Origin of the sequence: Methylocystis sp. H62 (assembly GCF_015709515.1) — a bacterium.
Classification (GTDB): domain Bacteria; phylum Pseudomonadota; class Alphaproteobacteria; order Rhizobiales; family Beijerinckiaceae; genus Methylocystis.
In genome coordinates, this window is the sequence record NZ_JADNQZ010000048.1 from 1 (window position 1) to 55,545 (window position 55,545).

The 55,545-nt window shown below is 64.4% G+C and carries 57 protein-coding genes and 1 pseudogene (1 of these 58 only partly in view); 38 read left to right on the forward strand and 20 right to left on the reverse strand.

Annotated features, from left to right (window positions below; translation table 11 throughout):
* The 11 genes and pseudogenes from nifH to IYY11_RS06725 form a co-directional block, all read left to right on the forward strand.
* Positions 1-522: pseudogene (nifH, locus tag IYY11_RS06675) on the forward strand (nitrogenase reductase); the annotation flags it as partial.
* Between the two features lie 72 nt (positions 523-594).
* Complete coding sequence (locus tag IYY11_RS06680; protein WP_196403232.1) at positions 595-1,296, forward strand: nitrogen fixation protein NifQ; 702 nt, start codon at positions 595-597, stop codon at positions 1,294-1,296.
* Between the two features lie 137 nt (positions 1,297-1,433).
* On the forward strand, positions 1,434-1,754 hold the full coding sequence (locus tag IYY11_RS06685) for an iron-sulfur cluster assembly accessory protein (protein ID WP_196403147.1): 321 nt from the start codon (positions 1,434-1,436) through the stop codon (positions 1,752-1,754).
* A gap of 83 nt (positions 1,755-1,837) precedes the next feature.
* Positions 1,838-3,037 carry a homocitrate synthase gene (nifV, locus tag IYY11_RS06690; RefSeq protein WP_196403148.1) on the forward strand — a complete coding sequence of 400 codons (1,200 nt, stop codon included), beginning with the start codon at positions 1,838-1,840 and terminating at the stop codon, positions 3,035-3,037.
* Positions 3,038-3,063: 26 nt separating this feature from the next.
* Complete coding sequence (cysE, locus tag IYY11_RS06695) at positions 3,064-3,849, forward strand: serine O-acetyltransferase (RefSeq protein ID WP_246719722.1); 786 nt, start codon at positions 3,064-3,066, stop codon at positions 3,847-3,849.
* Positions 3,846-4,187, forward strand: coding sequence for a nitrogenase stabilizing/protective protein NifW (nifW, locus tag IYY11_RS06700; RefSeq protein ID WP_196403149.1), 342 nt, complete (start codon positions 3,846-3,848; stop codon positions 4,185-4,187). Before cysE ends, nifW begins: the two co-directional genes overlap by 4 nt.
* 29 nt (positions 4,188-4,216) lie before the next feature.
* A complete protein-coding gene (locus IYY11_RS06705; protein WP_196400931.1) occupies positions 4,217-5,059 on the forward strand; it encodes an electron transfer flavoprotein subunit beta/FixA family protein in 843 nt (280 codons plus the stop codon).
* 22 nt (positions 5,060-5,081) lie between these two features.
* Entirely contained in the window at positions 5,082-6,185 is a 1,104-nt protein-coding gene (locus IYY11_RS06710) for an electron transfer flavoprotein subunit alpha/FixB family protein (RefSeq protein ID WP_196403150.1), read from the forward strand.
* A gap of 11 nt (positions 6,186-6,196) precedes the next feature.
* Entirely contained in the window at positions 6,197-7,504 is a 1,308-nt protein-coding gene (locus tag IYY11_RS06715) for an FAD-dependent oxidoreductase (protein WP_196403151.1), read from the forward strand.
* Positions 7,505-7,540: 36 nt separating this feature from the next.
* A complete protein-coding gene (locus IYY11_RS06720) occupies positions 7,541-7,837 on the forward strand; it encodes a ferredoxin family protein (RefSeq protein WP_018406804.1) in 297 nt (98 codons plus the stop codon).
* A gap of 38 nt (positions 7,838-7,875) precedes the next feature.
* Complete coding sequence (locus IYY11_RS06725; protein ID WP_196403152.1) at positions 7,876-8,490, forward strand: glutathione S-transferase family protein; 615 nt, start codon at positions 7,876-7,878, stop codon at positions 8,488-8,490.
* Positions 8,491-8,573: 83 nt separating this feature from the next.
* Here the strand turns inward: IYY11_RS06725 and IYY11_RS06730 are convergent, their stop codons facing one another.
* The 4 genes from IYY11_RS06730 to IYY11_RS06745 all read right to left on the reverse strand — a co-directional run bounded on the left by IYY11_RS06730 (position 8,574) and on the right by IYY11_RS06745 (position 10,663).
* Positions 8,574-8,999, reverse strand: coding sequence for a group II truncated hemoglobin (locus tag IYY11_RS06730; protein WP_196403153.1), 426 nt, complete (start codon positions 8,997-8,999; stop codon positions 8,574-8,576).
* A gap of 11 nt (positions 9,000-9,010) precedes the next feature.
* Positions 9,011-9,880, reverse strand: coding sequence for a xanthine dehydrogenase (locus IYY11_RS06735; protein ID WP_196403154.1), 870 nt, complete (start codon positions 9,878-9,880; stop codon positions 9,011-9,013).
* Positions 9,881-9,960: 80 nt separating this feature from the next.
* Complete coding sequence (locus IYY11_RS06740; protein ID WP_196403155.1) at positions 9,961-10,275, reverse strand: hypothetical protein; 315 nt, start codon at positions 10,273-10,275, stop codon at positions 9,961-9,963.
* A gap of 55 nt (positions 10,276-10,330) precedes the next feature.
* A complete protein-coding gene (locus IYY11_RS06745) occupies positions 10,331-10,663 on the reverse strand; it encodes a Rieske 2Fe-2S domain-containing protein (RefSeq protein WP_123174942.1) in 333 nt (110 codons plus the stop codon).
* A gap of 80 nt (positions 10,664-10,743) precedes the next feature.
* Here IYY11_RS06745 and IYY11_RS06750 point away from each other — a divergent pair, with 80 nt between their 5' ends.
* Genes IYY11_RS06750 through IYY11_RS06760 form a run of 3 tightly spaced genes read left to right on the forward strand, consistent with a single transcriptional unit; the run spans position 10,744 to position 11,659 of the window.
* Positions 10,744-10,986, forward strand: coding sequence for a hypothetical protein (locus tag IYY11_RS06750; protein WP_018406810.1), 243 nt, complete (start codon positions 10,744-10,746; stop codon positions 10,984-10,986).
* Entirely contained in the window at positions 10,983-11,201 is a 219-nt protein-coding gene (locus tag IYY11_RS06755; RefSeq protein ID WP_018406811.1) for a type II toxin-antitoxin system HicB family antitoxin, read from the forward strand. The genes IYY11_RS06750 and IYY11_RS06755 overlap by 4 nt, the downstream gene beginning before the upstream one ends.
* Positions 11,198-11,659: a hypothetical protein gene (locus tag IYY11_RS06760; protein WP_196403156.1), complete on the forward strand. Its 462-nt coding sequence runs from the start codon at positions 11,198-11,200 to the stop codon at positions 11,657-11,659. Before IYY11_RS06755 ends, IYY11_RS06760 begins: the two co-directional genes overlap by 4 nt.
* A gap of 5 nt (positions 11,660-11,664) precedes the next feature.
* Here the strand turns inward: IYY11_RS06760 and IYY11_RS06765 are convergent, their stop codons facing one another.
* Together IYY11_RS06765 and IYY11_RS06770 are read right to left on the reverse strand one after the other, a co-directional pair.
* Complete coding sequence (locus IYY11_RS06765) at positions 11,665-13,362, reverse strand: ATP-binding protein (protein WP_196403157.1); 1,698 nt, start codon at positions 13,360-13,362, stop codon at positions 11,665-11,667.
* Positions 13,359-15,014 carry a SagB/ThcOx family dehydrogenase gene (locus IYY11_RS06770; RefSeq protein ID WP_196403158.1) on the reverse strand — a complete coding sequence of 552 codons (1,656 nt, stop codon included), beginning with the start codon at positions 15,012-15,014 and terminating at the stop codon, positions 13,359-13,361. Before IYY11_RS06770 ends, IYY11_RS06765 begins: the two co-directional genes overlap by 4 nt.
* A 275-nt stretch (positions 15,015-15,289) precedes the next feature.
* On the opposite strand from IYY11_RS06770, the gene IYY11_RS06775 reads away from it, so the two are divergent.
* From IYY11_RS06775 to IYY11_RS06790, 4 genes are all read left to right on the forward strand, one after another.
* Positions 15,290-16,252 (forward strand): PDR/VanB family oxidoreductase, encoded by a 963-nt coding sequence (locus IYY11_RS06775; protein ID WP_196403159.1) that lies wholly within the window; start codon positions 15,290-15,292, stop codon positions 16,250-16,252.
* An 83-nt stretch (positions 16,253-16,335) separates the two neighbouring features.
* The gene (locus tag IYY11_RS06780) at positions 16,336-17,865 is read left to right on the forward strand and encodes a phytoene desaturase (protein ID WP_196403160.1); all 1,530 of its coding nucleotides are present in this window, start codon (positions 16,336-16,338) and stop codon (positions 17,863-17,865) included.
* Positions 17,846-18,892, forward strand: coding sequence for a phytoene/squalene synthase family protein (locus tag IYY11_RS06785; RefSeq protein WP_196403161.1), 1,047 nt, complete (start codon positions 17,846-17,848; stop codon positions 18,890-18,892). Before IYY11_RS06780 ends, IYY11_RS06785 begins: the two co-directional genes overlap by 20 nt.
* Before the next feature lie 3 nt (positions 18,893-18,895).
* Positions 18,896-19,039: a hypothetical protein gene (locus tag IYY11_RS06790; protein ID WP_196403162.1), complete on the forward strand. Its 144-nt coding sequence runs from the start codon at positions 18,896-18,898 to the stop codon at positions 19,037-19,039.
* A 12-nt stretch (positions 19,040-19,051) separates the two neighbouring features.
* On the opposite strand, the gene IYY11_RS06795 is transcribed toward IYY11_RS06790, so the two are convergent.
* Together IYY11_RS06795 and crtD are read right to left on the reverse strand one after the other, a co-directional pair.
* Entirely contained in the window at positions 19,052-19,906 is an 855-nt protein-coding gene (locus IYY11_RS06795; RefSeq protein WP_196403234.1) for a hydratase, read from the reverse strand.
* Positions 19,903-21,438 (reverse strand): 1-hydroxycarotenoid 3,4-desaturase CrtD, encoded by a 1,536-nt coding sequence (crtD, locus tag IYY11_RS06800; RefSeq protein ID WP_196403163.1) that lies wholly within the window; start codon positions 21,436-21,438, stop codon positions 19,903-19,905. The genes IYY11_RS06795 and crtD overlap by 4 nt, the downstream gene beginning before the upstream one ends.
* 148 nt (positions 21,439-21,586) lie before the next feature.
* Here crtD and IYY11_RS06805 point away from each other — a divergent pair, with 148 nt between their 5' ends.
* The 13 genes from IYY11_RS06805 to IYY11_RS06865 all read left to right on the forward strand — a co-directional run bounded on the left by IYY11_RS06805 (position 21,587) and on the right by IYY11_RS06865 (position 32,885).
* Positions 21,587-22,456, forward strand: a complete 870-nt coding sequence (locus IYY11_RS06805; protein ID WP_196403164.1) for a polyprenyl synthetase family protein — start codon at positions 21,587-21,589, stop codon at positions 22,454-22,456.
* A gap of 11 nt (positions 22,457-22,467) precedes the next feature.
* Entirely contained in the window at positions 22,468-23,601 is a 1,134-nt protein-coding gene (locus IYY11_RS06810; protein ID WP_196403165.1) for a methyltransferase, read from the forward strand.
* 91 nt (positions 23,602-23,692) lie between these two features.
* On the forward strand, positions 23,693-24,631 hold the full coding sequence (gene bchC, locus IYY11_RS06815) for a chlorophyll synthesis pathway protein BchC (protein ID WP_196403235.1): 939 nt from the start codon (positions 23,693-23,695) through the stop codon (positions 24,629-24,631).
* Positions 24,628-25,644: a chlorophyllide a reductase iron protein subunit X gene (locus tag IYY11_RS06820; RefSeq protein WP_196403166.1), complete on the forward strand. Its 1,017-nt coding sequence runs from the start codon at positions 24,628-24,630 to the stop codon at positions 25,642-25,644. Before bchC ends, IYY11_RS06820 begins: the two co-directional genes overlap by 4 nt.
* Positions 25,645-25,656: 12 nt before the next feature.
* On the forward strand, positions 25,657-27,195 hold the full coding sequence (bchY, locus tag IYY11_RS06825) for a chlorophyllide a reductase subunit Y (RefSeq protein WP_196403167.1): 1,539 nt from the start codon (positions 25,657-25,659) through the stop codon (positions 27,193-27,195).
* Entirely contained in the window at positions 27,189-28,646 is a 1,458-nt protein-coding gene (bchZ, locus tag IYY11_RS06830) for a chlorophyllide a reductase subunit Z (protein WP_196403168.1), read from the forward strand. The genes bchY and bchZ overlap by 7 nt, the downstream gene beginning before the upstream one ends.
* Positions 28,647-28,701: 55 nt before the next feature.
* Complete coding sequence (locus IYY11_RS06835) at positions 28,702-28,977, forward strand: hypothetical protein (protein ID WP_196403169.1); 276 nt, start codon at positions 28,702-28,704, stop codon at positions 28,975-28,977.
* Positions 28,978-29,040: 63 nt separating this feature from the next.
* Positions 29,041-29,265, forward strand: coding sequence for a light-harvesting antenna LH1, beta subunit (gene pufB / locus IYY11_RS06840; protein ID WP_026222719.1), 225 nt, complete (start codon positions 29,041-29,043; stop codon positions 29,263-29,265).
* 12 nt (positions 29,266-29,277) lie between these two features.
* Positions 29,278-29,475, forward strand: a complete 198-nt coding sequence (gene pufA, locus IYY11_RS06845) for a light-harvesting antenna LH1, alpha subunit (RefSeq protein WP_196403170.1) — start codon at positions 29,278-29,280, stop codon at positions 29,473-29,475.
* A 94-nt stretch (positions 29,476-29,569) separates the two neighbouring features.
* Positions 29,570-30,394: a photosynthetic reaction center subunit L gene (gene pufL / locus IYY11_RS06850; RefSeq protein WP_196403171.1), complete on the forward strand. Its 825-nt coding sequence runs from the start codon at positions 29,570-29,572 to the stop codon at positions 30,392-30,394.
* A gap of 18 nt (positions 30,395-30,412) precedes the next feature.
* Positions 30,413-31,390, forward strand: coding sequence for a photosynthetic reaction center subunit M (gene pufM / locus IYY11_RS06855; RefSeq protein WP_124739854.1), 978 nt, complete (start codon positions 30,413-30,415; stop codon positions 31,388-31,390).
* Positions 31,387-32,409 carry a photosynthetic reaction center cytochrome PufC gene (pufC, locus tag IYY11_RS06860; RefSeq protein WP_196403172.1) on the forward strand — a complete coding sequence of 341 codons (1,023 nt, stop codon included), beginning with the start codon at positions 31,387-31,389 and terminating at the stop codon, positions 32,407-32,409. The genes pufM and pufC overlap by 4 nt, the downstream gene beginning before the upstream one ends.
* A gap of 143 nt (positions 32,410-32,552) precedes the next feature.
* On the forward strand, positions 32,553-32,885 hold the full coding sequence (locus IYY11_RS06865) for a hypothetical protein (RefSeq protein WP_245434644.1): 333 nt from the start codon (positions 32,553-32,555) through the stop codon (positions 32,883-32,885).
* Between the two features lie 89 nt (positions 32,886-32,974).
* Here IYY11_RS06865 and bchJ read toward each other — a convergent pair whose 3' ends face one another.
* The 5 genes from bchJ to bchI all read right to left on the reverse strand — a co-directional run bounded on the left by bchJ (position 32,975) and on the right by bchI (position 39,026).
* Positions 32,975-33,589, reverse strand: a complete 615-nt coding sequence (gene bchJ, locus IYY11_RS06870) for a bacteriochlorophyll 4-vinyl reductase (protein ID WP_196403173.1) — start codon at positions 33,587-33,589, stop codon at positions 32,975-32,977.
* Positions 33,570-35,228: a magnesium-protoporphyrin IX monomethyl ester anaerobic oxidative cyclase gene (gene bchE, locus IYY11_RS06875; protein WP_196403174.1), complete on the reverse strand. Its 1,659-nt coding sequence runs from the start codon at positions 35,226-35,228 to the stop codon at positions 33,570-33,572. The genes bchJ and bchE overlap by 20 nt, the downstream gene beginning before the upstream one ends.
* Positions 35,229-35,335: 107 nt before the next feature.
* Complete coding sequence (gene bchO, locus IYY11_RS06880) at positions 35,336-36,268, reverse strand: alpha/beta fold hydrolase BchO (protein ID WP_196403175.1); 933 nt, start codon at positions 36,266-36,268, stop codon at positions 35,336-35,338.
* Positions 36,265-38,049 carry a magnesium chelatase subunit D gene (locus tag IYY11_RS06885; protein ID WP_196403176.1) on the reverse strand — a complete coding sequence of 595 codons (1,785 nt, stop codon included), beginning with the start codon at positions 38,047-38,049 and terminating at the stop codon, positions 36,265-36,267. The genes bchO and IYY11_RS06885 overlap by 4 nt, the downstream gene beginning before the upstream one ends.
* A complete protein-coding gene (bchI, locus tag IYY11_RS06890) occupies positions 38,046-39,026 on the reverse strand; it encodes a magnesium chelatase ATPase subunit I (RefSeq protein ID WP_246719730.1) in 981 nt (326 codons plus the stop codon). Before bchI ends, IYY11_RS06885 begins: the two co-directional genes overlap by 4 nt.
* 435 nt (positions 39,027-39,461) lie before the next feature.
* Here bchI and ppsR (IYY11_RS06895) point away from each other — a divergent pair, with 435 nt between their 5' ends.
* From ppsR (IYY11_RS06895) to IYY11_RS06905, 3 genes are read left to right on the forward strand one after another with little or no spacing between them, the layout of a single operon-like run.
* Positions 39,462-40,778, forward strand: coding sequence for a transcriptional regulator PpsR (gene ppsR / locus IYY11_RS06895; RefSeq protein WP_196403178.1), 1,317 nt, complete (start codon positions 39,462-39,464; stop codon positions 40,776-40,778).
* A 42-nt stretch (positions 40,779-40,820) separates the two neighbouring features.
* Positions 40,821-43,019, forward strand: coding sequence for a GAF domain-containing protein (locus IYY11_RS06900; protein ID WP_196403179.1), 2,199 nt, complete (start codon positions 40,821-40,823; stop codon positions 43,017-43,019).
* Positions 43,016-43,651, forward strand: a complete 636-nt coding sequence (locus IYY11_RS06905) for a biliverdin-producing heme oxygenase (RefSeq protein ID WP_196403180.1) — start codon at positions 43,016-43,018, stop codon at positions 43,649-43,651. Before IYY11_RS06900 ends, IYY11_RS06905 begins: the two co-directional genes overlap by 4 nt.
* Here the strand turns inward: IYY11_RS06905 and IYY11_RS06910 are convergent.
* Positions 43,632-44,540, reverse strand: coding sequence for a B12-binding domain-containing protein (locus IYY11_RS06910; RefSeq protein ID WP_196403181.1), 909 nt, complete (start codon positions 44,538-44,540; stop codon positions 43,632-43,634). The two genes, IYY11_RS06905 and IYY11_RS06910, sit on opposite strands and share 20 nt — an antisense overlap.
* Positions 44,541-44,919: 379 nt before the next feature.
* Here IYY11_RS06910 and IYY11_RS06915 point away from each other — a divergent pair, with 379 nt between their 5' ends.
* The gene (locus IYY11_RS06915) at positions 44,920-46,437 is read left to right on the forward strand and encodes an alpha/beta hydrolase (protein ID WP_196403182.1); all 1,518 of its coding nucleotides are present in this window, start codon (positions 44,920-44,922) and stop codon (positions 46,435-46,437) included.
* Here IYY11_RS06915 and IYY11_RS06920 read toward each other — a convergent pair.
* The 6 genes from IYY11_RS06920 to ppsR (IYY11_RS06945) form a co-directional block, all read right to left on the reverse strand.
* On the reverse strand, positions 46,344-46,709 hold the full coding sequence (locus IYY11_RS06920; RefSeq protein ID WP_196403183.1) for a hypothetical protein: 366 nt from the start codon (positions 46,707-46,709) through the stop codon (positions 46,344-46,346). The genes IYY11_RS06915 and IYY11_RS06920 overlap by 94 nt on opposite strands.
* Entirely contained in the window at positions 46,706-47,236 is a 531-nt protein-coding gene (locus IYY11_RS06925; RefSeq protein ID WP_196403236.1) for a TspO/MBR family protein, read from the reverse strand. Before IYY11_RS06925 ends, IYY11_RS06920 begins: the two co-directional genes overlap by 4 nt.
* The gene (locus IYY11_RS06930; RefSeq protein WP_196403184.1) at positions 47,236-48,420 is read right to left on the reverse strand and encodes a geranylgeranyl diphosphate reductase; all 1,185 of its coding nucleotides are present in this window, start codon (positions 48,418-48,420) and stop codon (positions 47,236-47,238) included. The genes IYY11_RS06925 and IYY11_RS06930 overlap by 1 nt, the downstream gene beginning before the upstream one ends.
* A gap of 11 nt (positions 48,421-48,431) precedes the next feature.
* Complete coding sequence (locus IYY11_RS06935) at positions 48,432-49,757, reverse strand: BCD family MFS transporter (RefSeq protein ID WP_196403185.1); 1,326 nt, start codon at positions 49,755-49,757, stop codon at positions 48,432-48,434.
* Positions 49,758-49,767: 10 nt separating this feature from the next.
* The gene (gene chlG / locus IYY11_RS06940) at positions 49,768-50,634 is read right to left on the reverse strand and encodes a chlorophyll synthase ChlG (RefSeq protein WP_196403237.1); all 867 of its coding nucleotides are present in this window, start codon (positions 50,632-50,634) and stop codon (positions 49,768-49,770) included.
* 68 nt (positions 50,635-50,702) lie between these two features.
* Positions 50,703-52,145, reverse strand: coding sequence for a transcriptional regulator PpsR (ppsR, locus tag IYY11_RS06945; RefSeq protein WP_196403186.1), 1,443 nt, complete (start codon positions 52,143-52,145; stop codon positions 50,703-50,705).
* A 421-nt stretch (positions 52,146-52,566) separates the two neighbouring features.
* On the opposite strand from ppsR (IYY11_RS06945), the gene bchF reads away from it, so the two are divergent.
* The 3 genes in view from bchF to bchB are tightly spaced (at most 3 nt apart) and all read left to right on the forward strand, a layout consistent with a single transcriptional unit that may run on beyond the window.
* Positions 52,567-53,073: a 2-vinyl bacteriochlorophyllide hydratase gene (gene bchF, locus IYY11_RS06950; RefSeq protein WP_196403187.1), complete on the forward strand. Its 507-nt coding sequence runs from the start codon at positions 52,567-52,569 to the stop codon at positions 53,071-53,073.
* Positions 53,070-54,359, forward strand: a complete 1,290-nt coding sequence (locus IYY11_RS06955) for a ferredoxin:protochlorophyllide reductase (ATP-dependent) subunit N (protein ID WP_196403188.1) — start codon at positions 53,070-53,072, stop codon at positions 54,357-54,359. Before bchF ends, IYY11_RS06955 begins: the two co-directional genes overlap by 4 nt.
* A 3-nt stretch (positions 54,360-54,362) precedes the next feature.
* A protein-coding gene (bchB, locus tag IYY11_RS06960) for a ferredoxin:protochlorophyllide reductase (ATP-dependent) subunit B (RefSeq protein WP_196403189.1) crosses the window boundary here: on the forward strand, positions 54,363-55,545 show its 5' portion. Its footprint extends 347 nt past the window's final position; 1,183 of the gene's 1,530 nt are visible here — the first part of the coding sequence; the start codon lies at positions 54,363-54,365; its stop codon lies beyond the right edge, outside the window.

Below are 55,545 nucleotides of genomic sequence, written 5' to 3' on the forward strand. Positions count from 1 at the left end.
GTGTCCTACGATGTTCTCGGCGACGTGGTCTGCGGCGGTTTCGCCATGCCGATCCGTGAGAACAAGGCGCAGGAAATCTACATCGTCATGTCCGGCGAGATGATGGCCATGTATGCCGGCAACAACATCTCCAAGGGCATTTTGAAATACGCCAATTCCGGCGGCGTGCGCCTGGGCGGTCTGGTCTGCAACGAGCGTCAGACCGACAAGGAGCTCGAGCTTGCGGAAGCTCTGGCGAAGAAGCTCGGCACGACGCTGATCTACTTCGTGCCGCGCGACAATATCGTGCAGCACGCCGAGCTGCGCCGCATGACGGTGCTGGAATATGCGCCGGAGTCCGAGCAGGCGAATCATTACCGCAATCTCGCGGTGAAGATCCACGCCAACCAGGGCAAGGGCATCATTCCGACGCCGATCACGATGGACGAGCTCGAAGACATGCTGATGGAGCACGGCATCATGAAGGCGGTCGATGAGAGCCAGATCGGCAAGACCGCGTCCGAACTCCAGGCGATCGCCTAACCCGTCAACGCATGAGCGTCGACCTCCCGCACGCGGGAGGTCGACGTTATGTTGTCAGCGGAGCGTGACGTGATGGTGCGCGCATTCCCGAATATCGACAGCGGCGGCTACGCATCTGCGGTGACGGAGAACGGGCGAAGCGTTACTGACGCTGCGCGCGTGTATCGCGACCTGACGGGAGTTTTGCCCGAGGCGGCGAACATCGATGGCGACGCGCATTTCGACCGCCACGTTCTGGCGTCAATCCTCGCCTTAGCGTCGAGCGAGGGCGGAAGTCTCGCGGCGCAAGCCGGTCTGACGGACACTGAACTCGGCGATCTCTTTTCTCATTGGTTTCTCGCTCGAAGCATTGAATCGTCTGGCGACCACGAGGCGAGTGTCGTCGACGCCGACGAAATCGGAATTGTGCGAGATCTGCTTCTTGAAAATCGCTCCAGCGATGGGGACCACGGCCGCTGGCTCGCCGCGATGATCGCGCGCCGCGCCATGGAGCCCAACCATCTTTGGGAGGACCTCGGGCTTCGCGACAGAACGGAACTGACGCGGCTGATCGCGCGCCATTTCGCGCCGCTTGCGCGGCGCAATGACAAGAACATGCGTTGGAAGCGATTCATCTACCGCATGATGTGCGAGAACGACGGTTTCGTCATGTGCAGCACGCCGGTGTGCTCGAACTGCGCGGATTACGCACTCTGCTATGGCGCGGAAACAGGGACGAGCCGCGTCGCATCGGCGGCGCAATCGCCCGCGACGTCCGCCGAACAGACAGTGTAAGTTCATTCGAACAACTTTTGTCGAGTTTTCGACAATCTCATAATTTGCTGGTCGGACTGGCGGTTTTTGCCCGCGTTAGCGATGGCATGTCGATTGCTTGATACAGGCACAGGCAAGTTCATCTCGGAGGCTCCAGTATGATCACGGTCTCGCAGGCAGCCGTCGCCGCGGTAAAGGATGCGATGGCGCGGGCCTCTCAACGAGAGGGTGGTCTGCGCATCCTGGTCAAGGAAGGCGGCTGCGCCGGCTACGAATATGTCGTCGATCTTGATCCTCAGCAGAGAAGCGACGACATCGTCGTCGAGGCGGACGGCGTACGCGTGCTGATCGATCCGGCCTCGCGTCCGCGCCTCGAAGGCATGACGCTCGGCTTTCGCCAGGATCTCGCCGGCTCCGGCTTCACCTTCGAGAATCCCAACGCAAGCTCCACCTGCGGCTGTCAAAAATCCTTCAACTGAAGGAGCGCCCGGATGCGTGAAGCGATTGTGCGGTTGTTTCTTGGTTGCATAGAAGCGGGCGCCTCGAGCGTTCGTATGAGCCGATGACGACATATGTGCCCCGAAAGAGTTGGCTCCCTCCCGTCGCGTCGCCGACGCAGAGAGCGCTGGATGTGGTGTTGAACGACACCACGCTTCGGGACGGCGAACAGGCCCCCGGCGTCGCTTTCACCTGCGAAGAAAAGCTCGAAATCGCACGCGCCTTGGCGCGCGCTGGCGTCACTGAACTCGAAGCCGGAACGCCGGCGATGGGCGGCGTGGAGATCGCGATGATCCGAGCGATCGTCGACGCCCAATTGCCGTTGCGCGCCATCGCCTGGTGCCGAATGCGCGTCGAGGACGTCGATGCCGCGCTGGCGACGGGCGTTTCGATGGTCAATCTTTCCGTACCCGTCTCCGAGACGCAGATACGTGCGAAATTGCGCGGCGGGCGCGCCCAGGCGCTGGAGATGACGCGGCGCGTCGTCGCTTACGCACGCGACAAGGGGCTCGACGTCGCGGTCGGCGGCGAAGATTCCTCGCGCGCCGAACCAGAATTCCTGATGGAGACGATGGCGGTCGCGCGCGCCGCCGGCGCTCGCCGATTCCGGGTCGCGGACACGTTGAGCGTGCTTGATCCTTTCGCCGCTTTCGATCTGATCGCTAAACTGCGCGCGCAGAGCGATCTTGAAATCGAAATCCATTGTCATGACGATCTGGGTCTCGCCACCGCCAATACCCTGGCTGGCATCAAGGCAGGCGCGACGCATGCTTCGGTCACCGTGATGGGGCTCGGAGAGCGCGCCGGCAATGCGCCGCTCGAGGAAGTCGCCGTGGCGGCGCGTCAGTTGCACAAATATGAAACCGGGATTGTGCTCACCGAATTGCGCAACGTCGCGGCGCTCGTCTCCGCCGCGGCGCGTCGGCCGATCCCGCTCAACAAATCCATCGTCGGCGAGCACGTCTTCACACATGAGTCCGGCATTCACGTCGATGGGCTGCTCAAGGACCCCCGCACCTATGAAGCCTTCGATCCGAGCATGCTCGGGCGCGCGCATGAGATCGTCATCGGCAAGCATTCCGGCTCGGCGGCCGTCACCGCGATACTGCGGCAGCTGGATTTAGAGGTCAGTGTCGAGGAGCTCGGCGAGATCGTCTCCTGCGTGCGCGCCCATGCGCTTGATCACAAAGGGCCGGTCAGCGGCGAGGCCTTGACCTCGATCTGGCGCAGCGTCTGCGCGAGCACTCACGCGAGAGGCATGTGAGCGTCATGTTCGAACGAGTCGCCACAATGACCAACCAGGCAACGCAGGCTAAGGCGGCGACGGCGGCGACCTCGGCGCCCGAGCCGACGCGCTTGCAACTGATCCGCGAGGATCTGGCGTGCGTGGCGACACGCGATCCAGCCGCCCGCGGACGCTTCGAGACGCTGCTCACATATCCCGGGCTGCACGCGGTCATCTGGCATCGCCTCGCCAATTGGCTGTGGATCAACGATCATCGCTTCTGGGCGCGTCTCCTCTCCTGGTTCGCGCGCTTTCTGACCAACGTCGACATTCATCCCGGCGCGACGATTGGCCGACGCTTTTTTATCGACCATGGCGCCGGCGTCGTCATCGGCGAAACGGCGGTCGTCGGCGACGACGTGACGCTCTATCACGGCGTGACGCTCGGCGGCGTCTCCTGGTCGCCGGGCAAGCGCCATCCGACGCTGGAAGACGAAGTGATCATCGGCGCTGGCGCGAAGATTCTCGGTCCCATCACGATCGGCCGCAACGCGCGGGTCGGCGCCAATTCCGTCGTGATCGAAAGTGTGATGCGCGATGCGACGGTGGTCGGAATTCCGGCGAAGATCGTGCATCGCGACGTCGGCCGCTGCACATTCGATGGCCGCATCAACCTCAATCACCATCTGATGCCGGATCCGGTCGGCGAGGCATTCTCGGTCCTGCTCGATCGCGTCGAGTTTTTGGAGACGCGCGTGTCGCATCTGCAAAGGCGTCTGCGGGAACGCCAGTCGACCGTCACAGCCGCTGATGGCGCCGCGCCAAAGACGGAACCGGTGGAAATCATATGAAGGAGACCAAAATGTCGGAGCCCGCCGTTCTGGAGCAATTGAAAACGGCGTCCTGCGCCGAAGAGTTCTTCGCGCTGCTTGGCGTCGAATATGATCCGAAAGTGGTCAATGTCGCGCGCCTGCATATTCTGCGGCGCATGGGACAATATCTCTTCAGCGAGGATCTAGCCGAGCTGGACGACGCGACGGTGACCCAGCGCTGCAAGGACTTCTTGGAGCGCGCCTATCAGGACTTCCTGAAATCGACGCCGATCGACGAACGTCTGTTCAAGGTTCACAAAGACGCCGTCAAGCCGGCGGCGCCGCCGTCATTGGTGCAGCTCAACGTTCTGAAGTGAACGCTTAGGGATCAACGGGGACAACTCGAATGCATATCGTCGTCTGCATGAAGCAAGTGCCCGACTCGGCGCAGATCCGCGTTCACCCGGTGACCAACACGATCATGCGCCAGGGCGTTCCGACGATCATCAACCCATATGATCTGTTCGCGATCGAAGAAGCGTTGCGACTGCGCCAAAAATTCGGCGGCGCGGTCACCATTCTCACCATGGGTCCGCCTTCCGCCGAGGACAGCCTGCGCAAGGCGCTCACCTTTGGCGCCGATCGCGCGGTGCTGTTGACCGACCGCTTCTTCGCCGGCGCCGACACGCTGGCGACGACATATGCGCTAGCGACGGCGATCCGCAAGATCGGCGTGGAGTTTGGCCCGCCGCACGTCGTCTTCACCGGCAAGCAGACGATCGACGGCGACACGGCGCAGGTCGGTCCCGGCGTCGCCAAGCGGCTCGGCCTGATGCAGCTCACTTATGTCTCGCATATCGACAACGTCGATCTTGAGGCGGGAACGATCGACGTCGAGCGGCGCAGCGAAGGCGGCGTTCAGAAACTGCGCAGTAAAATGCCCTGCCTGATCTCCGTCCTCGAGGGCGTCAACGAGATGCGCATTGGTTCGCTGAGCGATGCTTTGACGGCGGCGCGCGCGACGATCATCAAATGGAGCGCGCAGGACGCCGGCGTCGAGGACATCACCAAATGCGGACTGCGCGGCTCGCCGACGATTGTCAAGCGCGTCTTCGCGCCGAAGCCGCGTGCGGAAAAGGCCCAGTTCATCGAACTCGGCGACAAGCCGGGGGACGCCTTCGTCGATGAATTGTTCAAGCGCCGGCCGAAACTCGAATCCGAGCTCGGACAATTGACGCGCGGCTATTGATCTTGAAACAGGAGCGCGACACATGAACGATAAGGCAAAAGCTCCTGCTCCGGCGGGGCGCGCGGCGGCGAAAAAAGAGCTGCCTGAACATCTCAAAGCCTACAAGCACGTCTGGGTCTTCATCGAGCAGGAGCGGGGACAAGCGCATCCCGTGTCTTGGGAGCTGATGGGCGCGGGGCGGATTCTCGCCGATAAGCTCGGCGTCAATCTCGCCGCGGTCGTCGTCGGCGCGCGCAACGAGGCCACGCAGGCGGTCGTGCGGGAAAGCTTCAACTATGGCGCAGACCTCGCCTATCTCGTCGCGGACGATATCCTCATGGATTACCGCAATGAGAGCTACACCAAAGCGATGACCGATCTCGTCAACGCCTATCAGCCGGAAATCCTGCTGCTGGGCGCGACGATTTTGGGGCGCGATCTTGCCGGCTCGGTGGCGACGACGCTGCTGACTGGCCTTACCGCCGATTGTACGGAACTGGACGTCGATGCGGAAGGTTCGCTCGCGGCGACGCGTCCGACGTTCGGCGGCTCGCTGCTCTGCACGATCTTCACGCTCAACTATCGCCCGCAAATGGCGACCGTGCGCCCGCGCGTGATGCCGATGCCGGAGCGCGTCGAAAAGCCGATCGGCCGCGTGATCGAACATCCGCTCGGCTTGGTGGAAGACGACATTGTCACGAAAGTGTTGTCCTTTCTGCCCGACCGCGATTCGACAAAGTCCAACCTGGCTTTCGCCGACGTGGTCGTCGCGGGCGGCCTCGGCCTCGGCTCTCCGGAAAACTTCCAGCTCATCCGTCAGCTGGCGAGCACGATCGGCGCGGAATTCGGCTGTTCGCGCCCGCTGGTGCAAAAGGGATGGGTCAGCTCTGACCGGCAGATCGGCCAGACCGGTAAGACGATACGGCCCAAACTTTATATCGCCGCGGGCATTTCCGGCGCGATCCAGCATCGCGTCGGCGTCGAGGGCGCGGACTACATCGTCGCGATCAACACCGACAAGAATGCGCCAATCTTCGATTTCGCTCATGTTGGAATCGTCACCGACGCGGTACGGCTTTTGCCTGCACTCACGGAAGCGTTCTCGAAACGATTGTCTCCGCATCAGCGCGACCGTCTAGCGAGCTAGGGGAGATAGGCATGATCGAAGAAAGATTCGATGCGATTGTCGTCGGCGCCGGCATGGCCGGCAACGCCGCCGCCCTGACCCTGGCGCGCAAGGGACTTAAAGTCCTGCAGTTGGAGCGCGGCGAATATTCCGGCTCCAAGAATGTGCAGGGCGCGATCCTCTATTCCGACATGCTGGAGAAGCTTATCCCGGATTTCCGCGAGGACGCGCCGCTGGAGCGCCATCTCGTCGAGCAGCGCTTTTGGATGATGGACGACAACTCCCATACGGGACTCCATTATCGTTCGGACGAATTCAACGAGGAGCGTCCCAACCGCTACACGATCATCCGCGCGCAATTCGACAAATGGTTCTCCAAGAAGGTTCAGGAGGCCGGCGCGGTCGTGCTGTGCGAAACCACGGTCCTGGAGTTGCTGCAGGACGCCTATGGAAAAGTCATTGGCGTGCGCACGGACCGCAAGAACGGACAGGTTGGCGCGGACGTTGTCGTGCTGGCGGAAGGCGTGAGCGGGCTGCTCGGCACAAGAGCCGGCCTGCGCAAGACGCCCGACAAGAGCAATGTCGCTCTGGCGGTGAAGGAAATGCACTTCCTCCCGCAGGAAACTCTGGAAGCCCGCTTCAATCTGCGCGGCGACGAAGGCGCGGTCATCGAGGCGGTCGGCACCATCTCGCAAGGCATGACCGGGATGGGCTTCATATACACCAACAAGGAGTCGATCTCGCTTGGCATCGGCTGTCTCGTCGCGGACTTCGAGAAGACGGGACAGACGCCGTACGGACTGCTGGAAAAGTTCAAGCAGCATCCATCGGTGGCGGCGCTCATCGCAGGCTCTGAAGTCAAGGAATACGCCGCGCATCTGATCCCCGAAGGCGGCTTCAAGGCGATCCCGCAGCTCTTTGGCGACGGCTGGGTCGTCGTTGGCGACGCCGCGCAGTTGAACAACGCCATCCATCGCGAAGGCTCAAATCTGGCGATGACCTCCGGACGGATCGCCGCGGAAGCGATCTTTCAGATCAAATCGCGCCGCGATCCGATGACCAAGGAGAATCTGGCGCTCTACAAGAAGATGCTCGACGAGTCCTTCGTCATGAAGGATTTGAAGAAATATCGCGACATGCCGGATCTGCTTCACATTCAGGCGCAGAACTTCTTCCTGACCTATCCGCAGCTCGTCTCGAAGGCGATGACGAATTTCCTGCGCGTCGACGGCACGACGAAGCGGGAAAAAGAGAAGACCACGTTCCGCTCCTTCCTGGCGGCGCGTTCGCTGACCGGACTGGTCGGCGACGCCTTTCGGCTGGCGCGCGCGTGGAGGTAGTTGGGCGCGATGCCCCTCTAGCAACGGAGTAGGACAATGAGCGCAGAAGCAGCGGTCCGGGTGGAGGACAAGCTTTACCTCAATCGCTATCTCGTCGACGCCGGCCGCGCCCACATCAAGGTGCGTCCGCACACCACGCCTTCGCCGCAACTGCTCAGTCTGGTAAACGTCTGTCCGGCGCACTGCTATGAAATGAACTCGACCGGGCAGGTCGAGATCACGACCGACGGCTGCGTCGAATGCGGCACCTGCCGGATCATCGCCGAGCCGAGCGGCGACATCGAATGGAACTATCCGCGCGGCGGCTACGGCGTGCTGTTCAAATTCGGCTAAATCATCGACGCCGATCAGCCGCGCAAGGCGAGCCGGGAATGAAATTCTATATGACGCCCGGATCCTGTTCCACGGGCATACACATCCTGCTCGAAGAGATCGGGCTGGTGTTCGAGGCTTATATCGTCAATCTGGTCAAGGGCGATCACCTCAAGCCGGACTATCTGGCGATCAACCCGCATGGGACGATCCCGACTCTGTTGCGCGATGACGGCGTCGCGCTGACGGATTTTCACTCCATCGCCCTATGGCTTGCGCAGACCTATCCGCGCCGCAAGCTCCTGCCGGAGAGCGTGGAGGCGCGCGAAGCGGCATTGGCCGCCATGCATTTTTGCGTTCAGCATATTCATGGCGAAGGCTTTCGACGCGTGTTCACGCCGGAGCGCTACGCCGGGCGGCAGGCCGACATCGAGGCGATCAAGGCCGAAGGACGCGAAATCGTCGTCTCGGCGCTGATCGCGATCGATACGGAACTCGCGGGAAAGGACTATGTCGCCGGCGGCTTTTCGGTCGCCGACGCGGCGCTGTTCTATGTGGAGTTTTGGGCCGACAAGACGGGCATGACGCTGCCGCGCAATTGCCAGGCGCATTACGCGCTTATGAAAACGCGCCCGGCCGTGCGTCAGGTGCTCGCTGAAGAAGGCTATCGCTGATTCAAATTGCGCACTTCAGCTGATAGGCGGCGCAGTTTTCTTCGTTTCCTCAGCATCAACATTGAGTGATGCAGCCGCCGCGCTCAATGGCGCTTGTCATGCGCATTATCCGGATCGTTGCGCATCCAGTCGGCCAGCTTTGCGAGATTTTCACGCAGGCCTTCACGTATGCCGACGTCTTCGATCGTCGTATCCAGCGCGCCGTTCATGCACAGCATCCAGGCGTCGCGCTCGGCCGGACCGATGCGCAAATGGCTATGCCGCATGCGCAGGCGCGGATGCCCCTTCTTGGCGGAATAATCCTTGGGGCCGCCGAGCCATTCGGCCAGATAGACCTTCAAAATGGCGCGCGTCGGTCCAAGATCGTCCGCGTGAACGGCGCGTATGCCGCGCGCTTCCGGTAACTCGTCCATGTTGCGGTAGAAGGTTTCGACAAGCCGGTCGACCGTGTCGAAGCCGCCGATGCGATCGAATATGGATACGGTATGGTCGATAGTGGTCGTCGTCACGGCCTCGAGCCTCAGTGATAGGATACGGTAAGGGGCCGTGTCCAATGGCGTGTGTGGGCCGCTTTGGCGATCACGCGATAGGCGGCGTCCGCTATGGCGCGCCCATATTCGTCGGTGCCTGTCCAAGTCGAGGCGCGCCCGCGCGGATCGACCTCGACGAGTTTGACATCTTGCGGCACGACGACCCCGTCGCGCGCAATGCCACGCAGGAAGCCGTCCATCGGCGAAAGGACGCGGTGACCGTCGAGGAGCCCGAGGAGGTAGTCCTTGAAGATTCTGGCGCCAACGTCGAGCGGCGTGCGCCAAACGCCATCTCGGGCGGAATAGACGAAGCGGCCGCGGCCGACGCCGCCAAGATAGCGCGGAAGGTGGTCGTTGGGCCGAGTTTCGCCGGTTTCGACGAGGTCGCCGGCATGGTCGGGATGCGTCTCGATGGCGACGTCGCAGTTCAAGCCGGCGGCGAAATGCGGGCCGAGGCCGATGGCGAGATTGGCGATCTTGCGCAGATTGGTCGTCATGCGGTTCTTTTGCATTCGCGCGTCGATCAACACGTCGGGGGTGCGGAGCGCGAGGAGATCGGTCAGTTGCAGCGAGGTCACCGCGACGACGCCGGTTACCGTCAACACCCGTACGATTTCCAGCGCAGTCTCGCCGCGGTAGCCCTGAATGCCGTCGACCTCGGCGCGATCTTGGAAAAGAGCGTCGTGGAACGACATGCCACGCCGAATGACGGGCGGGTAAGGGTCGTGACTGAGCACGACGCGGTAGCCTTCCCGCGTCAGACGCGCAGCCACCGCCGAAGCAATCTCATTCGCGCCCAAAACGATCACGAAGGGGGCGCTTCGCTTGGACAGAAATTCGCAGAATCGCACGTGTGTCATCGTCCCCCCGCGCCCCAGCGAAAGCAAGACGCACGCCAGCGACTGAAGCGACGCGCGTCTTCGCTGCGTCGCCGAATGCGCTACAAAGCCACGTAAACGAACTTCCCCGCCTTCAGTCCGGGATAATTTTCGCGCAAGGCGTTCGCGATCTTTCCGACGAGTGTCTTGTCGGCGGCGGCCGAGACGCCGACGAAATCAGTTCCCTGCATCCAGGTTTCGAAGAAGCAGTGCAGCGTCTCGTCGTAGTCGGCGCCGGTGGGATTGGCGGTCTTGTCGCTAAGATCGGCGACTCCCGCGGCGCTGACCTCGAGACGCCAGTCGCGGTCGTCTTCGACGGACGCCATCAGCCTGGCGAGATCGTCATTCGTCCAATCGGTCTTCAGATCCACCGCCATGCTCGCCCACCTTCCTTGCGTGATCGCGGTCTCGCAATATGCGGACCAGCGTTGTTCAGGGTTCTGCGAAGATCGGCGCGACGCCTTCGGCGTCGATGTAGACGACGCCGTCTTCGATCCGCACCGGATATTCGGCGAGCGGCGTCGCGTGCTCGTGGGTGGGTTGGCCGCTGTTCATGTCCCACGACCAGAAATGCAGCGGACAGGTCAGCGTCGTCCCATCGAAATCGGCGTCCGCCAAGGGAGCGTTGGTGTGCGGACAGACTCCCTGAAACGCCTTTACGACGCCGTCTTCCGGCCAGGCGAGAACGATGAGTTGCGCGTCGGCGATAACCACGCGCATTCCGCCCTCCATGAGGGTGTCTTCCTTGCAGACGCGAACAAACATGAAGGCGCTCCGTGCTGCTGGCTGCGAATTTGCATCGACGGCGAGCAAGATTCGAGCCGGGACGGATGGGAGGCGACGCCGTGCATAACAAGCGCTTGGAGGCGTTTCGCAATGATCCGGGCGGCGCCTGGACGCCCGCCGATTTTGAAATCACCGCCTCGCAATATGCGATCAAGTTCCGCAAGGTGACGGGAACGCATGTCGTGTTCACGCATCCTTCCGTGCCCAATTGCGTCGCCATCCCGATGAAGGCGAAGGTGAGAAGCGTTCACGTGAAGGCCTTCGTCGCGATGGTAGACCTCATGGATGAGTTGGACAAATGAGCGAGGCGCCCGTCTATCGAACCGAGCTCGGCCGCGGACCGCCAGAGGAGGGCGGCTATTACGTGCTGTCTTATCCAGAGATTCCCGGCTGCTTTGGCGTCGGCGGCACCGAGGCGGAGGCGGTGGAGGATGGGCGCCGCGCGCTGATCGCCGTGCTCGATGCGCTAAAGGCGGTCGACCGGCCGCCGCCAGAGGCGCGGGGGGAGAGCGCGTGAGGACGGAACATCATGGCTCCGCCACGGCGGCGTTGCAGGAGTCTGCGGGCTGCGTCAACGCTGTGCCGGCGCTTTCCGTTCCGATGGGGTTCCGGCTGCTGGCGCTGCGTTGCTTTCACAATGATCCTGATCCGCCTGCCTTCGCCTGGCTCAATCAGCGCATCTTTCGCACGCCCGACCGCATGGGTCGGCACGGGTTGTTTTTTGGCGCCGCTTTTCGGCCGGAAATCATGGATTGGCTGATTGCGCGCGTCGGCCGGCCCTCGTCGCGCGAGAGCGGCAAGCCGCAGCGCAATCCTGACTGGCCAGACATCCTCTGGCGTAGCGCGGAACGGACGTGGCCCGACGATACGCGCACCACGGAATGGTCGATCGAGGTCGTCTTTGCGAGCGAGAATGTGGCGAGCGCCTTTCGCGAACGCTGGCGCGAGCGACTGTCCGGCGGATTCGACGACTGAGTCTGCTACGCCGCATGCGCCGTGTCGAGGCCGCGGAAGATCGCGCAGCGGCGGAAAACGGCGACGCTCGGCGGCACATTCTTCTGGTGGCAGAACTTCGCCGTGAGCTTCGCCAACCCCTTTATGTCGCGGCCCGTGGCGGCAGGGAAAATCTCAACGAGGTCGTCGATGAGCGCGTCATCGACGTTGAGCGCGAATTGCTCGGTCATCACGCGCCAGATCCGGCGCTTCGCGTCAGCGTCTGGCGGGTTGTATTTGATCAGCGCGATGCAGCGCGAGACGATCGCCTCGTCGATGTCGTCGACGCGGTTCGTCGTCAGGAAGAGCAGACCATTGAAATATTCGAGGACGCGCAGGAAAACGCCGACGACGGCGTTCATCGCGATGTTGTCGTCGCGGCGCTTGATATAGACGTCCGCCTCGTCAATCAGCATCACCGCTCCCCAGCGCTGGGCGCGCGTCAAAATCTCTTTTAGCGCCGTCTCCATCGTGCCGACGTTGAGGCCCAGTTGTCCCGAATGCACGCGGTACAAGGGACGCTGGATGATTTCCGAATAGACTTCCGCCGTCAGCGTTTTGCCGACGCCGGGCGGGCCGGCGCAAAGAACCGTCGTGCCGCCGGATTTGCCTTGGACGATGTCATCCATCAGCACGTCCATTTCGGCGGTCAGAATGTCGATGAGATCCGTCTGCTCCTCCGGCAGCACCAGCTTGCTCTTCAACTCGGGCTGATAGCGATAAGGCCGCATCTCGTCGACATGCACCCAGACGTGATGGTGCAGATCGAGATGGAACATCAGAATGTAGGGATGCACGGGAACTTGCGTGAAGAGTCCCGGCGGAATCTGTTCGCGCAGCTCGGCGATTTCGTCCTCGCCGGAGAAATTGTTGCTCTTGCCCGCCTTGCGCAGAAAATGCCCGAGCACGTCGCCCGGCGCCTCCAGCGTCAGATTGCGCGCCGAGAGCACCGCCTCGTCATTGACGAGGCGCGCCTCGCCGCCGCTCGTCGAGAGCACGATGACGTCCTTGCGCGTCCAGTCCGTGTCGCGATGCGTGGCGTTGGGATCTTCGGCGTGAAAGCCGGAGCCCTTGCCGGAAAATTGCGCGCCATAGCGGCCGCGCCAATCAAAATAAGTCTCGCTCGCCGCGTCGAAGGCCTCGATCAAAGCCGGCGTCTCGCGCAAGAAGCCCTTGGCGGCGAGGATTTCGCTGATCGTTCGGCCGACGACATCGGGCGCCATGATGCGCATGAGATTCGTTTGCAGCGTGCCCTTGGCGTTGGCCTTCAGTTCCACCAGGATTTTGCCGGCCTCGTCATTGGAGGTCGGCACATAGTCGAAGCGCGTCACGACATAGGGCAGCGCCTTGGCGGCGACGCTCGCCGTGAACAGCCAGCCGCGCAGCCCGTCGGTCATCAGATATTTGACCAGCGCCGGCAACACGTCCTCAAGATCGCCCGCTTCGAAGCGCTTGCCCTGCGACTCGAGCGCCGAGCGCAGCGTCGCAAGCTGCGCGGCTCTGGCGCGCAATTCGGGACCCGATTGCTGATACAGCTCCTCGAGGAAATCGAATTCGGCGCCAGAGAGATGCGCGAGATCGAGTTCGACTCTGTCGCCGAAACGCAGTTGCGACGAGAGCCCCGAATGGGCGGGAAAGCGCGCAATCAGCGCTTCGACATGCGGCCTTTCAATTTGAATGTTCATGTTCGCTCGCGCATCTCGTCGGGGTAGGCGGGGAGCGTCAGCATGCGCGGATCTTCCAGCGCGGCGCCGACGGTGAAGTGGTAGACGTCCTGAAAGGCGTATTGCTCTGGCGACAGACCGAGCATCGCGTGAATCTCGTCGTCGAAGAAGCAACCGATCCCCGTGCCGGAGAGGCCGATGGCGCTGGACCAGAGATAGAGCGCCTGGCCGATCGCGCCGGCCTCCCAGTGCAGCCGGCGATAGCCGAAGCCGCCGTCCTCTTGAAGCGTGCGATCGAAATCGGCGATCATCGCGACGGCGAAACAGCCCTTGCCGGCGATCGCCTGGCGACAGGCGTTCATGCTCGCCTCGCGTTCGACCGCGCCTTGCCGCAGGCGAAAGAGTTTAAGCGGCCCGATCTCGATCGGCGTCCAAAGCAACGCCAGCGCCGACATCTCGCGCAACCGCGCCGTGGTTTCAGCGTCGCGCTGCAGCAGATAGAGTCCGGGCTCCACGCCTTCGACGCGATGCACGAAGAGCAGCAGATTTAGTCGCGGCGGCCAGGAGAAGGGCGCCAGGCAAGGCTCGGCGCCGAGAAGCGTCGACGTCAGCATGGCGCAAAACGCCTCCTGCGAGAGGCGGGCGATTCCGTCCATACGCTGCGCGCTGCGCCGACGCCGCACCACGCGCCCGATGTCCGGCAGCGGGAACGGGAAGGCGGGTTTGGGCGCAATGCGCGACATGGGCTCCAATGTCGGCGTGTGGGGCTTGACGCAGAACCGCGTCGCGCGGTCGACGAGCGGCCAGCCGTCGTGGTCGTCGCTCAAGCGATTTGCCGCGCCCGACCAGGTTCGCGGCGCGCGCGCAAGGTTGGAGACGTCAATGGCGGGAGGCGCGTTCCCATCAGCGGCGATCCACAGAAGCGCATCGGGATGTTCTTCCTCGCGCCGATGAGAAGCGTCCGGCCGATCGAGTCCGAGCAGCGCCGCAATGTCGGCGTCGCCCGGTTCGCACAAAAGACGCGCGCGCCAGCCCAGCGCGGCGGCGGCCTCCGCGGCGGCGCCGATCGCATGGCCGACGTCGAGTTGGCAATAGCGAAACGCCCGCTCGCCATATTTCCAGCTTTCGCGCCAGGGGACGGAACTCAGTCCGAGCAGAAAGCCACCCTCGGGCAGAACGAGCGGCGTTTCAAAATCAGCGCGCCGCTCCAGCGCATGATCTTCCGGCGCATAGTGATAAAGCGCGGCGGTCTCGCCGAGCCCCTCGGCGGCGTTGGCGAGGAGATAGGCTTCGGTCGGATGTAGATTGCCGGAAGACGGATTGTTGCGAAGCGCCCACGTCGAGCCTTCGTAACTTTTCCAGGCGCTGATCCCGAAGCCGAGCTCCATGAACAGGCCGAGCGCCACGCGGTCGAGCGGCGCGGCGCGCAGCGCGGGGCCGGGAAAAGGCGCGGTCTCTTCGCGATCGCGTAGCGGCAGTTCGATGCGCGGCGCGCCCTCGAAGCGCCGGAAGGGCGAAGGCTGCGAGGTCCAGTCGAGAAAGGCCGGCCCAAGCGCGTAGCGCGTCGGGGCATGTTTCGTGCGCCTGTGATAGCCGCGGATGTCGCTTGGCAGAGCGTCGGCGTCCTGCGGGCGTTCTTTCAGGCTCTGAATTTCGGTTTCGGCGTCAGCCATGCGGTCTCCTCGTCGACTTCTAATTCAAGAAGGGCGCCCAGTTTTGTAGGTTGAGAATAGCCAACGAGATCAATGACCTTTACAGGCCCGGGAAGGAATGCGCCCAGATAGCGAGGAAGAATGTCGCACAAGACCGCGACAGTGGAGACGCAACCCAGGACTTTTGGCCGATAGGTGACATTGTCGGTTCGCCGGGGCTCAGGTCTGCGGCGACTCCAAGGGTATGCTTCTTGCTACTTTCTGCGCTCTGTTCCGCATCTTGATCGGACGACGCGATGGACGAAACTCTGCGTGAAGTGATTGTGGCCAAGAAGAGCGAGGAGGCCCACAATATGGCCTCGTTCGAACTGGTCGATTCCACCGGCGCCGAACTGCCGACCTTCTCGCCTGGCGCGCATGTCGACGTCACGCTTCCCGGCGGTTTGGTGCGGCAATATTCCTTGTGCAACAGCGCCACCGAACGCCATCGCTACGTCATTGGCGTGTGGAACGACGCCAACAGTCGCGGCGGCTCCAAGGCGCTGCATACGCAAGTGAATGTCGGCGACAAATTGCAGGTGGGCTTGCCGAGAAATCGGTTTCGCGTGCCGCGGCAAACGAAACGCGCGATCTTGATGGCGCGAGGCATCGGCGTGACGCCGATCCTGAGCATCGCCGACCATCTCAAGCGCCAGGACATTCCCTTCGATCTGCACTACGTCTACGCAATGATGTCGCCGCGTTCATTCAGCGAGATGATCGCGACGTCGAATTTCGCGGAGAATACGAAATATTATTATGAGGCGAGCGAACTCAATCAGCTGCTCAATCCAGTGACCCTTCTGCAGGACCAACCGGAAGAGACGCAGCTCTTCATCTGTGGCGTGGATTGGTGGCAGGATCCGATCATCCACCTCGCCGAGCAGAAAGGTTGGGCGAAGGAGCGGATCCACGTCGAAAGATTCACCGCGAAAGTGCCGCCGGCCGTGCTCGACAAGGTCTTCGAAGTCAAGATCGCCAGCACCGGAGCCGTTTATAAAGTCCCCGGCGACAAGACCGTCACGGCTTTCCTCGAGGAGCAGGGCGTCAAGATTCCCACGTCCTGCGAACAGGGCATGTGCGGAACTTGCAAGATCCAGGTCATCGAAGGCGAGCCGGACCATCGCGACAAGCGTCTCTCCGATCAGGAAAAGGCGGACGGCTTTTTTCTGGCCTGCGTCTCGCGCGCCAAGAGCAATCTGCTGGTGCTGAATTTGTAAGGCTGCGCGCAGGCGCCTTATGGCGTAGACACGGCCCATCGCACACCCTTGATCGTTTCGCCTGACCGCGCTAGTGTCTACTTATGTTGACACTGGCTGAGCGACCCCGCTTGGCGGCGGCCACCGGGAGGAAGCCCCGCGCCGCCGTGATCGGCAGCGGCTTTGGCGGGCTTGCCGCCGCGATCCGGCTGGGCGCGCGCGGCTACAGCGTCACCGTTCTGGAAAAGCGCGATGCCCCCGGTGGCCGCGCCTCTGTCTATCGTCAAGATGGATTTACGTTCGACGCCGGGCCGACGATCATCACGGCGCCCTTCCTTTTCGAAGAGCTTTGGACGCTCTGCGGGCGCCGGATGGCCGACGATATCGAATTGCGGCCGATGTCGCCCTTTTATCGCATCCGTTTCGCCGACGGCGCCTGTTTCAACTACAGCGGCGACATGGATGCGATGCAGGCCGAGGTCGCCCGCTTCTCGCCGCGGGATGTCGAGGGCTTCACGCGCTTCATGGACAAAAGCCGAGAGATCTGTCGCATCGGCTTCGAAGAGCTTGGCGATGTTCCCTTCTCCTCGCCGCTCGACATGGCGCGCATCGCCGGCGATCTCATCAGCCTTCAGGGCTACCGCAGCGTCCATGGGCTCGTGTCGCAATTCTTTCGCGACGAGCGGTTGCGCACAATCTTCAGCTTCCATCCGCTGCTCATCGGCGGCAGTCCGTTCCGCGCCAGCGCGATTTATTGTCTGATCGCGGCGCTGGAAAAGCGTTGGGGCGTGCATTTCGCGATGGGCGGCACGGGCAGTCTTGTCGCCGGGCTCGTCAAACTCATCGAAAGTCAGGGCGGCGAGATGCGCTGTAATGCGGAGGTCGGCTCCATCATCGTCGAGAAGGGCGTCGCCAAGGGCGTGCAATTGGCGTCGGGCGAACGCATCGACTCTGACATCGTCGTTTCGAACGCGGACTCAGCCTGGACCTATCGCTATCTTTTGCCTGCGTCCGCTCGGCGTCGGTGGAGCGATCGCAAGCTCGATCGCGCCAGCTACTCGATGGGACTTTTCCTCTGGTATTTCGGCGTGCGGCGCAGATATGAGGACGTCGCCCATCATACAATTCTGCTCGGGCCGCGCTATCGCGAGCTGCTGAAAGACATCTTCGAGCACAAGACCCTTGCCGAAGATTTCAGCCTGTATCTGCATCGACCGACAGCGACGGACCCGACGCTCGCGCCGCCGGGCTGCGACACATTTTACGTTCTTTCGCCGGTGCCCAATCTCGAAGGCGGCCAGGACTGGTCAGCGCTCGCGGAGCGCTATCGCCAGAGAATTGAACAGAACCTCCAAGAGACGGTCTTGCCGGGCCTCGCTTCTGAAATCGTCACCTCGCGGGTCGCGACTCCGTTGCATTTCGAAGCAGAACTTAACGCCTTCCACGGCGCAGCCTTCGGACTGGAGCCGATACTGACGCAAAGCGCATGGTTTCGTCCGCATAATGCGAGCGAGGACGTGCGCAATCTCTTTCTCGTCGGGGCGGGCACGCATCCCGGCGCCGGACTGCCGGGCGTTCTGTCGTCGGCGCGGATTCTCGACAAGGTGGTGCCCGATGCATCCGTTTTCGCCTGACGTCGCGTTCGCCGCTCGAGGCGATCATGCCGCCTGCCGGGAGGCGATCCGACAGGGCTCGCGTTCTTTCTTTGCGGCTTCGCTGATCTTGCCGCGTCGCGTGCGCGCGCCTGCCTATGGGCTTTACGCCTTCTGTCGTCTCTCGGACGATGCGGTTGATGTCGAAGGCGGCTCCTTTTCCGCCTTGGAACGGCTGCGGGAGCGATTGGCGGGCGCCTATGAGGGCCGTCCGTATCCCGTCGCCGCGGACCGCGCGATGGCGGATCTCGTGCGCCGTTACGCCATTCCGCGCGCCGTGCCTGAAGCGCTGCTCGAAGGTCTCGCCTGGGACGCCGAAGGGCGCCGCTATGAGACGCTCGATGAACTCCATGATTACGCCGCGCGCGTCGCCGGAACCGTCGGCGTGATGATGACGTTGATGATAGGCGTGCGCGAGCCGCAGACATTGGCTCGGGCGTGCGATCTCGGGATCGCCATGCAACTGACCAATATCGCGCGCGACGTCGGCGAGGACGCGCGCGCCGGCCGGCTCTATCTGCCGCTTTGCTGGCTGCGCGAGGCGGGCGTCGATCCTGAAGGGTTCCTCGCGCGTCCCGCCGCAACGCCGGAGCTCAAGAGTGTCGTTCGACGGCTGCTAAGCGAAGCCGACGCGCTCTATACGCGCGCGCGGCGCGGCATCGCGCAACTTCCTCTTTCATGCCGGCCTGCCATTCTCGCCGCTGCGATGCTTTACGCCGAAATTGGTTGCGAACTCGAAGGGCGCTACGCGCTCGACTCGATCACGCATCGCGCGCGCGTCGGCGGCGCGCGCAAGCTGGCGTTGGTCGCAAAGGCCTGTGCAGCGTCGCCGCTGCTTTCAGGCGGCGCGCCTTTGCCGCCGCATGGCGCCGCGATGTTTCTGATCGAAGCGGTTGCGCGGCATCCGGTCCGGCCGCTGCGCGGAGCAGACAATGGCGCCGTGCCGCAGTTCCTGCGCGTGCTCGAAATATTCGAACGTTTGGAGCGCGCCGAACGCTACGGCGACTAGCAGATGTTGGATGACTACTTCGGCCTTGTCGAAATGGTCTTTTCCTTCGGCCTGATCATCGGTCTATGCGTCTGGCAGCTTTGGGCGCTGGAGAAGGCAAGAAAGCGCCTGAGCGACGAACAGTCGAAGTCTGACGAGAGAGGCTGATTTTGCGCGGCGTCAGGCGCGGCGCGGCATGCGGAAGGGCAGCATCAATCGCACGAGCGGATGTGCAAAGCGATCGAGCGAGAGACTCTCATTGATCCAGTTGACCGTCTCGCCCTGAAACTTCGCCGAGACAAGCGAGCGAGAATAGAAGGGCGCATCCTCGAAGCTGCGCAGCGGCTGGGCGACTCCATCATCGGCGCGCGTGCGGCGTTGGACGCGCCATTTCGTCAAAGGCAGCGGCGCGAGGGGCGGAGGGTCAAGCGTCTCCATCTCGCCCGATGCGCTGAATCGCAAGGCGAGCGACAGCGGAGCCTCCCGGCGACGCTCGGCGTCGTAGAGAATTGCGGCGTCGTCGCCGATATTGGCGCGCGACCATGTCCAAAAAGCAAAGGCCTTTTCGAGCGGCTCGTCGCCGGCGTTGGTGTCGAAATAGCCGTGGCCTTTCCAGCGCAGCTCTGGCGCATGAAGATCAAGCGACACGCGCGCCACGGGCGCGATCGGCCGCCAGATATGATTGCCCTTGGTCTCCAGCGTGAATTCCTTCGCATTCATCGCCAAGGGCTCGACAACAATTGCGCCGCGGATCGGCTTGGGCAGGGGCGTCGCAATCTCGTTAAGGCGGATGGTCAGCGCGCCGTTGCGCCATTCGAGCGAACTCGGTCCGATCAACAGAACGTCGCTGGTGCGCTTCAAACTGCTGCGGCCGCGTTCGGTCATCGCCCAGCGCGCGCCGCGCGGCCCGTAAAGCGCGACATTGACGGCGCAATGATTGAAGGGGTCGGCCCATCCCGACCAGGCGTAATAGGGCGAGAAGACGCTGCCGATGAAAGCGATGACGGTCAGGCCATATTGGCCGTCGTCGCTCAGCGCGTCGACATACCACCAGCGATAGCCGCTCGGCGCAACGGCCGCGTCGAAGCAAGGTCCGCCATCAGACTCTTCGCAGCGAGACGACCCGAGATCGCCGCCATCGGCACGCCCGGGCCCGGATGCGCGCTGCCGCCCGCGAGATATAGACCCGGAAGAAGCGTGCGCGACCCCGGCCGCGTGAAGGAGGCCATCCAGCCGTGCGACGCCTGGCCGTAGATCGCTCCGCCAGTCGCCGGGAAGAGCTGCGCGAAATCCTTGGGCGTCGTGCGCGCGATCGCCTGCCGCGGCGCCTGGATGTCGAGACCACAGTGGGCGAGAAATCGAAAGGTCCTTTCCTCGCATTGGCGTAACTCCTCAGTCGAAAGTTCTCCTGCGCCATCGGCGGCGGGGGCATTGACGAGCGCAAAAAGCCTTTCGTCGCTGGAACGGACGTCTTCGTCGCCGCGATCCTGCGCGCACACATAGACCGTCGGCGCGCGCGGCAGCCGTCGATCGCGGAAGATGTCGTCGAATTCGGCGCGGTAGTCGCGCGAGAAGAACACATTGTGATGGGCGAGGGGAAAGCCGCGGGCTGGCGCCTGCATGGCGAATGTCATGGCCGAAAGCGATGGCTGCGCGCGCGGCGCGCTGTTCAGCGCGGCGATTGCGGACGCGCCGAGAAGTCCCGCCCGCAGCGCGCCGGCGTCGCCGTTCATCACCACCGCATCGGCGCTGATGATCTCGCCCTGTTCGGTCTCGACGCCCGTGGCGCGCCCGCCCTCGACGAGAATGCGTTTGGCGCTTTGGCCATAGAAAATACGCGCGCCGCGGTCGCGGGCGAGATCGGCAAGCGCGACGGCGAGACGATGCATGCCGCCTTCGACGCGCCAGACGCCGTCCATCTCGACATGCGCGACGAGCATCAAAGTCGCCGGCGCCAAAAACGGCGAGGAGCCGCAATAGGTCGCGTAGCGCCCGAACAGCTGGCGCAGGCGAGGATCGCCAAAATATTTGCCGAGTTCATCCCACATCGACGAAAAGGGCGAAATGCGCGTGAGATTGGCGAGGCCGGAGACGCCGGCGCGGCGCACGAGATCGATTGGGCTCGGCCGTTGCGCGAGAATGAAGGAGTCGCGCAGCGTCTCGTAGATGCCGCGCGCGCGCGCGCAAAAGCGCGCAAAACCTTCGGCTTCTCTTTTGCCGGCGAAGGCGTGGATGGCGTCGAAGCTGCGCGCCGGATCAGCGAAGAGATCCAGCCTTTCGCTTTCGCTCCAGGCGTGGCGCGCAAGCGTTTCCAGGCGAAGCAGCTTTACGCGATCGGAAAAATCGGCGTCGGCTTCATCGAAGATTTGGTCGAAGACCCATCGCATTGTCATGACGGTGGGGCCGGCGTCGAGCGCTACGCCGCCTGCTTCGATCTCACGCATCTTGCCGCCGGGAGACTGCGCGCGCTCGAGCACGGTGACGTCGAAACCGCGCGTCGCCAGCAGCAGCGCGGAAACGAGCCCGCCGATCCCAGCGCCGATGACGACGACGCGATGCGTTCTCATTCGATTTCATCCCGATCGCAGATAGCGGCGCACGAGCGCCGCGCCGCTGCATCGCCACGTCGGAAAAGAGTTGATCGAACTTCCAGCTTGTGTCAATCTATATTGACATAAATGAAGACCACAAAACATTACATAGCGGAGGCGGGCCATGCAAATTGCCGACCGTATCGAACAGGCGCTCGACCAGGCCGTGGCGCTGGCGCAAGGCCCCGGGGCGCCGCCGCTGCTGGCTTCGGCGCTGCGCTACGCGGTTTTTCCCGCAGGCCACCGCATCCGCCCTCAGCTTTGCCTTGCCGTGGCCGGCGCCTGTGGCGACGCCGATCCAGAGTCGGCTGACGCCGCCGCGGCGGCGATCGAACTTTTGCACTGCGCCTCGCTCGTCCACGATGATCTGCCTTGTTTCGACGATTCCGCCCTGCGTCGCGGCAAGGCCTCGGTCCACGCCGAATATGGCGCGCCGATCGCCGTGCTGACCGGCGACGCGCTGATCGTTCACGCCTTCGCGACGCTCGGGCAGGTTGCGGCGCGCGACCCGGCGCGCATGGCGACGCTGCTCGGCATCGTCACGGAGGCGGTCGGCTCGCCCGGCGGCATCGTCGCCGGCCAGGCCTGGGAGTGCGAAGTCGCCGTGCCGCTCGCCGATTACCAGCGGGCGAAGACCGGCGCGCTCTTTGTCGCCGCGACGCGGGCCGGCGCGGCCTCGGCCGGCGTCGCGGCGGAGCCCTGGCGCATGCTCGGCGACAAACTCGGCGAGGCCTATCAGGTCGCGGACGATCTGCGCGACGTGCTCTGCGACTCTGATGAACTTGGCAAGCCGATCGGCCAGGACGCCGTGCGCCTGCGCCCCAACGCGGCGGCGCAGCTCGGCGTCGGCGGCGCCAAGGCGAGGCTCGAGGAGCTGGTCAGGGCGGCGGTGGAGTCCATTCCCGATTGTCCCGGGGCCATGGAGCTGCGCGCGCTGATTAAGGCGCAGACGGCGCTGTTCTTTCCCAAACAGCTCGCCCGCGAAGCGGCCTGAGGGGCCGGCGGGTGTCGGCCGCCTCACATCCCGCGCCTGGCGGTCGCGCCGCCTGGCGCGAACGCTGGCTCAACTGGCGCAACGGCCTCGTCGCCGACCCGCGATTCCAGCGCTGGGCGGCGATTTCGCCGTTCACGCGTTTCATCGCGCAGCGCCGCGCCAAGGCGCTTTTCGACCTTTGCGCTGGCTTCGTCTATTCGCAGATCCTGCTCGCCTGCGTGCGGCTGCGCCTGTTTGAGACGCTTGCGGCCGGCCCGCAGGATGTAAGCGAGATCGCTTCGCGACTCGCTCTCTCGCCCGAGGCCGCGCATCGCCTGCTGCGCGCCGCGGCGTCGCTCAAGCTCTTGCGCGCACTGCCGAATGACCGTTTCGCGCTCGACGATCTTGGCGCCTCGATGCTCGGCAATCCTTCGGTCGCCGCCTTCGTCGAGCATCACACGCTGCTTTACGACGATCTGCGCGACCCGGTCGCGCTGCTGCGCGGCGAAACGACGACGCGGCTCTCGGATTTCTGGCCCTACGCCAAAGGCGACGAGAGCGATGAGGCGGCGTGCGGCCCCTACAGCGATCTTATGGCGCGCTCGCAAAAGCTCATCGCGCAAGACGTGCTCGACGCCTACCCATTCGGTCGCCACCAATGTTTGCTCGACATCGGCGGAGGCGAGGGCGCGTTCGTCGCCGCCGTCGCGGCAAGGCATCCGGCGCTGCGCCTGCAGCTTTTCGATTTGCCGCCGGTCGCAGCCCGGGCCAGCCGTCTCCTCGCGGCGCAGGGGCTGTCGCGGGTCGAGATCCACTCGGGGAGCTTTCTCGAAGCGCCGCCGCCCACCGGCGCGGACGTCGTCACCCTCATTCGCGTGCTGCACGATCACGACGACGAGAAAGCTTTTGCCGCGCTGCGCGCCGCCTACGCCGCCCTGCCGCCGGGCGGCACGCTGGTCATCGCCGAACCCATGGCGCAGACGCCTGGCGCGGAAGCGATCGGCGACGCCTATTTCGGCTTCTATTTGCTGGCGATGGGCAGCGGCCGCCCCCGCCGCCAGGCTGAAATGACGCGGCTGCTCCAAGCCGCCGGCTTTGAACGGATTCGCGCCCTTAAATCGCCGCGTCCGCTCTTCGCCAGCGTGCTGACTGCGCGACGTGTGTAATATTTACTTGACGCAATTTAATGTCAATATAGACTGACGATCGATCCAAGTTGGTTCACCTTCAGCGCACATGCGCGAAAGGCCGATGATGTTGGAAGCGCTCGCCATCGTCCTTGAAGAGCCTGGAAGGCTGGCGCTCAACCGCCTGCCGCTCGATGCGCCGGGCGCCGCCGACGTCGTCGTCGAAACCGCCTGGAGCGGAATCAGCACCGGCACCGAGCGGCTCCTCTATAGCGGGCGCATGCCGGACTTTCCGGGCATGGGCTATCCGCTCGTCCCCGGCTACGAGACCGTCGGCGAAATCGTCGAAGCGGGTCCTGACAGCGGCTATAGCGTCGGTCAGCGCGTCTTTGCGCCGGGAGCGACCTGCTACGGCGCCGTTCGCGGACTGTTTGGCGGCGCCGCCTCGCATCTTGTCGTCAAAGGCGCTCGCGTCGCCGCTATTCCCAGAGAGCTTGGCGACAGAGGCGTGCTGCTTGCGCTCGCAGCGACCGCGCAACACGCGCGCGGCGACGTCGCGGCGCAAGGCGCCGAGCTCATTGTCGGACACGGGGTCCTTGGACGGTTGCTCGCGCGTCTTTCCGTCGCCGCCGGCGGCGCGCCGACCGTGTGGGAGCGCGATCCGCAGCGCGCCGAAGGCGCAGAAGCCTATCTCGTGACGACGCCGGAGGCAGATGCGCGCAGCGACTATCGCGTGATCTATGACGTCAGCGGCGATCCGACGATCCTCGATGCTCTCATCGCGCGTCTCGCGCCTGGCGGCGAGATCGTTCTCGCCGGCTTTTACGAGCGTCCCCTCGCTTTCGCCTTTCCGCCCGCCTTCATGCGCGAAGCGCGCCTGCGGGTCGCGGCCCAGTGGCGCCCCGACGACCTCAAGACCGTCATTGATCTCGCCGAAGACGGACGTCTTTCGCTCGAAGGCCTGATCACGCATCGGCGCTTCGCGCTGCAAGCGCGGGACGCCTATCCGATTGCCTTCGACGATCCGCGCTGTCTCAAGATGGTTCTCGATTGGAGAGCGGTAGCATGAATGACGCGCAAGGCTTTCTCACCGCCGCCGAACTCGCCAATCCGCCCGCGCATCTTCTGCGCGAGGAAGCCGCCATAGAACCAGATCCGGCGCCGACGACCGCGACCAAAGACACACAAATCATCGCGATCTACGGCAAAGGCGGCATCGGCAAGAGTTTCACTCTCGCCAATCTCTCCTACATGATGGCGCAGCAGGGAAAGAAAGTGCTGCTCATCGGCTGCGATCCAAAGAGCGACACGACCTCGCTGCTGTTTGGCGGACGCGCCTGCCCGACGATCATCGAAACGTCGACGAAGAAAAAGCTTGCGGGCGATCAGGTCGCGATCGGCGACGTCTGCTTCAAGCGCGACGGCGTCTTCGCGATGGAGCTCGGCGGGCCCGAAGTCGGACGCGGCTGCGGCGGACGCGGCATCATTCACGGTTTCGAGCTTTTGGAAAAGCTCGGCTTCCATGAATGGGGATTCGACTACGTCCTGCTGGACTTCCTTGGCGACGTGGTGTGCGGCGGCTTCGGGCTGCCGATCGCGCGCGACATGTGCCAGAAGGTCATCGTCGTCGGCTCGAATGATCTGCAGTCGCTTTACGTCGCCAACAATGTCTGCTCGGCGGTGGAATATTTCCATAAGCTCGGCGGCAATGTCGGCGTCGGCGGCCTCGTCATCAATAAGGACGACGGCACGGGCGAAGCGCAGGCCTTCGCCAAAGCCGCCGGCATTCCGATCCTCGCGTCGATCCCGGCGGACGACGACATCCGCCGCAAGAGCGCGAATTACGAAATCATCGGCCGTCCGGAGGGACGCTGGGGCGCGCTCTTCGCCGAACTCGCCGCAAATGTCGCCGGCGCGAAACCGCACCGCCCCGCGCCACTGACGCAGGACGATCTGCTCGGCCTTTTCTCCGGAGAATCGGTCGGACGCGATGTCGTGCTCGAGCCGGCGACGCTGCAGGACATGTGCGGCGCAACGCTGACGCAGAAGCCGTCCCTCGAAGTCGTCTACGAAACGGTCTGAGGCAAGCTCAAGATGGATGATCTCGGCTCCAACACGGTCGCTCTCGACACGGCGAATGATGTCGCCGCGGCGCTGCAGACGGATGGACTGGGCTGTCATGCGGGCAAGGAGAGGCTGCGCTCCGCCGCCGAAGCCGCCGGCATGAGTGACACGCTCGGCCAATATGCCAAGGACTATCCGCAAGGACCGCATGATCAGCCGCAGAGCATGTGTCCCGCCTTTGGATCGCTGCGCGTCGGCCTGCGCATGCGCCGCACGGCGATGGTGCTCTCGGGCTCCGCCTGCTGCGTCTATGGCCTTACCTTCACGTCGCATTTCTATGGCGCGAAGCGCACCGTCGGCTATGTGCCGTTCAATTCCGAGACGCTCGTCACAGGCAAATTGTTCGAGGACATTCGCGAGGCGGTTCACGCCCTCGCCGATCCTGAGACTTATGACGTAATCGTCGTCATCAATCTCTGTGTGCCGACGGCGTCGGGCGTGCCGCTGCGACTGCTGCCGAAAGAGATCAACGGCGTGCGCGTCATCGGCATTGACGTGCCGGGCTTTGGCGTGCCGACGCATGCCGAGGCAAAGGATGTGCTCGCCGGCGCCATGTTGCGTTTCGCGCGGCGCGAGGCCGAGCAGGGTCCAGTTCAAGCGCCGCGTGCGCCGCGCGCCGAAAAGCCGACGATCTCCTTGCTCGGCGAAATGTTCCCGGCCGATCCGATGCAGATCGGCGCGATGCTGGATCTCATGGGCCTCGCCACCGGCCCGGTGACGCCGACGCGCGAATGGCGCGAACTTTATGGCGCATTGGATTGCGCGGCCGTCGCCGCGATTCACCCGTTCTACGCCTCCTGCGTGCGCGAATTCGAATCCGCCGGGCGCGCCGTGGTGGGCTCGGCGCCCGTCGGTCACGACGGAACGGCCGCCTGGCTCGAGGCGATCGGCGCCGCGTGCAACGTTGCGCGCGAAAAGATCGACGCGGCGAAAAACCGCCTGCTGCCGGCAATAAAAGGCGCCCTGTCAGCGGCCCCGATCGCCGGACGCATAACGCTCTCCGGCTATGAAGGCTCAGAACTCCTCGTCGGACGCCTGCTCGTCGAATCCGGCGCCGACCTTCGCTATGTCGGCACCGCCTGTCCGCGCACGCGCTTCTCCGACGCTGATCGTGAATGGCTCGAAGCGAAAGGCGTGCATGTGCAGTTTCGCGCCTCGCTCGAACAGGACTTCGCCGCCTTTGACGAATTCAAGCCCGATCTCGCCATCGGCACGACGCCGGTGGTGCAGAAGGCGAAGCAGAATGCGACGCCGGCGCTCTATTTCACCAATCTCATCTCCGCGCGCCCGCTGATGGGCGTCGCCGGCGCCGGCTCGCTTGCGAAAGTCGTCAACACGGCGATCGCCAATCGGGCGCGCTTCGACGAAATGAATGATTTCTTCGAAGGCGTCGGCAAGGGATTCGCGGCCGGAGTCTGGCAGGACGTTCCGCGGGACCGTCCCGAGTTCGCTAAGAAGCAGCGCGCGAAAACCGCGGCGAAGCCCATCGAGGAGATGGGCGCATGCTAGTCCTCGATCACGATCGCGCCGGCGGCTATTGGGGCGCCGTCTATGTCTTCACGGCGATCAAGGGCCTGCAGGTCATCATCGACGGGCCGGTCGGCTGTGAAAATCTGCCCGTCACCTCGGTGCTGCATTACACCGACGCGCTGCCGCCGCATGAACTGCCGATCGTCGTCACCGGACTGTCGGAAGAGGAACTCGGGCGCCACGGCACCGAAGGCGCGATGAAGCGCGCGCACGCGACGCTTGATCCCGATTTGCCGAGCGTCGTCGTCACCGGCTCGATCGCCGAAATGATCGGCGGCGGGGTGACGCCTGAAGGGACAGGCATTCAGCGGTTTCTGCCGCGCACGATCGACGAGGATCAATGGCAGTGCGCCAATCGCGCCATGAGCTGGCTCTGGAGCGAATATGGCGCGAAGAAAGGCAAGACCCCGAAGCGCAAAGCGCGCGCAGCCGGCGAGAAGCCACGCGTCAACATCATCGGGCCCTGCTACGGCGCTTTCAACATGCCGTCCGATCTTGCGGAGATGGAGCGGCTGGTCGAAGGAATCGGCGCCGAGATCAACATGATCTTTCCGCTTGGCAGCCATATCGCCGACACGCCGAAACTCGCGGACGCCGACGTCAATATCTGCATGTATCGCGAGTTCGGCCGCCATCTTTGCGAGGCGCTGGAGCGTCCCTATCTCCAGGCCCCGATCGGGCTGCACAGCACGACGAAATTTCTGCGCACGCTCGGGCAAGAACTGGGTCTCGATCCCGAGCCGTTTATTGAGCGCGAGAAGCACACGACGATTAAGCCGCTGTGGGATCTGTGGCGATCGGTGACGCAGGATTTCTTTGGAAGCGCCAACTTCGGCATCGTCGCGACGGACACCTATGCGCGCGGCGTGCGGCATTTTCTCGAGGACGAGATGGGCCTGCCCTGCGCCTTCGCCATTGGCCGGCGCCCGGGCGAGAAGACGGACAACGCCGCCGTGCGCAAGGCGGTGAAGGAGACGGCGCCGCTCGTTCTCTTCGGCAGCTACAATGAGCGCATGTATGCGGCGGAAGCCGGCGGACGCTCGATTTATATTCCGGCGTCCTTCCCCGGCGCGATCATCCGGCGCCACGCCGGCACGCCGTTCATGGGCTATTCGGGCGCCGTCTATCTCGTGCAGGAAGTCTGCAACGCGCTGTTCGATGCGCTTTTCAACATTCTGCCGCTGGGAACCGAGCTCGACAAGGTTGAGCCGACTCCCGCGCGGCTGCATCGCGAAATGTCCTGGGATGAGGCCGCGAAATCGATGCTGGACGATCTCGTGGAAGCGACGCCGCTGCTGGTGCGCATCTCCGCGGCCAAACGCCTGCGGGACGCCGCCGAACGCGCGGCGCGCAGCGCCGGCGACGACATGGTGACGGCGGCGCGCGTCGAACGCGCGCGCGATCTGGTGATGGAAGGGCGGGGCGCATGACGCAGCGCAGACTGACGCCGGTGAAAACTCTCGTTCTCGCATGGAAGGAGAAGCCATGAGTTCCGCGATCTATTCGACGCCCGATTTTCGCGCGACCGAATTCAAATTCCAGCTGCTGCTCGGCGTGCTGTTCCCGGCGTTCCTCGTCGCGACGGCGGCGCAGCGCCTTTTGCAGCGCGCGCGCAGCCATGGCGAAGCGCCGCAACCATCGACCGCGTCGGTCGTCGCCGAAGCGCGCGAGAACATGCTGATCGTGATCTCCTACGCCTTGATCGCGCGCGCCATGTTGCAGAGCTTCGCCCGGGAAAGCCGGGCGGAACGCCTGTCGTGACTCTCGGGTTGCGATGCTACCGCCGCGTAAGGCGTGCGCGGCAATTCTAACGGAGGTCAATAGATGGCCATCGAGAGAGAAAGGAGTTCTCTGTCAGGTCTGACAGAGCCGGAGGCTATGGAATTTCATAGCCTCTTCGTCAGGAGCTTCCTGATCTTCACCTTCATCGCGATCATCGCGCATGTGTTGGTGTGGTTCTGGCGGCCCTGGTTGCCGGGTCCCAAGGGCTACGCTCTGCTCGACGGCGTGACGAACGCCGCTCATGCGGCGCTGTCGCTCCTCGGCTGATAGGAGATCGGCATGCACAAAGTATGGCTGCTTTTCGATCCGCGTCGCACGCTGGTCGCGCTCTTTACCTTCCTGTTCACGCTGGCGCTGCTGATTCATTTCATTCTGCTCAGCACCGACCGTTTCAACTGGCTGGAAGGACCGCGTCCCGCGCGCACAGGACAGATCGAACAGACGATTCACGGCGGCCCGCCCGCCGCGTTCGGCTGATCGGTTCGACGCACATCACGCGCTGCGGACGGACGCGTTTCGCTTCCGCCCGCGGACGCAGACAATTTGACTGGCATCCGAGGGAGGCGCGGCCATGGCCCTGCTGAGTTTCGAGCGAAAATATCGCGTGCGCGGCGGCACGCTCATCGGCGGCGACCTCTTCGATTTCTGGGTCGGCCCGTTTTACGTCGGCTTCTTCGGCGTGACGACGATCATCCTTTCGTCGCTCGGCACGGCGCTGATCATCTGGGGCGCGGCGATGGGCCCGACCTGGAACATCTGGCAGATCAACATCGCCCCGCCCGATCTTAAATATGGTCTGGCGCTCGCGCCGCTGAAGGAAGGCGGGCTCTGGCAGATCATCACCTTCTGCGCGACCGGCGCGTTCATTTCATGGGCGCTGCGCCAGGTCGAAATCTGTCGCAAGCTCGGCATGAACTATCATGTGCCCGTCGCCTTCGGCTTCGCGATTTTCGCCTATGTGTCGCTCGTCGTGATTCGTCCGCTGCTGCTGGGCGCCTGGGGCTTCGGCTTCCCCTACGGCATCATCAGTCATCTCGATTGGGTGTCGAACACCGGCTACCAATATCTGCATTTCCACTACAATCCCGCGCATATGATCGCGGTGTCGTTCTTCTTTACGACATGTTTCGCCTTGTCGCTGCACGGCGCGCTGGTGCTATCAGCGACCAATCCCGGCAAGGGCGAGGCCGTGAAGACGCCCGAACACGAAGACACATTCTTCCGCGACTCGATCGGCTACTCCATCGGCACGCTCGGCATTCATCGGCTCGGCCTGTTCCTGGCGGTGTCCTCCGCATTCTGGAGCGCGGTGTGCATGATCATCAGCGGCCCGTTCTGGACACGCGGCTGGCCCGAGTGGTGGAACTGGTGGCTCAATCTTCCCGTCTGGCGCTAACGCGTAGGGAGACGAACCGTGGCCTATTATCAGAACATCTTTACGCAGGTTCAGGTCCGCGCCGATGCGCCGCACCCCGGCGTTCCCGTTCCCGGAATGAAGCGAACGAGTTGGGCGACGTTTTCCCATCTTCTCGGACGCATCGGCAATGCGCAGATCGGGCCGATCTATCTCGGCTATCTCGGCACGCTGTCGCTTGTCTTCGGATTCATCGCCTTCGAAATCATCGGCCTCAACATGTGGGCGTCGGTGAATTGGGATCCGGTGCAGTTCGTGCGGCAATTGCCGTGGCTGGCGCTCGAGCCGCCCAAGCCGCAATACGGAATCAAGATCTTTCCGCCGCTCAGCGAAGGCGGCTGGTGGCTGTTCGCCGGCTTCTTCCTGACGTCATCCGTGTTGCTGTGGTGGTGGCGCATGTATCGCCGGGCGCGCGCCTTGGGTCTCGGCACGCATACGGCATGGGCCTTTCTTTCGGCGATCTGGCTCTATCTGGTGCTGGGCTTCATTCGTCCGCTGCTGATGGGCAGCTGGAGTGAGGCGGTGCCGTTCGGCATTTTCCCGCATCTGGATTGGACCGCGGCCTTTTCCATCCGCTACGGCAATCTCTTCTACAATCCATTTCACATGCTCTCGATCGTCTTCCTCTATGGATCGGCGCTGCTGTTCGCCATGCATGGCGCGACGATTCTGGCGGTCGGGCGCTTCGGCGGCGAGCGCGAGATCGAGCAGATCATCGATCGCGGCACCGCGTCGGAGCGTGCGGCGCTGTTCTGGCGCTGGACGATGGGCTTCAACGCAACGATGGAGTCGATCCACCGCTGGGCCTGGTGGTTCGCCGTGCTGTGCCCATTGAGCGGCGGCATTGGCATTCTCCTGACCGGCACCGTCGTCGACAATTGGTATCTCTGGGGCGTGCTGCATGGCATTGCGCCGGAATATCCGCATGTCTTCGCGCCGGTCGTCGATCCTGCGCTCACCACGGGAGGCGCGCCATGAGACTGGCTTTCTCTCTCCTCGGCATCGTCGTGGCGACGCTGCTCACGGTCGCCATGCTGTTCACCCCCGGATGGGTTCGCCCGCCGATCATCAGCACACAAACCGGTTACCGCGGCACGGGCCAGGAGCAGCTCATCAGCGCCCAGAACAAGCGCATTCTGGAAGCGGCCAACGCTTTGCCGGCGCCGATCGATAAGGCGTCGCCCTCGGGCGAGCGCGCGACCAGCGCCTACAAGAACGTGAAAGTGCTGACCGACCTCAGCACGGATGAGTTCAACCGTCTGATGGTCGCCATCACGCAATGGGTGTCGCCCGACCAGGGCTGCGCCTATTGCCACACCGACGATCTCGCCGACGACGGGATTTACACCAAGATCGTCGCCCGGCGCATGATTGCAATGACGCGTGACATCAACAAGGAATGGACGTCGCATGTCGGCGATGTCGGCGTGACCTGCTACACCTGTCATCGCGGCCAGCCTGTGCCCAAAAACGTCTGGTACGAAAATCCGGGCGCGCGGCACGCTGGCGGCATGGCGGCGCATAACTATGGTTTCGGCCATCCATCGACATCGAATGGAACGACGGCGCTTCCCGTCGATCCGTTTACGCCGCATCTGCTCGGCGACGATAATATTCGCGTCGTGGGCAAGACTCCGTTGCCGACCACGCAGGGCGCCTCCATCCAGCAGACGGAGCAGAGCTACGCGCTGATGATGCACATGTCACAAGCGCTCGGCGTTAATTGCACCTTCTGTCACAATAGCCGCGCATTCCTGGACTGGTCCCAGAGCGCGCCGCAGCGCACGGCCGCCTGGAACGGCTTGCAGATGATGCGCGAGGTGAACGCCGTCTATCTTGAAACGCTGAAATCACTCTATCCCGCCAATCGGTTAGGCCCGCTCGGCGACAGCCCGAAGGCCAATTGCGGCACCTGTCATCAGGGCGTGAGCAAGCCGCTTTACGGTCAGAGCATGTTGCAGGACTTCCCCGAGCTCGGCGGCAAGGCCGCGCGCTGACCGTCGGCTTTCGCCCGGCCGACGGCCACATCGGCCGGGCGCTTTTTGGCCATTTTTGACAAGGATGGTCGCGCACGTCTCAATACCGGCAGTTTGCAGCTTTGCTTTCGTTTCGCTGGGCGCAAAGCAGGGAGGATGACGCCGTGTGCACAGTGGAAAGCGCGCTGCAAGATGATTGCGTCAGCGTCGTTCAAAGGCGAGACGACGAAGGCGCCTATATGATCCGGATCGGGACGCTCGAGACCGTCGTCACCATTCGATTGCGCCGGACCTGGGGTTCGCGCACGGCCTATCGCTTGAGCCACGCGATCAAGACGCCGCGCCAGCCGAGCCCCTTTTGGAGCTGCGCGTCGGAGGCGGATACGCCAGGCGATGCTTTGCGCAAAGCGATCAGCGGCTTCACGATGCATTATCGCAAAGCGGTGGGCGAAGGCTATGCGCCAGCCGAAGACTGGCTCGTTCCAGCCGGAAGCTAGACGCGCGCCGTGATTGCGAAGAGCGCAAGCGACAAAGCAATCGAGGGCGGAGCGCGAGCTCATGGATTGCTCCGCGCGTAACGGCGCGCTTACCAGCGCACCTCGAAGACGCAGGCCGCGGCGCCCATCGCCGCGCATTCTGTTTCCGTGACGCTCAGCGAAGGCCCGAGCATTTCCGCGAACACACGCTCAAAAGTCGCGGCGAAATAGGCGCAGGCCGGCGCCTCTGTGCAAAGCCCCTTGCAGATCGGCGACCGGGCGACGCGCAAACGCAGATGCGGCGCGAAATCATAGGAGAACTCGCCGCTTCCTGAAAACGTCCAGGCATGGCGCGCAATCGCCGCGACGAGAATCCGCGCCGCAAGCGGACGCGGCAGGATTTTTAAAGCGCCTTGGACGAATATGGGAATGCGGTTGGCGAGGAGATAATCTCCGGTGCGCCGTCCCGCCTCGCGCGAAACCTCCGCGGCTTTCGCTTCGCCGAGACGGTCGATCGCCGCCCGATGCAGCCGCGCGACGTCGTCTTCGGGGGTCATATGCGTCGGCGGCGCGCAGAGATAGCGCGCAAGTCCCGCGTCTTCAAAAATGTCGCGGCGCAGCGGCGCGCCGCATGCGTCGGACAGCGCCGCCGCCATTTGCGTGATGGCGTTCGGTCCGATCAGACCGAGGCGCGCCGTCGCGCCTTCAGCGCGCGCGATGCTCATGCGGCGTCGCGGAATCGCGCATGATGGCCGGCTCGAACGGCGCGTCGTCCGCCTGCTCGACGAGCTGTTCCTTGCCGCCGCCGCAGGCCATGGCCTGCGCCGCCTCATGCATCGTGCTGGCGGGGCGCTTATGCGTGACCTGCCACTCGACATCCTCGTCGGCGGCGCGCCGGCGCGTCGCGTCGAAGTTGAACTTCACTTTGGAGCGCGACTGCGGCCCCCAATAGTCGACTTTGCCGAGATCATAGAATTTTCGCTCAAAGCCGGCCTTGAGGAAGGCCTTGAGGCAGCCGAGGAGATAGCGTCGTCGCTGTCCGCTGCCGGCCCATGGATAGGAGAACAGCGCCTTCTTCATGTAGAAGCGACGATAATTGTTCATCACCCGGTCGAGCAGTTCGCCGCGGTCCATCGCCTGCGGTTTGATGATCGGCGTGACGAAATTGTATTTTTCATAATCGAAGATCTCGACCTTGTCGCCGAGCTCCTTGAAGAGATCAGAGAACGGCCAGGGCGTGTACATCGACCAGTTGGCGAGGTCCGGCTTCCAGTCCCGCGCCATCTGATAGGTTTCTTCCAGCGTTTCCGCCGTCTCGTTTTCGAGTCCGACGATGAATTGCGCCTCGACGACGATGCCGGCGCTCCGCAGCAGCTCGATCGCCTTCTTGTTCTGTGCGACGGTCGTCTCCTTGTTGAAGAGATCGAGCTTTAGTTGCGCCGCCGCCTCGGTGCCGAGCGAAACATGGATCAATCCCGCTTTGCGGTAGAACGGCAGGAGCGCTTCATCGCGCAAAATGTCGGTGACGCGGGTGTTGATGCCCCAGAGAATATTGAGCTTGCGGTCGATCAGCTCCTGACAGAAGGCGACGAATTTCTTCTTGTTGATCGTCGGCTCCTCGTCGGCGAGGATGAAGAAGCCGACGCCGTGATCGCGCATCAGCGTCTCGATCTCATCGACGACTTTCTTCGGATCGCGAATGCGGTAATCCCGCCAGAACTTCCACTGGCTGCAGAAGCTGCAGGTAAAGGGACAGCCACGCGCCATATTGGGAATGGCGACCTTCACGCCGAGCGGGATGTAACTGTATTTGTCCCAATTCAGCAGGCTCCAGTCGGCGACGATGGAATCGATGTCCTTCACCGTTGGCGCTGCGGCGGTCGCGACCGCCTTGCCGTCCTGTGCATAGGCGATGCCCTTGATGGCGTCGCGTTTTGCAGGCCAGCCGCCTTCGTCGATCGTCCGCACAAGATCGACGATGATCTCCTCGCCTTCGCCGCGCACGATCGCGTCGATCCACGGCGCCTCGGCGAGCACCTGACCGTACATGAACGTCGCATGGACGCCGCCGAGCACGGCGATGGCCCCGGGCGCGGCCTCCTTCGCGATCTGCAGCACGCGCTCCGCCTTGTAGATCGACGGCGTGATCGAGGTCACGCCGACGATATCGGGCGCATAGTCGACGATCTCTCTGCGCAAATCCTCATCGCCGATGTCGAAGGTCATCGCGTCGATGAATTTGATGTCGGCGTAGCCGGCCTTCTTGAGCGCGCCGGAAAGATAGGCCACCCAGGCCGGCGGCCAATTGCCGGCGATCTCGGCGCCGCCGGAATGATAATTCGGATGAATGAAAAGGATGCGCATGCTTTCCCTTTCCGACGTTTGTCAATTGCACTGATCGTAAATCATACTTGACGTTTTGCAACGGAGATTGACATTTCAGGGCGTTATGAAACGCGCGACTGATCGCCTCAGGGCGTGACGGTGGCCGGTTCTTCGCAGTGACGGCGCTGCGCGGCGTCCCAGAGGTCAAAAATCAACTTCGCGTGCAGGTCGGGGGCTTCCTCATGCGCCAAATGGCCAAGGCCGCCGACTTCCTGGACGCGTGACGTCGACAGGCGCGCGGCGATGTTGCGTGCGCTCTGCGGCCGCACGGTGCGGTCATTGGCGGCGACGATCAGGGCAAGCGGCGTCGAGAGGCGCGGCAGGTCGCGATTGAGCGCATGCAAATCCCAATGCGCCATCATGGCGAGCGCGCCTTCGACATGCGCCGGATTGCGCATCAACCTCGCGTAAAGATCGACGCCGCGCGCGTCGAGCGTCGAGCCGGTGCCGGCGAGAAGTCGCGCCACCGCGGCGCGGTCCGCCGACCAGGCGAAATAGCGCGGCGCGAAAGGGTTGAGGAACAGCGCCTTGGCGAGCGACGGCAGCACGTGGCTGGCGACGCCGCCGAAAGGCGTGAACGCGCCGTTGAGCGCGACGATCAGGTGCGGCGCGATCGCCTTGTCGAGTTCGAGGCGCGCCGACACGGCGGCGCCGGCGGAATGGCCGACGACGATCTCCGGCAGGGCGCCGAGCGCGCGCAGCAGGGCCGCGAGCGCTTTCGCCATGCCGGGCAGCGATTGCGTAGTCGCGCCCGGCGATGTCGAGAAGCCGTGGCCGGGAAGGTCGGGGGCGATGACGCGAAAACGTGACGCAAGCAGCGGCGCGAGGTCGCGGTAGGAGTGCGCCGACGCGCCCGCGCCATGCAAGAGAAGCAGCGACGGACCCTCGCCCATGAGCTGCACGTGCCAGCAGACGCCGCCGGCTTCGATCATGCGGCTGGCATGCCGGTTCGGCCAATCGGCGCCGTCCCGCTCGAGAGTGAGCCGCGCGACGGGCGCGAAGAGATGCGGGAGGATCACGGCGCCGGCGCGGCCGCGCGTACCGCCTGCGATAGAGTCGCCGCGTCGGCGAAGGGCATTTTGAGATAGCGGCCGTTCATCGCCTCGGCGATTTTGCGCGTCGGGGCGTCTGCGCGCGCCGCGGCTGCAGGCGACGAGTCGATGGCGAGCGCCGCGAGGCCAGGCGCGCGTAAACGCCGCGCCGCGTCGAGCGCGTCGTCGAGCGCTTTGGCGCGATCGGGCGCGCCCTTGCGGTCGATATTGCCGCGCCCGTCGGTCAGCAGGATCAGAAGCGGCGTCTGGCCCTTGCGCCTGACGCTTTCCGCCAGCGCGCCGGCGGCGTCGAGCCCAAGCGCCAGCGGCGTGCCGCCGCCGCCCGGCAGCGCCGCGAGCAGCCGCTTGGCGCGCGCCAGCGAACGTGTCGGCGGCAGCAGGATTTCCGCGCTCTTGCCGCGGAAGGCGACGAGGGCGACGCTATCGCGCCGCACATAGCAATCGGCGAGCAGCAATTCGATCGCGCCCTTCACCTCGCCGAGACGCTGCATGGCGGAGGAGCCCGAGGCGTCCACGACAAAGATGGCGGTGGTTTCGCGACGCTCGCGGAAACGCGTGACGCGAAAATCGTCGGCGCGCACGCGCACGGCGAGCCCGGCGTCGTCAGCCGCATGCGCGCGCCGCAGCGGTTGCCAGGGCGCGGCGGCCCGCAAGGTTTCGATGAGGCAGAGGCGCCCCTCGCGCAGCGCGCCGCGCCTTGCGCCCAGCGGCCGGCCGCGCCGAGCGGAGACGAGAGCGGCGCCGGACTTTCCGCCGCGCGCGGCGGGCGCGCGGGTTCGTGCGGTGGTGGCGAGCCGCGCCAAGACATCAGCCGGAATGGCGGAGCGGGCGGCGGCGACCACGAGATCGTCGGGCGCCGGCGCTTCGCGCGGCTGCGCATTGTCATTCTTGGGGTCGGCGTCATTTTTCGCTGGGCCGGGCTCGTCACCCGCCTCTTCGGGAGGGACTTCGCTCTCTTCGATCGGCGGCGCGCATGTCGCGCGCGGCGCCAGCGCCAGGCAGGCGGCGACCGCGAGGTCTTCGTCGTCGATCACATCGGCGCCGCGGAGGGCGCAAGACGCGCGGGCGACGCGCAGCGCCAGCAGCGGCGCGCGCAAGGAGTCGATGCCGAGCCGCGCGGCGGCGGCGACGAGCGCTTCGATCGCCTTTGTAGGCGCGATGACCGACGGGAGTCGCGCGCGCGCCGCCGCGACTTCCGCGGCGCTTGTGCAGCGCGCTTTGACGGCGGCGCGATGGCTCACCTCGGCGAGGTCGAGATGGAAAGCCAGGCGGTCGAGCAGCGCCGTCGGCGGCCGCTCGTCATCGTCATGGCCTTCATCGAGGGCGACGACCCCGATGCGCGCTTGCTGGCGGGCCGAAAGTCCGTCGCGCGCGAGTTCGATCTCCCCGGCGTCGAGCGCTGCGGCGATCCGCGCCGCCGTCGCGCCGCCGAGGCGCTCCGCCATGGTCAGCAAGAGGACGCCGCCGTCCGCTTGCGCAAGCAGGCCGGTTTCGGCGACGGGCCGTCCCGCGCGCAACGTGGCGGGAAGATCCAGTCCGCCCAGCAGGCGGTCGTCGGAGATGGCGAGCGGCGCGCGGCGCATCGGCGCGCCGCTCGGGAGATAGTCGCGCAGCAGGGCGAGCCAGGCGTCGCGCGCCGGCCCCGGCGGCGCGCGCAGCGACACGCCGGAACCCAAAGGGTCGACCGCAAACAACGCGGCGGCGTGGCTCGCGCGCGCCCAGGCGGCGGCCTCGCCGTCGCCGCTCATGCGCTGAAAATCTCCTCGATGGCGCGCGCGACGCGCGTCGCCGAGCCGATATCGTCGAGCGGATTGCGCCGCAGCCGGTGGCCGAGCGCGAAGGGCGCGACGCGCCGCAGCTGCGCGTCGCCGACGCGCTCCACGCCCTCAAAACTCGCGAGCGCGCGGGCGGCGCGCAACAGCGTCAGTTCCCCGCGCAGGCCATCGGCTCCGAGCGCGACGCACAGCCTTGCGGCCTTCTCCAGCGCTTCGTCCGGCGCCTGGACTGCGCCGAGGCGTTCGCGCCCCGTCGCAATCCTGCGTCGCAGCTTGTGCTCTTCGACCGACCAGGCCTTGGCGAAGCGCGCCGGATCGCGCTCGAATGCGTCGCGCCGGCGCACGACTTCTATCCGAACCGGGATGTCGGTCGGCGTCTTCACGTCGACGGCGAGGCCGAAGCGGTCGAGGAGCTGCGGACGCAGCTCGCCCTCTTCGGGGTTGCCGCTGCCGATCAGCACGAAGCGCGCCGGATGGCGCACGCTCAATCCCTCGCGTTCGACGACATTTTCGCCGGACGCGGCGACGTCGAGCAAGAGGTCGACGAGATGATCCTCGAGAAGATTGGCTTCGTCGATATAGAGAAAGCCACGGTTGGCCTTGGCGAGCAGGCCGGGCTCGAAAGACTTCTCGCCCTGCGTCAGCGCCCGTTCGAGATCGAGCGCGCCGACGACGCGATCCTCCGTGGCGCCGAGAGGCAGATCGACGACCGGCGCGGCGCGCAGCGTCGTTTTGAGCCCGCCCTGCGCGGCGCGTTTTTTACAGCCGTCGCAAAGCGCGGCGGTCGCTGCGGGATCGCAATTATAGGCGCAGCCGACGACCGAACGCATGGGCGGCAGCAGGCGCGCCAGCGCGCGCACCGCCGTCGATTTTCCCGTCCCGCGATCGCCAAAGACGAGCACGCCGCCGACAGACGGATCGATCGCGGCGATCACGAAGGCGAGCTTCATGTCGTCCTGGCCGACGATCGCGGTGAAGGGAAATGGCGCGAGCGAGTCGGGCGGCGAGAAATTCTGCGCCGCGAGCGCGCCTTCAGCTTGCGTGCGGCGCGCCTCTATCGCGCGCGTCGTTGTTCGGGAAAGCTTGACCGGAAGCGGCGACATGCACGGTCCTCTCGGCTTGGCGCGAAGTAAACTTACACGCCATGTGTCATTTTAAATTGACACCTTTAGCCACTCCGCGCAAGCTCGCGTGACAGATTTAGTCAATTAATCGGCACAAATTGACGGCTGTGGCGTAGCAATTTTCACCAACAGGCTCCATTCTCTGATGTGGGCTGAATGAAACCGGGGGTCTGTTCATGTCTGCTGGCGTCAACGCCGGACGCCTTGAGGGGCTATGGGACGTCCTGGCGTTCCCTGCCGTCGGCCCGTTGGGGATCGGCTATGCCCGATAGGTCCAATACCCGCCCCGATCTGACGCTGACGCTCGACAAAGACGGCGTCATCCAGAATGTCGTGCGAGCGAAATCACTGGCGAAGGAGCCGCTCGACGCGTGGCTCGGCCGGCGCTGGGGCGAGATGATGGAGCCGGCGATCGACGACGGCGCGCTGCAGAAGATCGAGGATGTGCGCTTGGGCGGCGACTCCTCCTGTTTTCAGGTGCGTCAGCGGTTTCCGAGCGGCCGCGAACTGGCGATGGAATATACGACCTTCAGTCTTGGCAAGAAGGCGGGTTTTGTCGCGATCGGACGCAGTCTCGAAGCGATCGGCGAATTGCAGTCGCGTCTTCAGCTCGCCCAGGAAGCGCGCGAGCGAGACTACTGGAAAATGCGCGAAATCGAGACGCGCTATCGCATGCTGTTTGATGCGACGAGCGAGGCTGTGGTTCTGGTCAGCGTCTCCGATCTGCGCGTCGTCGAAGCCAATCTTTGCGCAACCAAGAATCTTGATCTCGCCCCCGGTGCGCCCTTCTTGGCGCGACTCGACGATCGCCACCGGCGCGTCCTCGACGAAATGCTGGCGAAGACCCGCGAAGAAGGCCGCGCGCCTGGCGTCGTGCTGCGCGCGACGCCGTTCGGCGAACTATGGAGCCTGCGCGCGTCCTTGATGAATGCGGAGTCGGGCGCGCTTTATCTTTGCCAGCTGACGCCGATGCGTGATCCGGGCGCAGCTGACAGGGCCGATGGCTTCTCGATGAGAACTTTCGTCGATCGGATGCCTGACGGCTTTGTCGTCGTCGACCGCGACGGCGTCGTACAGGCCGCAAATGACGCATTCCTAGATCTCGTGCAGATCGGCTCGGAAGCGACGGCGATCGGCCGCAAATTGACGCGATGGCTCTCAAGCCCCGGCGCCGACGCCAATCTGGTGATTGCGCTCGTTCAAAAACACGGCGAAGTGCGGCGCTTTCAGACCACGATTGACGGAGAGCTTGGCCAATCGATCAGCGTCGAGGTTTCCGCTATCGGAAACGACGCCTCACAGCCGAGCTACTTCGGGCTGCTCATACGCGATTCTGGTCATCGCCGTGCGACCGCAGAGGCTCCGCCAAGAGCGGTCGCCGATGCATCCGTTGCGGTGGACGATTTTGACAATCGAACGCTGGAGCAGATCGTCAAGATGACCACGGAAACGATCGAGCGCAAAGCCATTGCGCGTGCGCTCGAACGGTTTCGCGGCAATCGCACGGTCGCCGCCCGCCATTTGGGTTTGAGTCGGCAGAGCCTGCATGCGAAACTAAAGAAATACCAACGAGAATAAGTTACAAAAGCCATTCCATTCGCAGGCAGGGGAAGCTAAGCCGTGACCCTCGATCCCGCCGCCTCGCCAGCCTTTGGTCAGGCGAATCTTTCGAACTGCGAACGCGAGCAGATTCATTTCGCCGGGTCGATTCAGCCGCATGGCGCGCTTCTGGCGGTTCGCGAGTCGGACGGCGTCATCGTGCAGCAGAGCGGCAACGCAGCGGCGTTTCTTGGCTACCCCCAATCCTTGCGCGGCGCGCATCTGCGCAAGCTTGGCGGCGACCTCTGGAACCGCAGCCGCCTTTACCTTGACCGGCCCGTCGACGCCATCCCCGTGGCCCTGCGATGCGCCGCCGGCGTCCGGGGAGAGCCTCTCAACGCGCTCTTGCATCGTGCGCCGCACGGCGGCCTCATCGTCGAACTGGAATATGCCGGTCCCCCCGTCGACTATACGATCGCTATTCAGCGGGGCGTGGACGCCATTCTCTCATCTTCGACTTTGCGTGGGCTTTGCGACTCATGCGCCGGGATGTTTCGCGACTTGACCGGCTATGACCGTGTCATGATCTATCGCTTCGACGACGAAGGGCATGGCGAGGTCTTCTCGGAGACGAAGCGCCCCGAGCTCGAAGCTTTTTTCGGCAATCGCTATCCTGCCTCGGACATTCCTCAGATCGCCCGACGTCTTTACGAACGCAACCGCGTGCGGCTGCTCGCAGACGTGGACTACACGCCGTCGGCGCTCGAGCCGCGACTTTCGCCGCTCACAGGCGAAGAGCTTGACATGTCGATGTGCTTCCTGCGCAGCGTGTCGCCCATCCATCTTCAATATCTGAAAAACATGGGCGTGGCCGGTACGCTTGTCGTGTCGCTCATGGTTGGCGGAGAACTGTGGGGCTTGATCTCCTGTCATCATTATTCGTCACGTCTTATCCACTTCGAAATGCGCGCCGTCTGCGAATTGCTGGCTGAGGTCATGGGGACGCGCATCGCCGCGCTGGAGAGTTTCGCACAGGGCCAAGCCGACCTTTCCGTGCGCCGCCTGGAGCAGCGCATGATCGAAAGCGTGACGCGCGAGGGCGACTGGCGCGGCGCGCTGTTCGACGGAGCGCGTTCCCTGTTGCTGCCGCTCAACGCCAGCGGCGCGGCGCTGCTGTTTGAAGGCAAGATGCAAACCGTCGGCGATGTCCCAGGGTCCGAAGAAATCCGCGCTCTTGGCCAGTGGCTGCAAACGCGCCTCAACGACGGCGTCTTCGTAACATCCGCCCTCTCTTCGCAAGAGCCCGCCTTCGCGCCGTTAACTGGCGTCGCCAGCGGAGTCATCGCGACGCGCATTTCCAGCGAACCTGGCGAGTTGCTGATCTGGTTTCGCAAGGAGCGCGTGCGAACGGTGACCTGGGGCGGCAATCCCTTCAAAGCGCCGTCCGACGGGGACGACCCAAACGAGCTTTCGCCGCGCCGCTCCTTCGCCCAATGGCATCAGGTCGTCGAAGGCACTTCTGACCCCTGGACCGCCGCGGATCGGGCCGCGGCGCGATTGATCGGCGAGAGCGTCACCGATGTCGTCGTCCAGTTTCGTTCTTTGCGGATTCTCGTCGCGCAAGATCAGCTCGAACATGTCCTGCGCCAAGTGCATTCCTCGAGCCAGCAGATCGTCGTCGCCGGCGCCGACGGCGCCGTGCTCGAAGCAAACTCAGCCTTCAACCTGCTTCTGGGGTTGCAGCGACCGCTTCGTCATCTTGATGAATTGAGCGCCCATTTCGCCGATCCGGAAGAGGCGGAGAAAAAATTGCGCGCGCTGCGCGACAGCGGCGCGCCCTGGCGCGGCGAAGCGATGCTCGTTGATCGTATTGGCGGCGCACGACCGATCGCCGTGCGCGCCGATCCCGTGCTGGCGTCGCGCGACCGTATATTGGGCTATGTCATTCTCTTCACCGACCTTGCCGAGCGGAGGTCGGCGGAGGCGGCGCGCCGGAATTTTCGCGACAATCTCCTCTTGAGCCAACGGCGGCTGATGCGCCGCATCGACTCGAGCGCCACGCTCGCCGTTGAGAATGTGATGTCGAGCATTATCGACAATGCGCAGCTCGCCGCGTTGGAGATCGCGGACGGTTTGGACACCGCCAGCATTCCCGACACGCTCGAGAGCGTTCGGGCGTCGGTCGCTCGCGCCGCGGAAGTGCTCGAACAGATTTCGATCGGCGGCGCTTCGGACGCGGGCGGGCGCTCGCCTTCGAAAAGCTACGGCGGAAAAAAATGACCAGGTGCGTTTCCGTTCGCGAGGAGCTTCGCGCCGCAACGCGAGAGACGCATCAGCGCTTGCATCGGCATCCCGGACTTTCGGCGGCGGCGCGCGGCGCCATCGGTCTTGGCGATTACCGTGAATTGCTGATGCGGCTCTATGGTTTTCACCTAGCCTTCGAGGATACTCACGCAAGCGCCATGCAGAAGCTCGGCTTTATCGCGAGTTCGCGCGCTGAGCTTATTGCATTGGATCTCGCCGCGCTCGGCATCAAGCGCTTCGATGTTTCGCGCTTGCCGCGATGTGCGGCGCTGCGTGCGCCTTCGAGCGAGGCTTGCGCGCTCGGCGCGCTCTATGTCGTCGAGGGCTCTGCGCTTGGCGGCGCGCTGATCGCCGAAGCGCTGGCGCCGGTCGTTGGCGAGGCGCGCCGGTTTTTTCTCGGCGGCCCATCACGGCCCGCGGTCTGGCCAAGCTTGCTGGCGCGCGTCGAGACGCTCGCGCCTGGGGTGCAACGCGCCAGCGCAACATACGCCGCCGTCGAGACGTTTCGGATCTTCGAAGAGTGGATGCTCGACTGGCGCGCCGCCCCGTCTTGCCTCGATCGCTTGGCGGTCAACTCCGGCAGCGAAACTAGAGGCGGCGTTCCGTAGCGTGGCGCGCCGACGCGCACGGCTGACGCAGGACCAGCTTTTTCGCCAGAATGGTCGCTGTCGCCGCATCAGACGCGGTGGCGTCCGCGCCGACCTGCGCAACGAGATTGGGATTGCGTTTGAAGAGGGGCCCCCCGACCATCACGCCGACATCGGCGTTCGCGGAGGATTCGCGCACCGCCCGAATGGTGCGCGCCAGCGTCTCCAACTCCGACTCGGCGCTCAGCGTTATTCCGAAGACGCCAAACCAACCGCGCGCCGAAACGCCGGCGACGCCGTCGGCGTCGAGGTCCCTCTCGACGCGTACGTCCCAGGAGGCGTTGCGCATGAACACCGCGACCATGTCAACGCCGAAGACGTGCTTTTCACCGGGAAGCGTCGCGAGCAGCGCGCGCTGGCGCGGATCGCACGCCGCCGATTCCTCGACGCCGCCGAAGCGGCACATCAGCTTCTGCATGCGTGCGACGCCGAGCGTGACGTCGACGAAATCGCAGCGGTCCTCTTCCCATAGAACGCCGAGGTGACGCGCCGCTTCGGCGAGAAGGCCGACGAAAAGCGTTTCAAGCGAATGGCCTTTGGCCCGCATCTTGTCGAAGAACGCCGATGATTCATCGCCGTCGTCGCGCGTCAACAGCGCGCCGAAGGTTTCGATCTCCTCGGTTTGAAACGCCTTCTCCGGTTCATGCGCCAGCAGCGCGTGGTGCATCAGCTGGAGACGCGGAACGATGTCGTCGAGGATCACGCAGGCGAGTCGCGCCTGCCGGGCCTGGAGGTCGGATCGAACGATGACGTCAGGCTCGGGCCAGTCTTGAAATTCATTCGGGCAGGGAGTCGCGCGAGGGATCGCGCGTCGGGCGGAAGCGGGATCGAATTCGCCTAGATCGGTCATCGTATGGCCTCCCGAGCCGGTCGCCACGGCGATGGCCCGCCGGCGCCCATGCCCCGAAATCATCGTTGGTTGCGTTCCGACCTTCCGAACGGACATTTCAAGCGCTACATCTTGACGGCCATCCGGTTTTTCGGGCGAGCGGCCTCGCCTCTATTATTATGACAATGAAGAGTTTTTTAACGTTTCCTGAGTGCGCCATTCGAGCCATGGCAGGTCATCGCCCGAATGAAAGCATTCAAACGCACAAAAACGCGATAGTAAAGCTTAATTGACGATAGCTTTGCGTTAAGCTCGGTTGTGTCATGCAGCACGGACACATGCGAGAGCCCGGCAATGGGCTTTAGAATCCGTTCGCTGCGACATCGAGCAGGGCAGCACAATGAAAAAGATGCGCTCAATTTTTTTTGCGCTGGTCGCATTCAGCGCCGTTACGCTCTCGCTTCACGGTTTATGGGAGTCCGAAGCCGGTCTGGTGATCGAACGTCTTCACATCGGCGACATCCCTGTCACGGTGATGCGCAAGTTCGACAGTCCGCCGGCGCCGGCGATTGTGATCGCCCACGGCTTTTCCGGCTCGCAGCAATTGATGGCGCCGATCGCAACGACGCTCGCGCGAAACGGCTATGTGGCGGTCACCTTCGACTTCTCCGGGCATGGCCGAAATCCGACGCCGATGCCGGGCGGACTCGCCAAACTCGAAACCAGTACGGCGGCGCTCCTCAAAGACATCGACGAGGTCGTGCGCTTCGCGCAGCGTCAGCCCTGGTCCGATGGGCGGGTCGCGCTTGTCGGCCATTCGATGGCCACGGATCTCGTCGTGCGTCACGCGATCCGCGATCCGCAGATCGCCGCGGTCGCAGCGCTGTCCTTCTTTGGCGAGGGCGTCACGCGCGACCAGCCAAAAAATCTCATCATCATCGACGGCGCATGGGAGTCGCAACGGCTGATCGACGCCGGCGCGCGCGTCGTTTCGCAGTCGGCTGACGCGCCCGCGCAGGCGGGCGCCACCTATGGCGACATCGCGCGTGGAACGGGGCGCCGGCTGGTGATCGCGCGGGGCGTCGAACATATCGGCGTTCTCTACAGTCGCGACGCGATGACCGAGACGCTCAATTGGATGAACGCCGTCTTCGGGAGAAGCGAGGCCGGCTATATCGACGCCCGCGGTCCCTGGCTCGCGCTGCTGTTTGCGGGCCTCGTCGCCTTGATGTGGCCGCTCGCGCATTTGCTACCGCGGGTCTCGCCGATTCCGCTTGGCGCAGGGCTGCCATGGCGGCGCTTGGCGCCCATCGCGATAGCGCCTGCATTGCTGACGCCGCTTATCTTATGGAAGGCGCCGACGAATTTCCTGCCGATCCTGCTCGGCGATTATCTCGTGGCTCATCTCGCGGTCTACGGCGTCCTGATATTTGCCGGCCTGTGGCTCGCACAGGGCGGCTTGCCCGTCTTTCGGCCGCCGCGATGGAGGCCTCTGCTTGTGGCGGCGGCGGCGCTTGCCGCTATGTACACGCTCGTTCTCGGCCTGCCGCTCGACGCCTATGTCATCTCTTACCTGCCGACCGGCGTTCGCGCGCCGCTTGTCCCAATAATGTTTATCGGTTGCGCGCTCTATTTTCTCGCGGACGAATGGCTGACGCGCGGCCCTGGCGCCGCGCCGGGCGGCTATCTCTTCAGCAAGTTCTGCTTCATCGCCTCACTTGCGATCGCGGTGGCGCTGAATCCAAGGCGGCTGTTCTTCCTCGTCATTATCGCCATCGTCATCGTCATTCTGCTGACGGTCTATGGCCTCGTCGGGAGATGGCTCTATGCGCGCACCCGCGATCCCCGCGTCGGCGCGCTCGGCGCAGCCTTCGGACTCGCCTGGGCGCTGGCCGTCACGTTCCCGATCGTCGACTGAATCTTGCGCGGCTCCCACCGAAGCGCGAGATCGGCGAGATGCGCCAGGAAGGCCATAGCGAGACTTGCGGCGATCGCCAGCCCCGGCGCGCCCGCGAGGGCGCAGCGCAGCGCGACGAGCAGAGCCGCCCCAGCTAGAAGATTGCAGAGAAAGCCGGCTGGCGGCGGCCCGCGCCGGGTGAGTGTTCGCAGACCAAGAATGCCGATGGCTTCGAGCGCCACGAGGATCAAGATCCAGTCGATGAGTTGCGGGTCTGCCACGAAGGCGCTCATGCGCGTTCCGCCGGGCGTTTGGCCTTGGGCCAATAGGTTGCGAAGGGCTTGTTCAGTTCGACCATGCGCCAGTTGAGACAGCCCGCGAAGCTGACCCAGGCGAGATAGGGCAGCAGCAATGCCGCTGCGAAGGTCGAGATCGCGCCGACGGCGATGACGAGCGACAGGACCGACAGCCACAGGAAAACGAGTTCGACGAGCGCCCAGTCGGGCCGCCGCAGCTTGAAGAACAGCGGGCTCCAGGCGATGTTCAGCACGGCGTTGATCGCAAAGAGCGCCAAAAGCCGCACCCGCGCCCCATCGTCCGGCGCCTGCTCCCAGGCGAGAACGCCGCTCGCCGCGGTCAGCAAAAAGATCAGCGTCCAGGCCGGGCCGAACAGCCAGTTTGGCGGACGCCAGGGCGGAAAATTCAAGCCCTCGTACCATTCGCTGATGTCCGTCGCGAGGCCGCCGATCATCGCCACGAGCGCGACGATCGCGGTCGCCACAGCGACAAGGGTCCAGCGATCGGCGGCGAGCGAGTCCATCATGGCGAGGCGAGCCTCAGGAGATGGGCGAGGTCCTTGAAGAAGATGCGCACATGCGCCATCGGATCCGCGCGCACGAGCTCCTTGTTCATATAGGCCTCCCAGGTGAGGCGCTGAACGTCGGGATCCTTGCAGATAGTGACGAAGGCTTCGCGCAGCCGATCGTTGCGATACCAGAAATATTGCATCATCCCGAGAATGAAGAAGACCCGCCCGTGCAGCTTCATGAAACGCTTGCGCGCCATCGAGAGCGCGCGCGCGTCTCCCGTGCGCAGGCATTCTTCGACAGAGTCGGCCGAAAGTCGGCCGCCGAGCATGGCGTAATAAATGCCTTCGCCCGACGCGGGCGCGACGACGCCAGCCGCATCGCCGGCGAGAATGACGTCGCGGCCATTGTCCCAGCGCTTGAGCGGTTTTAAGGGAATCGGCGCGCCTTCGCGGCGCACGGTCGATGCATCGGAGAGGCCTGTGCCGTCTCGCAGATCGCGCACGGAGTCTTTAAGTGAAAAACCCTTGTTGGCGCTTCCCGTGCCGACGCTCATCGTGTCGCCATGCGGGAAAATCCAGGCGTAGAAATCCGGCGAGAGCGCGCCGCGATAATGAATCTCGCAGCGATCCGGGTCGCTCGATTCAGCGGGCGGCGTTTCGATGACTTCATGATAGGCGAAGACGAAGCGCGTCTTATCGGCGCCGGGCACTTCCTGGCGGCCGACCTGCGAAAGCGCGCCGTCGGCGCCGATGACGATGCGCGCGCGCAGAGTTCTCGGCTGGGCATCGCCCTTTGCGCGATACTGCACGCGCGCAACGCCGTCCGCGTCGCGCGTGATCCTCTCATAGGCGCCTGTCAGGCGGGTCGCGCCATAAGAGGCGGCGCGGCAGCGCAGCCATTCGTCGAATTCGCAGCGGTCGACCATGCCGACGAAGCCGCCCTTGATCGGCATGTCGACGGCGACGCCTTTGGGGGAAATCATCCGCGCCGAGGAGACGCGCGCTTTCAGCAGATGATCGGGTATGCCGAAGTCGCGGATGAGCCGGGGCGGAATGGCGCCGCCGCACGGCTTGATGCGGCCTGCCTTGTCAATGAGCGCGACGTTGCGGCCGCGCCGCGCGAGATCATGCGCGGCCGTCGCGCCTGCCGGTCCGCCGCCGACGACAGCAACGTCAAAGAGCGCGTCTTCACTCATCAGCGGCTCCTTTAGGACTGCGCCGTCGCGATATGCGGCGGCAATGGCGCGCTCGCGCGCGGGGGCCGTGGCGCGGCGACTCGGCTCGCGAGCGCGGCCGAGACGACGAAAAGCAGGGCTTCGCCGACAAAAACGAGCGAATAGGCCGCAAGCGGCGTCGCGACGGCGAGTTTCGCGAGATCGACCAGAACCGTCGCGCTAAAGCCGCCGAGGCCGAAGGCGACGGCCTGCGCAGCGCCCCACAGCCCCATGCGCGTGCCCGTGCGCTGGTGCGCGCCTGCGCCCGCAAGACCCATCATTGAACCAATCGCGGCGACCGCGAAAGCGCCGTTTGAAATGCCGAGCGCGAAGACAGATGCGCGCAGCGCCAGTGAGAATCCGGCGTAGCCGCTTGCCGCCACGCAGATGAGCGAAGCGGCTGACGCGGCGCAGCCGGCGACGGTCCACATCCGCAGCGAGCCCAGACGCGGTCCGCCAATCCCGGTCGCGGCGAATGCGACGCCGATCATTCCGAATAGAACGCCGCCGTGCTGGAGGCCAGCGAGCTTCGTTGTCGATCCCGGAGTCATGCCGAAGACGACGCCGGCGTAGGGCTCAACGAGCAGTTCCTGCATACTGTAGGCGAGCATCGAAACGAAGATGAAGATGGTGAACCGGCGCGCCGCCGATTCGCTCCACACCTGCATGAAGGCCGTACGGAAGGGCGGCCTCTGCGCCGCCGAAACCGGCGATGGGGCGTCCGTCTCCAAGCCAATGACGGCGATCGTCGCCGTCAACCAGGCCACGGAGCAGACGCAGGCCGTGACAACGACGAGGCGCTGCATCGAAAAGGGGTCAAGAAAGTGCCCTGCGAGCGGCGCGCTCACCGCGAAGCCGAGGATCATCATCACCCACACGGTCGTCGCGGCGGCGGCGCGGCGCTCAGGCGCCACGCGCGTCGCCAGCATGGCGAGCACCGACGTGCCGGCGGCGCCTGCCCCCATGCCCACCAGAAGAAAGGCGAGGGCGGCGAGCGCCAGACCTGCGACGAGGTTTGTCGCGGCAAGCGCAGTGGCGAGCGCTGCGCCGACGCCGCCGAGCGCCAACGCCGCGAGGCCGCCGACAATCCAGGGCGTGCGACGCCCGCCGACGTCGGCGCCATATCCCCAGGCGGGGCGCAGAACCTGGATCGCGTAATGCGAGGCGACCAGCGCTCCAGGCACAAAGGCCGGCAACGCGAGTTCCACCGCCATCACGCGATTGATGGTCGAGGTCATCAGAACGACCACGGCGCCGAGCGCGGTTTGGACAAGTCCGAGCCGGATAATGCCGGACCAAGCGAGCGGCGGCGCGTTCATTCGATGTCCCCTATCCGCGCATGGCGAAAGCGCTGACCAGCATGCCGAGCACGTAAAGAGTCGTGCCGGTGGCGTTATAGAAGGGCGCCTGTTCGCGCGGATGTGCGAGAAGTCTGCGCATCAGCGCGAATTGTCCGGCGAGCAGCGCCGCGACGATCGCCGCATAAACAGGGCGCTCCCAATAGGCGAGCAGTCCGACGACGACGAACTGCGGCGCCGCCATGACGTAGCAGGCGAAGCGCGCCGCTTCATTGACGCCGAGCTGCACCGGCAATGACAGAACGCCCATGCGACGGTCGCCGTCGACCGACTTGAAGTCATTCAGGGTCATGATGCCGTGCGCGCCGAAGCTATAGAGCAGGGCGAGCGCGATGATGCGCCAATCGGGAAGCGCGGCCGCCATCACGGCGGCGCCGGTGAACCAGGGCAGGCCTTCGTAACAAAGCGCGACGGCGGAATTGCCCCACCAGCCATTCTGCTTCAGTCGCAGCGGCGGCGCGCTATAGATCCAGGCGAGAACGAGGCCGAGCACCGCGGCGGCGAACACCCAAAGGCCGAGCGCCGCCGCGACGGCGAGCGACAATACGGTCCAGAGGCAGGCGATGTAGAAGCCCCAGCGGCCGGGAATGCGCCCCGAGGGAATTGGCCGGTTCGGCTCGTTGATGGCGTCGACGTGACGATCATACCAGTCGTTGACGGCCTGGCTCGTGGCGCAAACCAGCGGCCCGGCGAGAACCACGCCGGCGAGCGCAAAGGACCAGCGAGAGAGCGGCGAGACGCCGGACGATACGATGCCGCAGGCGAAGGCCCACATCGGCGCGAACCATGTGATGGGCTTGAGAAGCTCGAGAACGGCGGCAGGTTTCGGCGTCTGCATCATGCGACGCTATGCTTGACGCGAATTTATGTCAATGTAGATTTACACATGACTGTCAGGCTTGGCGGTCACTCGCCGTCGCCCGGCGCTTCGTCGTCGTCGAGGTCGCCAAGCCCGTAGCGGCGCAGCTTGGTGTAGAGACCCTGGCGGCTGAGGCCGAGCATTTCGGCCGCCGAGGCGCGATTGTCATGCGTCAGCTCCAGCGCGGCTTCGATGCACAATCGTTCGATGAGATCGGTGGTCTCGCGCACAAGATTCTTCAGCGGCACGCGGCCCACAAGATCGGCGAACTGCTCGGCGGTTCGCGGCAGCTCATGGCCGCCGAGCCGCTCGCGGCCGGCGCGCCAGCCGGCGCTGCGGATGCAAAAGCCAAGATAGTGGCGTGCGCCCTCGGCGACGTCGACGGCGGAGATCTCGACATCTTCGGAGGAGCCGTATTGGCCGCGCGCGAGCGTCGAGAAATGGCGCACGACGCCATGCGTCTGGAGATTGGCGAAGAGCACCTCGGCGTCGACCCCGGGCCGCCCGATCCAGCGCTCGATCGGTTCGCCGCGCAACTGTTCCTCCGACCCCGCTTGCGCCAGATCCACGAAAGCCGCATTGGCGGCGAGAATCCGCCGGTTGCTGTCGGTCAACGCAAAGGCGTCCGGCATCCGCTCGAGCGCGTTGAGCATGCCGGTCTTTTCGCCCGAGAGCGCCGTTGCGCCGCCCATCCGCGACAGTATGACAATGATGTTGGCGGCGCCGTCCTGCCGAAACAGCGCGCCAGAAAGCAGCAGCGATTCCCTGCTTTCGGCGAGCTGGGCGTGGACATTGTCGACGCGCGGCGCGACGAGCAGCGCGGTGACGAAAGACTGCGCGGCGCGGCGGCTCGCCTCGTCGAAGAGATCGCCGAAGGCGGCGCCGACGATTTTTTTGGGGGCTTTGCCGACCAGCGCGACCGCCGCGGGATTGGCTTCGGCGATCCGACTGCCGGCGCCGTCGAGGATAAGAATCGCCTCTGAGGAGAGCTGGAACAGCAGCCGATAGCGCTTCTCGGCGTTGCGGATGCGGTGATATTCGCGCTCCATCTCCTGTTGCGCCTCGGCGACGCGCTGCTGCAGCGCGGCGAGCGGCCGAAGATCGCGGCCGAACGCGACGATCGCGCCGCCGGCTGCGGCCCGCACGGCGGTGTAGCGGACCGGGAGGTCCGGACCCGAAGCTGACGGATGGTTGACCTGCCGCCCGCGCGGGGTCGTCCCCTTTTGCGCGTCGCGCAGCAGCGCTTCGATTTTCGGCCGGCTCTCGATTGTCACCGTATCGATCCAAGGTCGACCGACCCATTCGCGCACGGGCGCATTGCATTCCGCGCTGGCCGCCGCGTCGACGATGACGCCTTTCGCGTCAACGATGAGCGTCAAATCCGCGGCTGCGGCGAGAAGGCCGGCGATTCCTTGCGCATCGAGCGCGCCGAGCCGTGCGTCGGCGCTGAGAAATCCCGTCGTGGTCGCGGAGGAGGGCGCGTCGCTCACAAAGAGTTTCTTTCGGTTTCGACCAGATTCTCCGACAGGCGGTCTGTGCGTTGATGCTTACAAACTCGCCCAAAGCTTAGCAAGAAGGCTGCCTCTCTCGGCCGCCCCGCGCCGCAACCGGCGCTCGCATGCGATATTGCGCGCATTGCTCAAGACCTTCCGGCCGAGTCTCGCTGTAATGGCCGGGACGCGTCGCAATCGTCGCGCGTCGATAAAAATTTTTCCGAGTCCAACTGGGACGCCCGCCGGCGCCTACTTGTAAGGACCATAAACCAGGACAGCGGTTTTGTCATGTAAACATAACGTCAATTTTAGTTGACACTTTCCGGCAAACGGCCTTAAGCTTCCTCCAAGGGTGAAGCGCACCGCGCGCAAACGGGGCTAATCACTCGCAAAAACAATGCGGCGCGAGGAAGCGGGCATGAGCGATCACCGGCCTCAAATTGCCAGACCGCTGTATACGGCCGAGGAGCGCCGCCGCCGCGACGCGTCGGTTTGGACCCTCGTCCAGGGCGTGCTCGCGCCCGCGCAGTTCTTCGTCTTTCTCGTCAGCCTGATTCTCGTGCTGCGCTATCTCGCGACCGGAGAAGGCGAAGCCGCCGCGACGGCGTCGGTCGTCGTCAAGACGCTGGCGCTCTACGCCATCATGATCACCGGCTCCATCTGGGAGAAAGAGGTCTTCGGCCGCTATCTCTTCGCGCCGGCGTTTTTCTGGGAAGACGTGTTCAGCATGCTGGTGCTGGCGCTGCACACGGCCTATCTCGCCGCGCTCGCCTGTGGCTGGCTCGATGCGCGCGGGCTGATGTTCCTCGCGCTCGCCGCCTACGCCGCCTACGTCGTCAACGCCACGCAGTTCCTGCTCAAGCTGCGCGCCGCGCGCCTGCAGGAGCCCGCGCGGAAAGAAGCCGACATGGAATGTGCGCTATGAATGCGCTCGCGCCCCTTTCGGGACTCGCCAACGGCGCCTGCGACGCCGCGCCCGTCATCCAGGAGCGCGGCCAGCGCGAAGTATTCTGCGGATTGACCGGCATCGTCTGGCTGCACCGCAAGATTCAGGACGCGTTCTTTCTCGTCGTCGGCTCGCGCACCTGCGCGCATCTCATCCAGTCGGCGGCGGGCGTGATGATCTTCGCCGAGCCGCGCTTCGCCACCGCCATTCTCGAAGACCGTGATCTCGCCGGCGTCGCCGACATTGACGATGAACTCGACGCCGTCGTCGATCGGCTGCTGGCGCGACGCCCAGAGATCAAGCTTCTGTTTCTTGTCGGCTCCTGCCCATCGGAAGTGATCAAGATCGATCTTTCGCGGGCGGCCGCGCGCCAGTCGAGACAGCACGCGCCGCGCGTGCGCATTCTGAGCTATTCGGGCAGCGGCATTGAGACGACGTTTACGCAGGGCGAAGACGCCTGTCTCGCCGCTCTCGTGCCCATGCTTCCGCCCGCGCCGGAAAATGCTTCACCTTCGCTGCTGGTCGTCGGCGCGCTGGCCGATATCGTCGAGGACCAGTTCGCCCGCCTCTTCGACGTGCTGGGCGTCGCGCCTGTTCGCTTCCTCCCCATGCGCCGCGCCGCTGACCTGCCGCCGGTCGGCCCCAGCACGTCGTTTCTTCTCGCCCAACCTTTCCTCGCCGATACGGCGCATGCGCTGCAGGAGCGGGGCGCCCACTGGATCGAGGCGCCGTTTCCGCTCGGCGCTGAAGGCACGACGCTGTGGCTGCGCGCCGCAGCGAAAGCCTTCGGCGTTTCCGAGGCGCGTTTCGACGCAGTAACGTCGCCGGCGCGCGCGCGCGCGGAGCAGGCTCTCGCCCATTATCGCGACGCGCTCGCCGGCAAGCGGGTTTTCCTCTTTCCGGACTCGCAGCTCGAGCCGTCGCTTGCGCGCTTTCTCGCGCGCGAAATGGCGATGCGGATCGTCGAGATCGGCACGCCCTATCTGCATCGCCGTCACATGGCCGCCGAGCTCGATCTGCTGCCGAAGGACGCGCCGATCGTCGAAGGCCAGCACGTTGAAAAGCAGCTCGATCGCTGTCGCGCCGCACGTCCAGACCTTGTCGTCTGCGGGCTTGGCCTCGCCAATCCTCTGGAGGCGGAAGGCTTCGCGACGAAATGGTCGATCGAACTGCTGTTCTCGCCCATTCAGGGTTACGACCAGGCCGGCGATCTCGCCGAACTTTTCGCGCGGCCGCTCAACCGCCGCGCCCGGCTCGAGGTCTAGGCCATGCAGCTGACGCTCTGGACCTATGAAGGACCGCCGCATGTCGGCGCCATGCGCGTCGCCGCCGCCATGCGCGGCTTGCATTACGTGCTGCATGCGCCGCAGGGCGACACCTATGCCGATCTTCTTTTCACGATGATCGAACGGCGCGATACGCGCCCTCCCGTGACCTATACGACGTTCCAGGCGCGCGACCTCGGCGCCGACACGGCGGAACTGTTCAAGAGCGCGGCGCGCGAGGCCTATGAGCGTTTCTCCCCCCAGGCGATGATCGTCGGGGCGTCCTGCACGGCGGAGCTGCTGCAGGACGACCCCGGCGGTCTCGCCAAGGCGCTCGACCTGCCGTGTCCCGTCATTCCGCTCGAACTGCCCGCCTATCAGAAAAAGGAGAACTGGGGCGCGTCGGAGACGTTTTATCGTCTCGTGCGCAGCCTTGCCGGCGCGCGCCGCGACAGGCCATTACGCGATTGCAAGAGCTGCAATATTCTTGGGCCCACGGCGCTGGGCTTTCGTTGCCGCGATGACGTGCGCGAGATCGCAAAACTGCTCGCTGCGCTCGGCGTCGACGTCAATGTCATCGCGCCGCTTGGCGCAAGTCCGAAGGATCTGACGCGCCTCGGCGACGCCGATTTCAATGTGCTCCTTTATCCGGAAATCGGGCTCGCCGCCGCGCAATGGCTGGAGCGCGCGCATGGCCAGCCCTTCACCCGCAGCATTCCGATCGGCGTCGGCGCGACGCGCGACTTCATCGCTGAAGTCGCCCGGATGGCCGAGGTCGATCCCGCGTCGGCGTTGGAGACGAATGACTCTCGTCTGCCTTGGTATTCGCGCTCGGTCGATTCGACCTACCTCACCGGTAAGCGCGTCTTCATCTTCGGCGACGCGACGCACGCCATCGCCGCCGCGCGCATCGCGCAAGATGAGCTCGGCTTCGAGGTCGTCGGCCTTGGAACCTATGCGCGCGAATTTGCGCGCGACGTTCGCGAGGCCGCCGCGCGCTACGGGGTCGAGGCGCTCGTCACCGACGACTATCTCGACGTCGAAGCGAAAGTCGCCGAACTGCAGCCCGAACTCGTGCTCGGAACGCAGATGGAGCGTCATATCGCCAAGCGGCTCGGTCTTCCCTGCGCGGTGATCTCGGCGCCCGTGCATGTGCAGGATTTCCCTGCCCGCTACTCGCCGCACA

Excerpts from the sequence above, each read along its gene's own strand:
- bchF (WP_196403187.1), top strand. The coding sequence starts at position 52,567 with ATGAGCGATCACCGGCCTCAAATTGCCAGACCGCTGTATACGGCCGAG.
- IYY11_RS06775 (WP_196403159.1), top strand. The coding sequence starts at position 15,290 with ATGGACGAAACTCTGCGTGAAGTGATTGTGGCCAAGAAGAGCGAGGAG.
- IYY11_RS06725 (WP_196403152.1), top strand. The coding sequence starts at position 7,876 with ATGAAATTCTATATGACGCCCGGATCCTGTTCCACGGGCATACACATC.
- IYY11_RS06910 (WP_196403181.1), bottom strand. The coding sequence starts at position 44,540 with ATGACCGATCTAGGCGAATTCGATCCCGCTTCCGCCCGACGCGCGATC.
- IYY11_RS06905 (WP_196403180.1), top strand. The coding sequence starts at position 43,016 with ATGACCAGGTGCGTTTCCGTTCGCGAGGAGCTTCGCGCCGCAACGCGA.
- bchY (WP_196403167.1), top strand. The coding sequence starts at position 25,657 with ATGGATGATCTCGGCTCCAACACGGTCGCTCTCGACACGGCGAATGAT.
- nifW (WP_196403149.1), top strand. The coding sequence starts at position 3,846 with ATGAAGGAGACCAAAATGTCGGAGCCCGCCGTTCTGGAGCAATTGAAA.
- IYY11_RS06735 (WP_196403154.1), bottom strand. The coding sequence starts at position 9,880 with ATGACACACGTGCGATTCTGCGAATTTCTGTCCAAGCGAAGCGCCCCC.
- IYY11_RS06740 (WP_196403155.1), bottom strand. The coding sequence starts at position 10,275 with ATGGCGGTGGATCTGAAGACCGATTGGACGAATGACGATCTCGCCAGG.
- IYY11_RS06745 (WP_123174942.1), bottom strand. The coding sequence starts at position 10,663 with ATGTTTGTTCGCGTCTGCAAGGAAGACACCCTCATGGAGGGCGGAATG.
- IYY11_RS06780 (WP_196403160.1), top strand. The coding sequence starts at position 16,336 with ATGTTGACACTGGCTGAGCGACCCCGCTTGGCGGCGGCCACCGGGAGG.
- IYY11_RS06710 (WP_196403150.1), top strand. The coding sequence starts at position 5,082 with ATGAACGATAAGGCAAAAGCTCCTGCTCCGGCGGGGCGCGCGGCGGCG.
- cysE (WP_246719722.1), top strand. The coding sequence starts at position 3,064 with ATGACCAACCAGGCAACGCAGGCTAAGGCGGCGACGGCGGCGACCTCG.
- pufB (WP_026222719.1), top strand. The coding sequence starts at position 29,041 with ATGGCCATCGAGAGAGAAAGGAGTTCTCTGTCAGGTCTGACAGAGCCG.
- pufA (WP_196403170.1), top strand. The coding sequence starts at position 29,278 with ATGCACAAAGTATGGCTGCTTTTCGATCCGCGTCGCACGCTGGTCGCG.
- IYY11_RS06680 (WP_196403232.1), top strand. The coding sequence starts at position 595 with ATGGTGCGCGCATTCCCGAATATCGACAGCGGCGGCTACGCATCTGCG.
- crtD (WP_196403163.1), bottom strand. The coding sequence starts at position 21,438 with ATGAGAACGCATCGCGTCGTCGTCATCGGCGCTGGGATCGGCGGGCTC.
- IYY11_RS06685 (WP_196403147.1), top strand. The coding sequence starts at position 1,434 with ATGATCACGGTCTCGCAGGCAGCCGTCGCCGCGGTAAAGGATGCGATG.
- bchI (WP_246719730.1), bottom strand. The coding sequence starts at position 39,026 with ATGAAGCTCGCCTTCGTGATCGCCGCGATCGATCCGTCTGTCGGCGGC.
- IYY11_RS06715 (WP_196403151.1), top strand. The coding sequence starts at position 6,197 with ATGATCGAAGAAAGATTCGATGCGATTGTCGTCGGCGCCGGCATGGCC.
- bchJ (WP_196403173.1), bottom strand. The coding sequence starts at position 33,589 with ATGAGCATCGCGCGCGCTGAAGGCGCGACGGCGCGCCTCGGTCTGATC.
- IYY11_RS06720 (WP_018406804.1), top strand. The coding sequence starts at position 7,541 with ATGAGCGCAGAAGCAGCGGTCCGGGTGGAGGACAAGCTTTACCTCAAT.
- chlG (WP_196403237.1), bottom strand. The coding sequence starts at position 50,634 with ATGCAGACGCCGAAACCTGCCGCCGTTCTCGAGCTTCTCAAGCCCATC.
- IYY11_RS06925 (WP_196403236.1), bottom strand. The coding sequence starts at position 47,236 with ATGGACTCGCTCGCCGCCGATCGCTGGACCCTTGTCGCTGTGGCGACC.
- IYY11_RS06790 (WP_196403162.1), top strand. The coding sequence starts at position 18,896 with ATGTTGGATGACTACTTCGGCCTTGTCGAAATGGTCTTTTCCTTCGGC.
- IYY11_RS06820 (WP_196403166.1), top strand. The coding sequence starts at position 24,628 with ATGAATGACGCGCAAGGCTTTCTCACCGCCGCCGAACTCGCCAATCCG.
- pufL (WP_196403171.1), top strand. The coding sequence starts at position 29,570 with ATGGCCCTGCTGAGTTTCGAGCGAAAATATCGCGTGCGCGGCGGCACG.
- bchE (WP_196403174.1), bottom strand. The coding sequence starts at position 35,228 with ATGCGCATCCTTTTCATTCATCCGAATTATCATTCCGGCGGCGCCGAG.
- IYY11_RS06805 (WP_196403164.1), top strand. The coding sequence starts at position 21,587 with ATGCAAATTGCCGACCGTATCGAACAGGCGCTCGACCAGGCCGTGGCG.
- IYY11_RS06930 (WP_196403184.1), bottom strand. The coding sequence starts at position 48,420 with ATGAGTGAAGACGCGCTCTTTGACGTTGCTGTCGTCGGCGGCGGACCG.
- IYY11_RS06785 (WP_196403161.1), top strand. The coding sequence starts at position 17,846 with ATGCATCCGTTTTCGCCTGACGTCGCGTTCGCCGCTCGAGGCGATCAT.
- ppsR (WP_196403178.1), top strand. The coding sequence starts at position 39,462 with ATGCCCGATAGGTCCAATACCCGCCCCGATCTGACGCTGACGCTCGAC.
- nifV (WP_196403148.1), top strand. The coding sequence starts at position 1,838 with ATGACGACATATGTGCCCCGAAAGAGTTGGCTCCCTCCCGTCGCGTCG.
- IYY11_RS06915 (WP_196403182.1), top strand. The coding sequence starts at position 44,920 with ATGAAAAAGATGCGCTCAATTTTTTTTGCGCTGGTCGCATTCAGCGCC.
- IYY11_RS06935 (WP_196403185.1), bottom strand. The coding sequence starts at position 49,757 with ATGAACGCGCCGCCGCTCGCTTGGTCCGGCATTATCCGGCTCGGACTT.
- IYY11_RS06920 (WP_196403183.1), bottom strand. The coding sequence starts at position 46,709 with ATGAGCGCCTTCGTGGCAGACCCGCAACTCATCGACTGGATCTTGATC.
- bchZ (WP_196403168.1), top strand. The coding sequence starts at position 27,189 with ATGCTAGTCCTCGATCACGATCGCGCCGGCGGCTATTGGGGCGCCGTC.
- IYY11_RS06835 (WP_196403169.1), top strand. The coding sequence starts at position 28,702 with ATGAGTTCCGCGATCTATTCGACGCCCGATTTTCGCGCGACCGAATTC.
- IYY11_RS06885 (WP_196403176.1), bottom strand. The coding sequence starts at position 38,049 with ATGAGCGGCGACGGCGAGGCCGCCGCCTGGGCGCGCGCGAGCCACGCC.
- pufC (WP_196403172.1), top strand. The coding sequence starts at position 31,387 with ATGAGACTGGCTTTCTCTCTCCTCGGCATCGTCGTGGCGACGCTGCTC.
- IYY11_RS06765 (WP_196403157.1), bottom strand. The coding sequence starts at position 13,362 with ATGAACATTCAAATTGAAAGGCCGCATGTCGAAGCGCTGATTGCGCGC.
- IYY11_RS06955 (WP_196403188.1), top strand. The coding sequence starts at position 53,070 with ATGAATGCGCTCGCGCCCCTTTCGGGACTCGCCAACGGCGCCTGCGAC.
- IYY11_RS06705 (WP_196400931.1), top strand. The coding sequence starts at position 4,217 with ATGCATATCGTCGTCTGCATGAAGCAAGTGCCCGACTCGGCGCAGATC.
- IYY11_RS06755 (WP_018406811.1), top strand. The coding sequence starts at position 10,983 with ATGAGCGAGGCGCCCGTCTATCGAACCGAGCTCGGCCGCGGACCGCCA.
- IYY11_RS06770 (WP_196403158.1), bottom strand. The coding sequence starts at position 15,014 with ATGGCTGACGCCGAAACCGAAATTCAGAGCCTGAAAGAACGCCCGCAG.